Genomic DNA, 57,671 nt, shown 5'->3' with positions numbered 1-57,671 from the left:
GCGCAGACGCAGGTCCACCGGAATCGCCGCTTCGAACGGCGCCGGCCAGCGCCAGCTCAGGCCCGGCTCGAGCAATACCCGCGACGGATTGCCGAAACGGGTAATCACCGTGGCCTCGCCGGAGCGCACCTGGACCAGACTCGCCGCCGCGATGGCGAACGCCACCAGCAACGCCGCCCAGCCCATCCGCCGCCACGGGAACGGCCCCGCCTCTGCCGGTGCACCATGGTGATGGTGATGATGCCCATGAGGGTGATGGCCGCCATGCGCATGATCGTGGCCGCTGTGATCATGCTGATCGTGGGTGTGCGACTGGCTCAATGGCTGACTCCTGGTTGAGCGGTGGTGCGCGCTGGCGTCGGATCCGCCGGCAACGTGAATGGACGCAGGTCGATGGTGGGCGCATTGCTGCTGCCGCCGAGGCGATGGTCGAGCACCAGCAATCGGGCTTTGCCCAGGCCCTGGCTGAGCTGGCTGAGGTACTGCTCCAGGACGAACGCCTGCCCGGCGCTGGCGTAGGCTTGTTGTTCGGCGCTGAATTTCAGCGCCGCAGCGCGGGCTGATGCGTTGATTTCATGGGCGTTGGCGCTGGCCTGGTCGCGGGCCAGGCTGGCCTGCAACTGCGCCTGGTTACTGGCTTCGGCCGCCGCGCCGCGCTCACGCGCGATCAACGCCTGCGCGCCAATCTGCGCCGCTTGCACCCCGTGGTAGGCATTGGCCGCACCGGCCGGCGGGTGAATCGCCTCGACCACGGTGGCGAGAATTTCCACGCCACTGTCGAGCGTGTGCAGATCGTCCTGCACGGCACGGCCGATGTCATCCGCCAAGCCTTGCCGGTCCGCCCCGAGCAATCCGTCGAGGGTGCGCGTGGCAAAGTCGTGTACCAGGATGCGGCTGGCGGTGCTGCGGATCAGCGTCGGCACATCCGCGCTGTTATAGGTGGCGGCCAATGCCGCGTGGTCGCTGAGGCCGATGCGATAGACGAAACGCACGTCCATGTTGACGATCTGCAGGCTCTGCTGCTCGCCGCGGCGGCTGGCGATGACCTGGGATTTGTCGTTGACGTGGCTGGCGTCCCACAAGCGGTTGGCCGTCAGGGGTGCCGGACCTTCTGCCGATTGCTGCTCGACGGGCGGCGGATTGTCTCCGACGCTGGTGGCCAACTCATGCACCACACCGTTCTCGACACTCAGCACCCGCCCCAGCGGCCAGGGCAGACCGGCGTGGAGGCCGGGGCCGAACACTTCCAGCGGTTTGCCGAAACGCTCGTAGATGCCGCGACTCTGCAGGGGAATTTCGTGGATGCCGGTAAGCAACCAGCCCACCAGTGCCACCAGCGCGAGCACCGGCAGGAACGCCCGGCGCATGTAACTGAATGCCCAGATCTGCCGCAGGTCGATGCCGAAGCGGTTGTGCAGTTCGTGCTGCAACGCGAGCAACGGCTGCGGTGGCCAGCGCAGCAGATCGGCGACGAAACTGCGCGCCAGCAGCGTCGGTTCCAATTGCTCGCGGCGCGGACTGAACAGCGACAGCAGCGCGCGCAACAGCAGTTCCGCCGCCACCAGCCCCGGCAGAATCCCTAGCAACACGGCCAGACGCACCGGCCACAGCGCGTTGTCACTGGCGAAAAGCAGACACAGGGCGCCCAGCACCAGATTGATGATCGCCACCCGCGTCAGTTGCACCAGCGCCCCGGCTTCTGGCCACTGCGCGGCAGGTTCCTGGGCCAGTTGCCGCTCCAGCACCAGCAAACCGAACGCCAGCAGCAAGGCGAACGCGGCGCCCAGCGTCGCCGACAGGCCCATGGCGGTCGCCGGAAGCGCCAGGTTCCACACCTGCTCAAGGCTGAGCAGCACCAGCAATGCCCATGCGCCCAGCCACAAGGTCGCCGCGCCGATCTGCCCGAGCAGATGCAGGCCGCGCTGGCTCAGGCGCTCGAGCAGGCGTTCGTACCAGCCGTGCGGCGCCGGCAATTGCGCCTCAGCGCTGACGATTGCCGGCAATGGCTGGAGCACCCGCGCCCGCCACTCCGTCAGCCACCACGCCGATTGCAACCCGGCGACCAGCACCAGCAACGCCGCGCTCTGGTTGACCAGCAGCGCCGGCCACAGCGATTGCGGCGCAAACAGACCGACAAAAAACGCCAGCACCCACCCAGCCCCGGCCAGTGCGCCGAGGCCGATGGCCAAGCGGCGTAGACGCCGGCTCTGGCCAGCCGCTTGTTGAAAGCGCGGTAATCCGGTAACCGGCGAGCCATCAACTTCCAGATCGACTTGCATAACCCCCCAAACCCCGTCGGCGACATAGCGTCGTATCGTTACGATATAACGAAAGTCGTGAAATATTTGTACACATTTTCTCAATCTGCCGAGGCGCAACCTGTCGCTTGCCTGAAGCCTTGACCGAAATGTCTGGAAACGCTCATATTACGATCATAATTTTTAGCGCCAGCTACGGTTAACGATCCGCATCCTTCAATCAGGAGCAAGTGCATGAGCAACTATGACGTGGTGATTCTGGGCGGTGGCCCCGGTGGTTATAACGCGGCGATCCGCGCTGGCCAGCTGGGCCTCAAGGCGGCGTGCGTGGAGGGTCGCGCGACGCTCGGGGGCACCTGCCTGAACGTCGGCTGCATGCCGTCCAAGGCGCTATTGCACGCTTCCGAGCTGTACGAAGCGGCCACGGGTGCGGAGTTCGCCAACCTCGGCATCGAGGTCAAGCCGACGCTCAACCTCGGGCAAATGATGAAGCAGAAAGATGAAAGCGTGGCGGGCCTGACCAAGGGCATCGAGTTTCTGTTTCGCAAGAACAAGGTCGACTGGATCAAGGGCTGGGGCCGTATCGAAGGCCCGGGCAGGGTCAGCGCGAGCAGCGACCAGGGCAGCCGCCTCGAGCTGACCGCCAAGAACATCATCATCGCCACCGGCTCCGAGCCCACGCCCCTGCCCGGCGTGGAGATCGACAACCAGCGCATTCTCGACTCCACCGGCGCGCTGTCGCTCAGCGAAGTGCCGAAACACCTGGTCGTGATCGGCGCCGGCGTCATCGGCCTGGAACTCGGCTCGGTGTGGCGCCGGCTCGGGGCGCAGGTCACCGTGGTCGAATACCTCGATCGCATCTGCCCTGGCGTCGATGCCGAGGCCGGCAAGACCCTGCAGCGTTCGCTGAGCAAACAGGGCATCGCCTTCAAACTCGCTTCGAAGGTCACCAGCGCCACCTCGTCCGCCACGGGCGTGCAACTCAGCGTCGAACCTGCGGCGGGCGGTACGGCCGAGTCGCTGGAAGCCGACTACGTGCTGGTGGCCATCGGTCGCCGGCCCTACACCCAGGGCCTGGGCCTGGAAAACGTCGGCCTGAGCACCGACAAGCGCGGAATGCTCGCCAATCGCCAGCACCGCACCGAAGCACCGGGCATCTGGGTGATCGGCGATGTCACCTCGGGGCCGATGCTCGCGCACAAGGCCGAAGACGAAGCCATGGCCTGCGTCGAGCAGATTGTCGGCAAGGCCGGCGAGGTCAATTACGCGTTGATCCCCAACGTGATCTACACCCGCCCGGAGCTGGCCAGCGTTGGCCTGACCGAAGAACAGCTCAGGGCCGCAGGGCGCGCCTACAAGGTCGGCAAATTCCCCTTCACCGCCAACAGCCGGGCGAAGATCAACCACGAGACCGAAGGCTTCGCCAAAGTCATCGCCGACGAACGCACGGACGAAGTGCTCGGCGTGCACCTGGTCGGTCCGAGCGTCAGTGAAATGATCGGCGAGTACTGCGTAGCCATGGAGTTCAGCGCTTCGGCGCAGGACATCGCCCTCACCTGCCACCCGCACCCGACCCGCTCCGAGGCATTGCGCCAGGCCGCGATGAACGTCGAGGGAATGGCCACGCAGATGTAACCGCGCAGGATCGGCAGCGCCCGCAGGCTTCAGGCGCTGCCGACCGCACCGCACTTCACAGCGGCAGATGCCCCAACGGCAAGGCGCCCGGGGTCTTCACCGTGTGAATCGCGAAGTTGCTGCGGATATCGCTCACCCCCGGCAGTTTCAGCAGGCAACCGGTGAGGAAGCGGTCGTAGGCACGCAGGTCCGGCACCACCACTTGCAGGAGGAAATCCGATTCGCCGGACACCAGAAACGCCGAAATCACCTCGGGCAACGCAGTGACCGCCCGGTGAAATGCCTCGGCCTGCTCGTCGTTGTGCCGCTCGACCTTGACCCCGACAAACACCGTCAGGCCCAAGCCGACCTCGTCACGATCGAGATTGGCCTGATAGCCGCGAATCACCCCCGCCTCTTCCAGCATGCGCACCCGCCGCAGACACGGTGACGCGGACAAGCCGATCTCGTCAGCCAGTTGCACGTTGGTCAGGCGCCCGTCGCGTTGCAGCGCGGCGAGAATCTTGCGGTCGAAAGCGTCGAGTTTCATGATTGGCAGATTCCGATGGCCTGGTGGCGCAAAACCAGCAGATTATGCCAATCCTTGCGTCTTTAGAAGTCAACTACGCAAGCACCTGCCCTGCCCCTCGGCCCTAGACTGATGTTACCGAATCGACGACGAAAGGGGCACGACGTGGCAAATCTCTGGCTGTTTTTTCCGGCATTGGCGGTGATCTATCTGTTGCCCGGCCCGGACATGATCCTCTTGTTGCAGACCGGCGCCCGTCAGGGTCGCGGCGCAGCCCTGGCCACGGCGCTGGGCCTGGCGGTCGCCCGTGCTTGCCACGTGGCGCTGGCGGCATTGGGTCTGGCGGCGCTGTTCAAGGCGGCGCCGTGGACCTTCGACGTGGTGCGCCTGGCCGGGGCGGCGTACCTGCTGTGGATCGGCATTCAATGCCTGCGCAGCACGCTGCTGCCGGATCTGCATGGCAGCAGCGTGATCGACAACCATACGCAGTGGCGCGAAGCGATCCGCCGGGGCCTGCTGACCAATCTGCTCAATCCCAAGGCGCTGCTGTTCTGCTCGGTGCTGCTGCCGCAATTCATCGTCGCCGCAGGTGCACCGGTGCTGACCCAGTTCGCCGTGCTCGGCGCCCTGCTGGTGGGCGTCGGGCTGCTGTTCGACAGCGCCTACGCCCTGACCGGCGCCGCGCTGGGGCGCTGGCTGCAACACAGCCCGACGGCGCAGCGGGTGCAGCAGTGGCTGTTCGGCAGCCTGCTGATCGGCTTCGCCCTGCGCCTGACCTTTATCCAGCAGGCCTAGGCCTTGCGCGCCTTGCGCTGACGCCGGGTGATCAGCACCAGCGCGAGTGCGGTCAAACCGACGATGGCCGAGACCTGCACCGCCCGCTTATACGGGCGCAGCGCACCACGCGCAGCATCGACCACCTGGGTGACATAGCGTCTGTCGGCCTTGGCGAAATCCGGATACGGACACTGCTGACCGAAATAGCCGCCCCAGGTCATGTACGGGCCTTCCTTGACGTAGCGCCGATAAAAGGCGCTCTGCTCTTCCAGGCTGCTATTGAACCCCGCAGCCTGGCACAGCACCGCAGCGAACGCCTGGCTGGTGTGCGGCAGGTTGTCAGCGGCGCGGCTGGCCAGGGCCGTGGCGACGAACCGGTAGTGATAACGCTGATCCGGCTGTGCCTCACTGGCTTTCTGCCGTTGCACTTCGGCTTCGGCCACCAGCGGGCCGGCTTTCAGCTCAGGGGTTTCCAGGCTGTAGTTGCCGCCGAAGATCTGGTAGTCCGGGGCCAGTTCATAACCGAGCAGTTCCATGCCCCACTCGCGCGCCGCCCATGCCGCGTTGAACAACGCCGTCGCGCGTTTGGTCGGCCACCAGGCCGAATCGGCAGCCCTGCGCTGCTCGCCATAGTGCCGGGCCTTGTTCTGCAATTCGGGATTGTCGAAGTAGCCGACCGCTTCCTCATAACGCCCTTCGCGCAGCAGGCGCCGGCCGAGCAGGTTGCGCAGGCTGGCGGCCACCGGCAACGCGACGTAATTGTCGCGATCTTGCTGGCTCAGCGCCGGCGGTGCCGGGACGTTCGTGTCGACATACTGCTTGAGTTCATCGACCGTCAGCACGCGCTCGGCCACGGTCGCGGTGTCAGACCAATAGATGCGCTGGCTGCGATACAACTGATCGAAGGCCTGCAGGTACTCGCCGCGCTGCAGGGCGAGAATCGCACTCTCGCCCTCGACCCGACACTTGGGCTGCAGCGTCTCGTAATCCCAATCCGGCGTGCGCCGCTCGCCCCAGGATTCGTCCTGCGGAAAAGCTTGCGCGGCTTTCGCGTAAGCGGCCGCGGCGGCGTTTTTATCGCCATCGCGCAGCGCCAGTTTCGCCCGCAGCCACCACGCCAGCCCGCTGTCGCCGGCGTGTTCGAGGAAGGCCTTGGCGCTGGCGTAATCGCCCTGCTGGTAATTCATCGCGGCCAGGCGATCGGCATTATCCAGGCTGCCCCGCGTGCTCGCCTGCAACGCTTTGATGAGCTTTTTCTGGTTCGGCGGCTCATCGCCGAATGACCAGCCGAGCCGACTGATCAGCGATGCCGTTACCAATTGCTGCACCGCTTTGCCGCGCAGCAGCTTGTTCAGCTGCTCCTCGGGCTGATCCGCCAGATCGTTCATCAGCAACTTCAACGAGGTGTAGCCGACGCTGGAGCCGTGCAGGTTCTGCGCGGCATACAGTTCGATGGCGTCGTTCCAGTCGCCGGCGGCACGCAGCACCCGCGCCTCTTCGCCAAGGCTGGCGACGCCCAGCTCCAGCGGATCGCTGAAACCGTCGATGCTCAGTTGCCGCGCCTGGCGATAGGCCGGCAGGGCATCCTCCAGCGCCGAGAGTACGTCGTCGGCTTCGCTGCTCAAGGCGAACAGCGCCCGGCCGAGGGAATAGGCGGCCCAGGTACTGCGCAACGGCCGTTGCTCGGCCGGCAGCGCCAGCACCTGGCGGAAGTAGTCGGCCGCCAGGCGCTGATCACCCGCCGCGAAGGCCACGGCACCGGCCACGTACAGGCGAATTTCCGCCGGCAAGCTCGCCCCTTGCGCCTCGACCTGACGGGCGTCGCTCAGGCTGCGCAGTTGCTTGACCAGCACCTGCTGCTCGGCGCTCAAACCGAGCAGCTCGGCCTTGTCGCGCGCCTCCTGCGGCGCGACATCCGCGGCGTAGTCTGCTTGCGGATCGTGGCTGGCAGCGGCGATGTTGTTCAGCCCGGCGATGGCTTTGCCGATGCGCTTGATCTCGAAGTTGAAGTTGCCCTCGGGCATGTCCGCCAGGGTCTGCCCGCGATTGTCGAGCAGACGCATCGGGAAGTCCGGGCCGCAGGCCAGCGCCGAACCCAGCGGCAGGCTGAGGCTCAGGCAGAGCAGGTGGCGGGGCCAGTTACGGGTCAACATGCGAACCTCCTTGATCAATATGTGCGCAACGCGCCCAACCGATGGCGCGCTGCCCGCCCGCCGGCAACCGGCCCTCGCGCAGGCGGGTGAAGGTAAGCAGATCCGCGCCTTGTTGCAACGAATAACCGGCGAGCGCATCGGCACCTTCGCAGCCCCGCGCCTTGACGATCAATTGCGCCGGCCAGGGGCTGTCGAGGTTGCCCGGATTGCTCAGGCGGATGTCGTAGAGCCCGGCGCTTTCGCTGAAGCTCAGGCGCACGTCGCTGGCCAGCGCATCGCCACGCGCCACCGCGCGCAACGTGGTCAGGCTCCAGGCCCGGCGGTCATTGGCCAGCGGCAGGCGGAACCAGATCAGCCCCGCAAGGTGCGCCGGGCGCTCGGCACGCAGTGTCTTGGCCAGGCGGCTCAGTTGCAGCGGATCGGCGCGCAGTTCACGCCGTTCGCCGCCGCGCTCCAGAGTCACTTCGCTTTCCACCAGCGGCGCGCCGGTCGCGTCCGGCAGCAGCGCCACACCGTACGCCGGCAGCGCCAGATAGAACGGCCTGGTGCTGACCCGGCTCCAGGCCCGGGCCCAACGTTGCGCCTGCTGCGGGTCGAACAGGCCCCGGCGTGGATCGCTGACTGCATGCACTTGCAGCACGCTGCTGTCGACGGTCGCCAGCAGCGCCGGCAGTTGCGGGCTGTCGAGCCACGCCGGCAATGCGGTGATGCTCAGCGGCAATGTCGCTGGCAACGTCGCACGCAGGTGGCTGAGGAAGCGCGCATAGGCCGCCAGGCGCGCATTGCCGGCATCGTGGTCGATCTCCACGCCAGCAAGGACCACCCCCTGCCCTTGCCAGTCGGCGATCAACTGCAGGATCTGCGCCGTGACCTGTTGCTGGTCCAGCGTCGGCAGCTGCCCATCGAGGCGGATCACCGCGATCAGCGGCCGGCCGTCGCTTTGCAGCAGCGCCGCATCGATGCGCGCACGGCTCCAGCCGGCCCCGGGGAACGCTTGCAGCGCCAGAACGCGCAAGGTCGAAAAATCGCTGCGGCTGTCCTTCAGCGCCGGCTCATGGGCCGGCGTCCACTGGCGTTGCCAGACGTACAGTTGTTGATCGAGAGGCGCGGCGTCCTGCCCCTCGCAGGCAGACAGCAGCATGGCTGTGGCCAGCAAGGCAGACAGCCTGGAAAGAAACCGCATGAGGTGCAAATCCCTGGCAACACAAGGCTGCAAGGTTACACAAAACCTCCAGCGGCGCGCCGCACGCCAGCGAAAATCGCCCTACGGCTTACGAGCGATGATCACCTGACTTTTCGCCATGACGGCGTCCAGCGCATGCTTGATCTGCGTACCGCGCGGCGAATTGAGCACGGCTTCCCAGGTCTTGGTCCATTGATTGAGCAACGGGTGATCGGGGCTGCTCAGGTCGACCTTGGCCTCCCAGAACAGCAGCATCCACAGCGAGCGGTAGAACCCGTACTGGCTGTGACTGACGATCTCCAGCCCCGCCTCGCTGACCATGGCCTTGAACTGCTCTTCGCTGATGATGCGAATGTGGTTGGGCTTTTCGAAGTACGCCGGCAGGGCAATGCCCTTTTGCACCTCCTCGGAACTCGGATGCGGCACGCTCAGCAGATACAGGGCACCCGGTTGACCGATGCGCACCAGTTCGGCGAGAAACTGCGCCGGGTCGTCGACATGCTCGAGGACTTCGGTGGACACCACGCGGGTCGCGGTGCCATCGGCGATGGGCAGCGGGTTGCCGTCGGTGACGTGATACTCGACGCTGCGCGCCGAGGTTTCGCCGAGGCGTTGGCGGGCCGCTTCGATCTTCGCCGCATCGATGTCGGCGACGATGATCCGCGCCCCACGCATGCCGCAGAACTGCATGTTGCCGCCGTCACCGCAACCGACGTCGACCAGGGTGTCCTCGGGGCCGATCGGGAAGCCTGTGTAGAGCTCGCCGGTGTCATGGTTGAACCAGCCGCTGAGCATGGCATCACGCAAGCCGAGCTGGAACGTATCGACCTCCTCGACCGCCGGGGCGGCAGGCTGTGCAGGTGTCGACGCCGTGAGTTTCTTCAAAAGGCTCAGCATGGGGTGGCTCCAGAATGGGGGGCGGCGGTGGACGCAGCGGGTTGCAGCGGTTTGCGGGCAATGATCACCTGGCTCTTGGGCATCAGGTGATCGAGCAACTGTTTGATGGCCGGGCCGTCGGGCAGCGCCAGCAGGTCTTGCCAGGTACGCGCCCAGCTTTCCATCAGTGGCGGGAACGGCGGCTGGATGCGGTCGCGCACCGCGCCTTCCAGATCGCGCCCGGCAGCGCGTTCACTGGCCCAGAAGAAAATCATCGCCATGACCCAGAAGAAGCCGTTGGCCTGGCGATGCTCGATGACCAGCCCGGCGCCTTCCACCAGCGCGGCGAAGCGCTCCGGGCTGAAGATCTGCACATGATTGGGCGACTGGTAGTAGCTGGCGGGGGCGATGCCCTGCTGCAACTGCTCGCCCACCGGTGCCGGGACGCTCAGCAGGTACTGCGCGCCGGGGCGGCCCATGCGCACCAGCTCGGCCATGAACGGTTGCGGATCGTCGATGTGCTCGAGCACTTCCATGCACACCACTTTGCTCGCGCAAGCGCTGGCCAGCGGCAACGGCAGGCTGTTGCTGACCAGGCCCAGATGGGCGCGGGTCGACTGCGCCTGTACCCGATGCGCGAGGTCGCGGACCTTGGCGTGCTCGCTGTCGGTGAAGATCACCGATGCGCCCTGGCGCAGCGCAAACAGGGTCGCTACGCCTTCGCCGCAACCGACATCGAGCAGCGTGTCATCGGCGCCGATGGCAAAGCCCTTGAGCAGTTCGCCGCTGTCCGCACGGAACCAGCCATCGAGCACCGCATCCTGCAGGCCGATGTCCATCGGCGACAGCGGCGCGATTGGCGCGGCCGGAGCCGGAGCCGGCACGGCTGGCGCGGCAGCCAGCCAGCGCCGCAACCAGGCGCCGATCATGAGCCGTGGGCCGCCATGGCAGCCTGCGCGCGTTGCTCGAACAGCTGCGCGAGAAAATCCTGCAAGCGCTGTTCGGCCACGGCCTGGCTGCAGAATCCTTGCAGGCTGGCGACCGCTTGCGCCGCCATCTGTGCATAACGTTGCGGCTGTCGGCTCGCCACCTCGTAGCTGTCGCGGTAGGCCACGCACAGCGACGCCCAGTTGGTCACGTAGCGCAGCGTGCGGAACGCTTTGCGCGGGTCGTGCGGCCAGGCGGTGAGTTCATCGGTGGAGTCGATCAGGAAGGCGTTGTCCGCATTCAGGTAATCGATCATCGCCGTGGTACGCGGCGCGACCGCCGGCTTGCCGCAGGACATGAACTCCATCAGCGGCAGGCACTGGCCCTCGCCGTAGGAAGTGTTCACCACATAACGCGTGGCCTGCACCAGGCGTTCATAGTCCGGGTCCGCGAGGTAGCCGTAGATCAGCACGATGCGGCAGCGGTAGGACTGGTTCTTGTACAGATGATGAAGAATGTCGCTGAGCGCTTCCTCGGCATCGTGATGGGTCAGCTTGAGCACCAGGGTCGCGTCTTCGACCTCGCGAAACGTCACGCAGAACGCGCTGAGCATGTCTTCCCAGTTCTTGCGGCCGTCGCTCGGGTTGAACACCGAGGTGTAGACCACGCCATCCAGCTGCAGGGTGTGCTCGGTGACCGGCGCGGCGAAATCAATGCCCTTGCCACGGCGCAGGTGCTTCGGCCCGAAGGCGTCGAGATCGAGCGTGCGGCTGTCGGCCACCAGGCCCTTGATCGTCAACTGCAGCGGCCCGCCCGCGGGCTGGCCCGGCAACTGCGCACCACGAGCCGCGAAGCGATCCCACACCGGCGCCGGCACCGCGACGATCGGGTACGCCGCGCCCATGGCCTCGCGTACCGCGTTGACCGTGTAGCTGGAATGGGTGATCGCCGCTCCGCAGGCCTGTAATACCGTGCGCCAGTCATTGCGTGGTTCGCCGTCGAACGCTTCGTTGGGGATGGTGCTGAACTCCCAGGCGAACACCGGCAGCGTCGGGCACGCGAGGTGGATCGGCGTGCGATGCGGCGGCGAGAACGCAAGGAACACACAGGGCTCGCCGCGGGCCAGGCACTCCAGGTACAGCGCATCGACCTCCAGCGCCGGATCGCGAACCTCGATCACCCGGCCGAGGCGTTCGAGCACCGGGCGGTACTCCTTGAGCACGAAGTAATAGCTGTACTCCGAGCGCCCGAGGTTCTGCGCGATGGTGTGCTGGTTGGTTTCCGAATGAATGATGATCAGCATGGGGCGTTATCCGTCACGGGCGCGGCGTCAGTGGCCCGTGGTGTCAGCGCGAAGAAATCCGCCAGGCGCTGCTGCACCGGAGCGAAGGCGCAGTAATCGTGCATGCGCGCGACGGCGGCGGCGGACATGCGCTGGTAGTCCTGCGGCTGGGTTCTGGCCAGGCGATAGCTGTTTTCGTAGGCGCTCTTCAGCGAACCCCAGTCCGGTCGGTAACGCAGGGTACGGTAGATGATGCGGGTGTCCTGCGGCCAGATCGTCAGCTCTTCGCTGGAGCGGACGACGAAAGCCACTGCCTCGTCGATGTAGTCTTCCATGGCCGTGTGATCCGGTGCGATCACCGGTTTGCCGCTGGCCATGAACTCCATCAGCGGCAGGCACAGGCCTTCGCAGCGCGAAGCGTTCACGTAGAAACTGGCGGCCTGGTAGAGGCGCGCGAACTGCGCATCGTCGAGGTAACCGTGCAGCACCAGCACCCGGCAGGCGAACGGTGACAGCTGCGCCAGCAACGTCATCAACTCGCTGTAATAGGCCGCCAGATCGTTCTGGGTGATCTTCAGCACCAGCGTCGCATCGCGGGTGTCGCGAAACGCCCAGCAGAAGGCGGTAATCAGTTGGTGCCAGTTCTTGCGGCCATCCTTGGGGTTGAACACGCTGACGTAGATCACGCCGTCGACTTGGGTCTCGACCACGCCGCTGGTGTCCGGCAGATCCAGCGGCGGCGCGTCGGGCGCGACCACCGCATGCGGGCCGGCAATGCCTGGCAGGCGTTGTTCGAGCCAGGCGTGAGCCTTGTCCGAAAACAGATCGCGCAGCCCTTCCCAGTACCAGTGATGGAGAAACTCGATGCGCGGCCGGGCCTGTTCGCGGCCGGCATCCAGGCGCCACAGGCGCAGGTAATGGCGGGCAATGACCACGCGTCGCTTGAGGGTCAGCGGTGGCGGTCGGCGTGCTTCGATTTCCGCCAGTTGCTCGGCGGTCAGCGGTTTGGGAATAAGGTCATCGGCGCACAGGCCGAGGGTGCGGCTGTCGAAAATGCAGCCCTTGATCGCCAGGCTCGCGCCGGGGTTGATCGGTGCCGGCACATGCTGCTGACGAATCGCCGCGAAGTTTTCCCACAGCGGCGTCGGCAGCACCAGCACCGGAAAGTCGTCACCCATGGCGCGGCGGATGGCCCGTGCGGTGTGGCTCGACAGGGTGATGACGCGGCCCTGGCGGGCGAGCATCTGCGTCCAGTCCTGGCGCGGGTCGTTGTCCCAGGTTTCGTCAGGGATGGAATCGAACTCCCAGGCGACCACGCAGATCGTCGGGCACTCCAGGTCGGTCGGGGTATTCTGCGGCGGGGTGAACGACAGGAACACGCTGCTTTCGCCGGCGGCGAGCAACTGCCGGTAGAGCGGGTCGACCTCCTGGGGAGACGCCACCACATGCACCCGCCCAAGGCTTTCGAGCACCGGGCGATAGGCCTTGAGCACGAAGTAGTAACTGTATTCGGGACGTCCGAGACTCTGGCTGATGGAGCGGTCGTTGACGTCCGAGTAGAGAATGAAATTCATGGCATCCCACGATGACCACCGCCATCACGGCAGCGTCATTGCATGACGGGTCGAGCGCCGGGATCGGGTCGGTTCTACCAACTCGCGTCCTGCGTCTGCGGGCACGTCTTCGTTCTTGTTTTAGTGGTCGGTTTCACCCCGTTGCGCGATAACCCGGCAAACCCCGGACGATCGCGACGAGGGGCATTCTAAACACATCCGTCGCGGATTCGCGAACCGTCCGGCATGAATAAATCAGGCTAGGATGATGAGAACTGACCAGTCACGGTTTGGCCGGTTGAAATTGCTGCGCAATTGGCACAGATTGGCAGCCAAACAACTACAACGATGACTTCGCCCGTTCAGACTGCCGGCTCTGCCACCGGCATGACTGACATTCCCCTGGAGCCAGTGGGAAATGGCGCGAGTTCAAGACCAAGGGGCCGCTGTTTGAAAAAGCGTCTGTTCGTCACGGGTCTCAGCGGATTCGTGGGGCAACACATTCAGTCGTATCTGGCGTCTGCCGATTCGTCATGGCAGCTATTGCCGGCGTCGGCGCCGTACGACCTGACCCGGCCCGACAGCCTCTGCGATCTGTGGCCGCAATTGCCCGACGCGGTGATCCACCTGGCCGGCCAGACCTTCGTCCCCGAAGCCTTCCGCGATCCCGCGCGCACCCTCGACATCAACCTGATCGGCACACTGAATCTGTTGCAGGCCCTCAAGGCCCGCGGCTTCACGGGCACGTTCCTGTACGTCAGCTCCGGCGACGTCTACGGCCAGGTCGCCGAGTCCGCGCTGCCGATCACCGAGCAACAGCCGCCCTGCCCGCGCAACCCGTACGCGGTGAGCAAGCTGTCGGCGGAATTCCTCAGCCTGCAATGGGGCTTGAGCGAACACTGGCCGGTGCTGGTGGCGCGGCCGTTCAACCACATCGGCAGCGGGCAGAAAGACAGCTTCGTGATTGCCAGTGCCGCGCGCCAGATCATCCGCATCCGCCAGGGCCTGCAAGCGCCGCAACTGGAAGTCGGCGACGTCGACGTCAGCCGCGATTTCCTCGACGTCGGCGATGTGATCGCAGCGTATTTCGCGCTGCTGGAAAAGGGCACGCCGGGTCAGGTCTACAACGTCTGCTCGGGCCGGGAACAGAGCATCCGCGGCCTGATCATGCAGCTGGGCGAACTCGCCGAAGTCGATATGCAACTGGTTCAGGACCCGGCGCGGATGCGCCGCGCCGATCAGCGTCGCGTCTGCGGCAGCCACCAGCGGCTGGCCCGGACCACAGGATGGACGCCAGCAATCTCTATACAACAATCCCTGCGGGCGATCCTGTCCGACTGGGAGAATCGAGTACGACAAGAATGACAAAAAGTGCACTGATCACAGGGATCACCGGCCAGGACGGCGCCTATCTGGCCAAACTGCTGCTCGACAAGGGCTACCGGGTTCACGGCCTGGTGGCACGGCGCAGCAGCGATTCGCGCTGGCGCCTGCGCGAGATGGGCGTCGAAGCCGACATCGTCTACCTCGACGGCGACATGGCCGACGCCTGCTCGGTGCAACGCGCCGTCATCAAGTCGGCACCGGACGAGGTCTACAACCTGGCGGCGCAGAGCTTCGTCGCCGCCTCCTGGGACCAACCGGTGACCACCGGCATCGTCGATGGCCTGGGCGTCACCCACTTGCTCGAAGCGATCCGCCAGTTCAGTCCGCACACGCGCTTCTACCAGGCCTCGACCAGTGAAATGTTCGGCCTGATCCAGGCCGAGCAGCAGGACGAGAGCACGCCGTTCTACCCGCGCAGTCCCTACGGTGTGGCGAAACTGTATGGCCACTGGATCACCGTCAACTACCGCGAAAGTTTCAACCTGCACGCCAGCAGCGGCATCCTCTTCAACCACGAATCGCCGCTGCGCGGCATCGAGTTCGTCACCCGCAAGGTCACTGACGCCGCCGCCCGCATCAAGCAGGGCAAGCAGCAGGAACTGGCCCTGGGCAATATCGACGCCAAGCGCGACTGGGGTTTTGCCGGCGATTACGTCGAGGCCATGTGGCTGATGCTGCAACAGGACAAGCCCGACGACTTCGTGGTCGCCACCGGCGTGACCACCACCGTGCGCGAGATGTGCCGCATCGCCTTCGACCACGTCGGCCTGAACTACCGCGACTACGTGAAGATCGACCCGGCGTTCTTCCGCCCGGCAGAAGTCGAAGTGCTGCTCGGCAATCCGGCCAAGGCCCAGCGTGTACTGGGCTGGAAACCGAAAACCGACCTGGACACCCTGATCCGCATGATGATGGATGCGGACATGAAACGCGTCGCCAAGGAGTAGGCCATGCTGATTCCTGTGATTCTCTCCGGCGGTGCCGGGACTCGTCTGTGGCCGGTGTCGCGCGAAGGCCATCCCAAGCCGTTCATGACCCTGCCCGACGGCCAGTCGCTGCTGGGCAAGACCTACCAGCGCGCGGCGGCATTGCTCGATGGCTGGGGCGACATCGTCACGGTGACCAACCGCGAGTACTACTTCCAGAGCAAGGATCACTACTGCGCCGCCCGCGTGTCGAAACACCGCGGACACTTCCTGCTGGAGCCGAGCGGGCGCAACACCGCCCCGGCCATTGCCGCCGCTGCCCTGGCGCTGCAAGCCCTGCATGGCGACGCCGCGATCATGGTGGTGATGCCTGCCGATCACCTGATCGTCAACCAGGACGCGCTCAAACAGGCGGTCGAACACGCGGTCAACCTGGCCCGGGATGGTTATCTGGTGACTTTCGGCGTGGTTCCGACCGCCCCGGAAACCGGCTTCGGCTACATCGAGACCGGCGCGCCGCTGGATGCCCGGGGCGCGGCCAAAGTGCAGCGTTTCGTGGAAAAACCCGACCTGCAGACCGCCACCCATTACCTGGAGAGCGGCAACTTCCTGTGGAATTCCGGGATGTTCTGCTTCTCCATCGCCACCCTGCTCGCCGAGCTGCAATTGCACGCGCCCGAGCTGCTTGAGCAGACCCGCGCCTGCCTGGCGGCCAGCGAACCCCTGGAAACCAGCGGTTACCTGCAACAGGAGCTGGCGCCGGCGCTGTTCGCCGAGATCACCGACATCTCCATCGACTACGCGTTGATGGAGCGCTCGGAAAAAGTCGTGGTGGTACCGGCCGGGTTCGACTGGAGCGACATCGGTTCATGGGGCGCAGTGGCCGCGCTGGTGCCGGCCGATGCCGACAACAACCGCGCCAGCGGCGAAGCGATCTTCATCGACAGTCACGACAACTTCGTGCAGAGCGACGGTCGCCTGGTGGCCACCGTGGGTGTGGATAACCTGATCGTCATCGACACCGCCGACGCCGTGCTCGTCGCCCATGCCGACCGTGCACAGGACGTGCGCCGGGTGGCCAAGCAGCTCAAGGACAAATCCCACGAAGCCTATCGCCTGCACCGCACCGTCAGCCGGCCGTGGGGCACCTACACCGTGCTCGAGGAAGGCCCGCGTTTCAAGATCAAGCGCATCGTGGTCAAGCCCGGCGGCAAGCTGTCGCTGCAGATGCACCACCACCGCAACGAGCATTGGGTGGTGGTCGAAGGCATGGCCAAGGTCACCAACAATGGCTCGGGCACCACGCTGGTGGCCAAGAACGAATCGACGTTCATCGCCGCCGGACACAAGCATCGCCTGGAAAACCCCGGCGTGATCGACCTGGTGATCATCGAAGTGCAAAGCGGCGAATACCTGGGAGAGGACGACATCGTCCGCTTCGAAGATCAATACGGCAGGACGGTGTGAATGCTGCTTTCCCTGTTCCGCTCGCTGCGCAGCTACCGTGGATTCATCCTCGGCAGCGTCAAGCGGGAGTTTCAAGCGCGGTATCGCAATTCGCTGTTCGGCGCGCTGTGGACGGTACTCAACCCGCTGTCGATGATCGTTGTGTACACGGTGATTTTTTCCCACATCATGCGCGCGCGACTGCCCGGCGTGGACGACGGCATGGCCTACAGCGTCTACCTGTGCGCCGGCCTGCTGACCTGGGGCCTGTTCTCGGAAATCACCCTGCGCTGCCAGAACATGTTTCTGGAAAACGCCAACCTGCTGAAGAAAATCAGCTTCCCGCGCATCTGCCTGCCGGTGATCGTGTTGCTCAACGCTGCGATCAACTTCGCGATCATCATCGGCCTGTTCCTCGGTTTCCTGCTGATCACCGGGCGCTGGCCCGGCATGGCGCTGCTGGCCCTGCTGCCGCTGCTCGCCCTGCAAGTGCTGTTCTGCGCGGGGTTGGGGATGATCCTTGGCGTGCTCAACGTGTTCTTTCGCGACGTCGGGCAGCTCTTCGCCATCTGCCTGCAATTCTGGTTCTGGCTGACGCCGATCGTCTATCCGCTGAGCATCCTGCCGGAATGGGTACAGCGCCTGCTGCAACTCAATCCGCTGACCAACCTGATCGGCAGCTACCAGAACCTGTTCCTCTACGGCCAGTGGCCGGTCTGGAGTTCACTGCTGCCGATCCTGGTGATCGCTGTGCTGCTGTGTGTGATCGGCCTGCGCCTGTTTCGTCAGCGCGTCGGCGAAATGGTGGATGAACTCTGATGGGCCACATACGCGTCACGGGCCTGGGCAAGGCCTACAAGCAGTACCCTAACCGCTGGAGTCGTCTGGCCGAATGGCTGATTCCGTTTTCGCCGATGCGCCATCACCCGCATTGGGTGCTGCAGGATGTGAATTTCGAAATCGCCCCCGGTGAAGCGGTGGGCATCGTCGGGGTCAACGGCGCCGGCAAAAGCACCCTGCTGAAAATGATCACCGGCACCACCCAGCCAACCTGCGGGCAGATCCGGCTCGAAGGCCGGGTCGCCGCGCTGCTTGAATTGGGCATGGGCTTTCACCCGGATTTCACCGGCCGGCAGAACGCGGTCATGGCCGGGCAACTGCTGGGCATGCAGGTCGAAGACATCGCAGCGCTGATGCCGGACATCGAACGCTTCGCGGAAATCGGCGAGGCCATCGATCACCCGGTACGCACCTATTCCAGCGGCATGCAGATGCGCCTGGCGTTCAGCGTCGCCACGGCGCGCCGCCCGGACATCCTGATCGTCGACGAGGCCCTGTCGGTGGGCGACGCCTATTTCCAGCACAAAAGCTTCGACCGCATCCGCAGCTTCCGCAAGGCCGGCACCACCCTGCTGATCGTCTCCCACGATCGTTCGGCGATTCAGTCGATCTGCGACTCGGCGATCCTCCTCGAGGGCGGTCGCATGGCCATGCACGACAAACCGGAGGCGGTCATGGATTACTACAACGCCCTGCTCGCCGAGCGCGAAGGCCAGACCGTACGCCAGGAAACCCTCGCCGGCGGTCAGGTGCAGACCGTCTCCGGCACCGGCGAGGCCGGCATTCTCAGCGTGCGTCTGCTCGATGAGCGCGAGCGCGCCATCGACGCCGCAGAAGTCGGTCAGCCGGTGGTGCTCGAGGTGCAGGTGGAGATCCGCCAGGACATCGAACGGCTGGTGCTCGGCTTCATGATCAAGGATCGCCTCGGCCAGGCCATGTACGGCATCAACACCCACCGCCAGAATCAGGCGCTCGACGACCTGCGCGCAGGCGAGCGGGTCACTTATCGCTTTGCCTTCGTCATGGGCCTGGGCAAGGGCAATTATTCGGTGGCGCTGAGCCTGTCGCGCCTCGACTCGCACCTGGACCGCAATTTCGAATGGCGCGACTACGGGCTGGTGTTCCACGTGATCAACAACCGCGAAGAAGACTTCGTCGGCTGCGCCTGGCTCGGTGCCAGGACCTCGATCAGCCGTAGCAGCGAACCCTTGGTGGAGCGCGCGCCATGACCCGCCTCCTGGTCGAATGCACGCACGTGTTCCGGCACCCGAAGATCAATTCCGGGATTCAGCGGGTGGTGCGCAACGTCATCCAGCAGTTGCCGCCGAGCGCACACGGTATCGAGTGCCTGCCGGTGATCCTGCTCAAGGGCCGCCTGTACCGCGTGACGCGCCTGGCCCCTCTGGACTCGCCGCTGCTCAACGCCATCGTCACCTTCGGCGAACGCCTGGAGCGCCTGGCCCATCGTTTCTGCCAACTGCACCAGCGCCTCGACGGCCGCCTGCGTCGGAAATTCGCCCGGCGCCTGTTGTACGTGGGTTATCGCCTGAGCAACTTCGCCGCGTTCGGTATACCGCTGCGCCTGATCGAACAGATCAACCGCTATCAGTTGCCGCAGCGGTGTGCCCCGCTGCAACACCAGCCGGGCGATCAACTGGTGCTGCTCGATTCGTCCTGGCACTCGGACTTTTTCCACCAGGTCGAACGGTTCAAGCGCGACGGCGTGGGCATCGTCGCGGTGATCTACGACCTGATCCCGTTGTCCCACCCGCAGTTCTACGACACCCGGCTGGTGCAGGTTTTCAGCGAGTGGTTCGACTGGCTGACCCGCACCGCTGACGGCTTCATGGCGATTTCCGCCACCGTGCGCGATCAAGTCCATGCAGAACTGCAGCAGCGCATCGGCGCGGCGCAGGTCGAGCAGCGCTGGTTCGATTACTTCCACCTCGGCTCGGAGCTGGACCTGCGCAGCGCCGATGCCACGGTCGAACCGCGCCTGGCCCAGTTGTTCGCCACGCCGCAACCGCTGTTCCTGATGGTCAGCACCATCGAGCCGCGCAAGAACCACGCCTACCTGCTGGACGCCTTCGAGCGTGCCTGGGCCAACGGCTCGCAGGCGCGGTTGTGCATTGCCGGGCGTATCGGCTGGAAGTGCGAGGCGCTGCTCGCCCGGGTGCGCGGGCACGCCGAACTGAACCGTCGGCTGTTCATGTTCAACGACCTCAGCGACACCAGCCTCGAACACGCCTACGCCCACGCCAGCGCCCTGGTGTTTCCTTCGTTCATCGAAGGCTTCGGCCTGCCCCTGGTGGAAGCGATGCAGCGCGGTTTGCCGGCGATGGGCAGCGACATTGCGGTGTTCCGCGAAATTGGCGGTGAATTCATGGCCTATTTCGATCTGCAGGATCCACAAAGCCTCGCCGACCTGCTGCTCGCCTTCGAACGCAGCGGCCACTTCCCTGCCCCGCGCAACGTGGCCGACTGGCGCTGGATCGGCTGGCGCGAAGCCAGTGCGCAACTCACCGAGCGCACCGCGCGCAATGTCCTGGAGGCGCCGGCGGCGCAAGCGAGGCATCATGCGCATTGCCCTTAACGCACGGATTCTGCAGGCGCCGCGCACCGGTATCGGCCATTACGTCGCCGAACTGGTCAGCGCGTTGCGCGCCGAAACCGATATCGACCTGACGCTGTTCCATGGCTGGGGCTGGAGTCCGGCGTTGCCGGAGGCAGCGATGCCCGGCTACTCGCGGCTGACGCCGTTGCTGCGGCAGATCCCCGGCGCCTATCAGGCCCGCCGCTGGCTGGAGCAGAAGCGTTTCGACCAGGGCCGCGCGCAACCCATCGACCTGTATCATGAGCCGAGCCTGTGGCCGCTGGCCTTCGACGGCCCGACGGTGATCACCCTGCACGACCTGACGCACCTGCATTTCCCGCAGACCCAGCCCGCCGCCCGGCTCAAGGAAATCGAACGCCGTCTGGCCGCCGGGGTGCAGCAGGCGCGGCTGATCCTCACCGACTCGCAGGCCATCGCCGATGAAGCGCGGGATTACTTCGGCCTGCCCGCCGACCGCTTCGTGATCGCGCCGTTGGGCGTGGCCGCGCGCTTCCATCCACGCGAGCCGGCAGCGATCGATGCGGTGCTCAAGGCCCACGCCGTCGCGCCGCGGGAGTATTTCCTCTGCGTCGGCACCCTGGAACCACGCAAGAACCTCAACCTGGCCCTGCGCGCCCACGCCCGGCTGCCGGATGCGGTGCGCCAGCGGTTTCCGCTGCTGATCGTCGGCATGGCCGGCTGGCAGCGCGAGCAGTTCAATGACGAGTTGCGCCAGGCGCTGGCGTCCGGTCATGTGTGCCTGCTCGGTTACCTGCCCGACGAAGACGTGGCGCAATTGCTCGCCGGCGCCCGTGCGCTGATCTTTCCGTCGCTGTACGAAGGCTTCGGCCTGCCGGTGCTGGAAGCGATGGCCAGCGGCACCCCGGTGGTGGTCACACGTTCTTCGGCAATGCCGGAGGTCGCAGGGCCGGCGGGCAACTATATTGAAGCTGACGATGCAGACGGCCTGCGTGACGCCATGAGCCGGCTGATCGACGATCACGCGCATTGGCAGGCATGCCGGGAAGCCGGATTGCAGCAGGCACGGCTTTTTTCCTGGAAGCGTTGTGCAGGGGCCACGGCCCAGGCCTACCGCCAGGCCATGGGAGGTTGAATGCGAGTTCTACATTTCTTCAAGACCTACCTGCCCGACTCGGTCGGCGGTATCGAACAAGTGATCTTCCAGTTGTGCGAAAGCGGTGCCCAGCACGGCATCGACGGCCAGGTGCTGACCCTCAGCGCCAATCCCGAGCCGGCCGTGGTGCAACTCGGTCACCACGAAGTGCATCGGGCCAGGCTGGATATCCAGTTCGCCTCCACCGGATTTTCCTGGAGCGTGTTCAAACAGTTTCGCGAACTGGCCGCCGAGGCCGACGTGGTCAATTACCACTTTCCGTGGCCATTCATGGACCTGGTGCATTTCGCCAGCGCCCTCGGCAAGCCGAGCGTGGTGACTTACCACTCGGACATCATTCGCCAGAAACACCTGCTCAAGCTCTATCGGCCGCTGATGAACCGCTTCCTCGCCAGTGCCGACCGCATCGTCGCGGCGTCGCCCAACTACCTGCACACCAGCGACGTGCTGCAGCAGTTCCAGGACAAGACCCGGGTCATTCCCTACGGTTTGAACAAGGCCGGTTATCCACAGCCTGACGCCGAGCGTATGACTCGCTGGCGCGAACGCCTTGGGGATAAGTTTTTCCTGTTCGTCGGGGTGATGCGCTACTACAAGGGCCTGCACATCCTCCTCGATGCCCTGCAGGGCGTCGATTATCCGGTGGTGATCGTCGGCGCCGGTCCGCTGGAGCAGGCGCTGCACGCCCAGGCGGCGGCGCTGGGCCTGCGCAACATCCATTTCCTCGGACGCCTGGATGACGCCGACAAGGTCGCCCTGCTGCAACTGAGCTACGCCATCGTGTTCCCCTCGCATCTGCGCTCCGAAGCCTTCGGCATTTCGCTGCTCGAAGGGGCGATGTACGGCAAACCGATGATCTCCAGCGAAATCGGCACCGGCACCAGCTACATCAATATCCACAACGAAACCGGCCTGGTGGTGCCGCCCAGTCATCCCCAGGCCTTCCGCGAAGCGATGCGCACCCTGTGGGAAAACCCAGAACGTGCCGCCGCCATGGGTGTGAAGGCCGAAGCGCGCTACCGGCAGTTATTCACCGCCGATGAAATGGGCCGCAAGTGGACGGCGCTGTATCAGGAACTGCTGGAAGAAAAAGCGCTGTCCTACGCCTGATCGATGTATCCGCCGCCCTCTCCGGCGGCGCCGTTACAGGTCCAGCACCAGCGCTTGTTCACTCTGCGCCGGCACCGCACAGCAGATCAGCACGTGCCCGGCCTCGGGGATCTCCGCCGGGACCTGTGGATAATTCACCGCACCGCTGACCAGACGCGTCTTGCAGGTGCCGCACGAACCGCCGCGGCAACTGAACTCGGGGCGCAGGCCGCGGCTTTCCGCCAGCTCCAGCAAACTGCCGCCGTCAGGCTGCCAGCGTGCCTCCTTGGCCGAGCGCTCGAATATCACCGGCACCGCGGTGGTGGCCGCCGGCGGCTGTTGAATAACGATCGCATCGGCGTCAGCCTGGCGTTTCAGCGTCGAGGGCCCGAAGGTTTCCGCGTGAATCCGCGCATCGCGCACATCCAGCTCGCGCAATTGGTCGTAGACGCCCTGGGTGAAACTGCCGGGACCACAGAGTACGAAGTCGACCTGATCGTAATCTTCCTCCGTGAGCAGATTTCTCAGCAGTGCGCCGTCAATGCGCCCGTGCAGGTCGAAATCCGCGCCCTGCTGCACATCGGCTTCCGGCTGACTCAACAGCCGTACCAGCCGTACCGAGTCGCCGGCGCTTTCCAGCAGGCGATCGAGCTCACGGCGAAACGGTTGGTCGGCGAGGCTGCGCGAACTCTGCAACAGCCAGGTCGGACGAATCCCGCGGGTGCGCAGGCCCTGATACACCACCTCGCGCAGCATCGACAGCAGCGGCGTGATGCCGACACCGGCCGCCAGCAACACCAATGGCCGCCGTTCCAGCGGCGCCACGGTGAAATGCCCCTGGGGCGCCCGTGCCTCGAGCACGTCGCCGACGCGAATGTGCTCATGCAGATGGCTCGACACCCGCCCCTCGCGCTTGACGCTGATGCGGAAGAAATCGTCCGACGGCGCGCTCGACAGGCTGTAGGTGCGGATGTGCACTTCACCGTCGAGCGTGAAGCGCAGCGGCAAGTGCTGCCCGGCGAGGAACACCGGCAACCCGGCCCCATCGGCCGGCTCGAGGTAGATCGAGCGGATATGGCGGCTTTCCATCTCGATCTTCGCCACCCGCAGCGGCCGCCAGCTGTCCCCCAGTTGCTGCGCCTGCAAGCGCGCCTCGGCCTGGGCCCAGGTGCCGGTGAGCAGACTGGTCGGCGACATGCCGTCGAAGCGCCAGCGCAAGGCCAGCGCCGCCGGCCGCCGGACACATTTTTCCACTTCGAACGTCCACAAGCGCTCCGCGCCCTGAAAGGCGTCGATCTGCGGACCGTCGAGAATGATCTCGGTGCGGCCGCTCAGTTGCAGCACGTCACCGGTGGAAAAGTCGATGAACAGCAAGCCGGCCCGGGGATTGAGCAGGAGATTGCCGAGGGTGTTGAAATGCAGGTTGCCGGCGAAATCCGGGATGGTCAGGCGATTGCCCTCGACGCGGACGAAACCCGGCTGGCCACCGCGATGTGACACGTCCACCGCACGCTGGCCATCGACCTCGACGTAACTGGCGACAAAAAACGTGTCGGCGCTGGCGATCAGCGCCACGGCGGCGTCATCGAGTCCGTCAGCGTACTCGGCGGGCCGGGTCGCCGGATCCGTCAGCGCTACGCGCTGGAACTGGCGCAGCTGTATGTATTGCGGGCAGTTACCGAACGCCTGATCCACCGCCAAGTTGAAACCGCCACCGTGCAATTGCTCGACATGCCCGTTGAGGCGATTGCGCCGGCGTGTATGCAGCTCGATCCCCAGCAGGCCGATGGCGGCGCCATCGTGCACCTGCGCCGGGTCGTCGGCAGCAGGAACGCTGGAGAACTGCAGATGGGTCGGATCTGGCGAGCGGGCAAATCCAGGTTCGCCTTCGAGCACGCTGGCCCAGGGACAACCGTCGGCGTCGACCGCGCCGTACACCATGAACGGCAGCTGCTGATAGAACTCTCGGTGCTGATCGGGCATCCAGGTGCGAATGACCTTGCGCCCGAAGGCCTCCATACGCTCGGCGACGCCGACATGGGCCTGCAACTGTTGCTCGCCAGCGTGCCAGGGTGAACGTTCCATCACGACCTCTCCCCCGCGCCACTGGCGCAGTGTGAATGGCCCGGGTGACCGGGCGGGAAACTCAGGCGGTTTTCTGCAGGCCGGCAACGGTGCGCGGCATGCCGACAAACCCGGGCAAGGCTTCGATACGGGCCAGCCAGGCGCGAACATTAGCGTAGTCATCCAGCGACACATTGCCTTCCGGCGCATGCGCGATGTAGCTGTAGCCCGAGATGTCGGCGATGGTCGGCTCGTCGCCGGCCAGGTAGGGGGTCTTGCCCAGTTCCAGGTCCATCACCTTGAGCAGGTTGTGGGCGCGGGTAATCAGCTCCTCGGCGTTCAATTGCGCGCCGAATACAGTAATCAGTCGCGCCGCCGCCGGGCCGAAGGCAATCGGTCCTGCCGCCACCGACAACCAGCGTTGGACGCGCGCGGCACCTTCCGGATCACTCGGCAACCAGCGACCTGCACCGTACTTCTGCGCCAGGTAAACCAGAATGGCATTGGAATCGGCCAGCACCACGCCGTTGTCGTCGATCGCCGGCACCTGGCCGAAGCTGTTGATCGCCAGATAGGCCGGCTGCTTGTGCTCGCCCTTCGCCAGATCGACGAAGATCGTTTCGGTCGGCAACTTCAGCAGCGCCAGCATCAATTCCACCCGATGGGCATGGCCGGAACGCGGGAAGTTGTAGAACTTGATCGGTTGCATGGTCGACTCCGCTGGATGAGGGCGCCGCTGCGGGTTGAGGGCGCCGATGGAGGCCATCTTCTACCCATCGCCGAAACAACAGAATCACCAGCAAACGCAATCGATTATTTCACTGAGTGAAATAACGCCGCCTCCGTCAACGCCGGATGTTCGCGCAACGCCTTCACTGCGTAATCAACAAAGCTGCGCACCCGCGCCGGGGCCTTGCGCCCGCCCTGATACACCACATGAATCGGCAGTGGCGGCAGCTCGAACTCGGCAAGGACGATTTCCAGCTCGCCGGCGGCGACTCTGTTCGCCACCTGATAGGACAGCACGCGCGTCAGCCCCAGGCCCAGGCACGCGGCGGTGATCGCGGCTTGATTGGCGGTCACCACCAACCGCGGTTCCGGACGCACCACCAGCGGTTCGCCCTGTTCGAGAAATGGCCAGTTGCGCATCTGCCCGGTGGCGGCCGTCGCCACCACCGGCAACCCGGCCAGCGCCTGGGGATGCTGGGGTCGGCCATGTGCAGCCAGGTAGGCCGGCGAACCGCACACCACGCGGCGCACCTCCCCGACCCGGATCGCGTGCTGATTGCTGTCCGGCAACTCGCCGATGCGCACCGCCACGTCGATACCTTCCTCGACCATGCTGACGACCCGGTCCACCAGCAAGGCGTTGATCGACACCTCGGGATACTCGGTCAGATACCCGGCCATTACCGGTGTGACAAACAGCTCACCGAACAACACCGGCGCCGTCACGGTCAATTGCCCACGGGGCTGGGCGTGGCTGCCGGCGGCGGAATCCTCGGCTTCCTGCACCTCGCTGAGAATTCTCCGACAGTCCTCGAGATACCGCTGGCCGGCTTCGCTGAGATGCACACTGCGCGTGGTGCGGATCAGCAACTGCGTACCGATGCGCTGTTCCAGTGCCGCCACCGCTCGGGTCACACTGGCCGCCGACAAGCCCAGCCGCCGCGCGGCCGCCGCGAAACCCTGCTCCTGGGCGACGGTGGCGAAGACCTGCATTTCCTGGAAGCGATCCATGATGACCTCCCGCTGCACATGAAAAAATCGCAGCCGAGGCTGCGATTTTTTTCAGGGATACCCGCTGTGGATAACTTATTCCACCGTCACCGACTTCGCCAGGTTGCGTGGCTGGTCGACGTCAGTGCCCTTGAGCACGGCGACGTAGTACGACAGCAACTGCAGCGGAATGGTGTAGAGGATCGGCGAGAGGATGTCGTGGATGTGCGGCATCTGCACCACGTGGGTGCCTTCGCCATTGGTCATCCCGGCCTTCTCGTCGGCGAACACGATCAGTTCGCCGCCGCGGGCGCGGACTTCCTGCAGGTTGGACTTGAGCTTTTCCAGCAGCTCGTTGTTCGGCGCCACGGTGACTACCGGCATGTCGTTATCCACCAGAGCCAGCGGACCGTGTTTCAGCTCGCCGGCCGGGTAGGCTTCGGCGTGGATGTAGGAGATTTCCTTGAGCTTCAGGGCACCTTCCATCGCCACCGGGAATTGTGCGCCACGGCCGAGGAACAGCGTGTGATGCTTCTCGGCGAACAGCTCGGCGATTTTCTCCACGGTGCTGTCCATGGCCAGGGCTTCGCCCAGGCGGGTCGGCAGGCGCCGCAGTTCTTCCACCAGGTTGGCTTCGACGTCTTTGCCCAGCGTGCCGCGCACCTGACCCAGGGACAGCGTCAGCAGCAACAGACCCACCAGTTGGGTGGTGAAGGCCTTGGTCGATGCCACGCCGATTTCACGACCGGCCTGAGTCAGCAGGGTCAGGTCGGATTCGCGCACCAGCGAACTGATGCCGACGTTGCAGATCGCCAGGCTGGCGAGGAAGCCCAGTTCCTTGGCGTTGCGCAGCGCGGCCAGGGTGTCGGCGGTTTCGCCGGACTGGGAAATGGTCACGAACAGGGTGTCCGGCTGCACCACGACCTTGCGGTAGCGGAACTCGCTCGCCACTTCGACCTGGCACGGGATGCCGGCCAGTTCTTCGAGCCAGTAACGCGCGACCATGCCGGCGTGATAGCTGGTGCCGCAGGCGACGATCTGTACGTTGCGCACTTTGGCGAACAGCTCGGCCGCTTGTGGGCCGAACGCCTGCACCAGCACCTGGTTCTGGCTCAGACGGCCTTCCAGAGTGCGCTGCACGACGGCTGGCTGCTCATGGATTTCCTTGAGCATGTAGTGACGGAACTCGCCCTTGTCGGCGGCTTCGGCACCGTCGCTGTACTGCACGGTCTGACGCTCGACCACGTGGCCGTCGACGTCCCAGATCTGCACGTTGTCGCGACGGATGTCGGCGATATCGCCTTCTTCCAGGTACATGAAACGGTCGGTGACCTGACGCAGGGCCAACTGGTCGGAGGCGAGGAAGTTCTCGCCCAGGCCCAGACCGATCACCAGCGGGCTGCCACTGCGCGCAGCCACCAGGCGATCCGGCTGCTGGCCACTGATCACCGCCAGACCGTAGGCGCCGTGCAATTCCTTGACGGTGGCCTTGAGGGCCGCGGTCAGGTCAGGCAGATCCTTGAGCTTGTGATTGAGCAGGTGGGCGATGACTTCGGTATCGGTGTCCGAGGAAAACACGTAACCCAGCGCCTTGAGCTGTTCGCGCAGGGCTTCGTGGTTTTCGATGATGCCGTTGTGCACCACGGCGATATCGCCGGAGAAATGCGGGTGGGCATTGCGCTCGCACGGCGCGCCGTGGGTCGCCCAACGGGTGTGGGCAATGCCCAGACGGCCAACCAGCGGATGTTCGGCCAGGGCCGCTTCCAGTTCGCCGACCTTGCCCGGACGGCGCATGCGCTCGACGCTCTGGTCGTTGGTGTACACCGCCACACCGGCACTGTCATAGCCGCGGTACTCAAGGCGCTTGAGACCTTCGACCAGAATGGCGGTGATGTTCCGTTCAGCAACTGCGCCGACAATTCCACACATGCTTATTTCTCCTGACTGACAGCCGCGCAAATCAAGTTGATACCGCGGGCCTGAATCTGATCCCGTGCATCGAAAGGCAGGCGATCATCGGTAATTAGGGTATGGACACTGCTCCACGGCAGTTCCAGGTTGGGAATCTTGCGACCGATCTTGTCGGCCTCGACCATCACGATCACTTCCCGCGCCACTTCCGCCATCACCCGGCTGAGGCCGAGCAATTCGTTGAAAGTGGTGGTGCCGCGCACCAGGTCGATGCCGTCGGCACCGATGAACAGTTGATCGAAGTCGTAAGAGCGTAGTACCTGCTCGGCGACCTGGCCCTGGAAGGATTCCGAATGCGGATCCCAGGTGCCTCCGGTCATCAGCAGCACCGGCTCGTGCTCGAGTTCGCTCAAGGCATTGGCCACGTGCAGGGAGTTGGTCATCACCACCAGGCCCGGTTGCTGGCCGAGTTCAGGGATCATGGCGGCGGTAGTGCTGCCGCTGTCGATGATGATGCGGGCGTGCTCGCGTATGCGTTTTACTGCAGCACGGGCAATCGCCTGTTTGTATTTCGAAACGCTCTGGCCGGGTTCAGCGACCAGTTCCTGGGGCATGGTGATCGCTCCGCCGTAGCGGCGCAGCAACAGCCCGTGGCTTTCCAGGGCCGCCAGATCCTTGCGAATGGTCACTTCCGAGGTTTCGAAGCGCTTGGCCAGCTCATCCACACTGACTTCGCCCTGCTCGTTGAGCAAGGCGAGGATGTTGTGGCGGCGCTGGGGGGTGTTGCGTTTCGACATGGTGATCTAAGTTTCGATTCGAAAGATAACGCAAGCAATCAAAACCTATTGGCCTGGAATCGTCAAGCGCCGGCCATAAAAAAATCGCAGTCCCCAACAGCCCTGCAGGCGCTGTCGGAGGCTGCGATCTTCTGATCGTCAAGCCGCTGTGGATAACTCAGCTCTTCTTGATCTTCTCCGGGCGCTTCCAGCCATCGATATTCTTCTGCCGCGCACGGCCGACGGCCAACTGCGCGTTATCCACATTCTGGGTAATGGTCGAGCCGGCTGCGGTGGTTGCCCCCGCGGAGATATCCACAGGCGCCACCAGCGAATTGTTGGAGCCGATGAACACGTCTTCACCCAACACGGTTTTCCACTTGTTGGCGCCATCGTAGTTGCAGGTGATGGTGCCGGCACCGATGTTACTGCGCGCACCGATCTCGGCATCGCCCAGGTAAGTCAGGTGACCGGCCTTGGCACCCTCGCCCAGGCGAGCGTTTTTCAGTTCGACAAAGTTACCCACATGGGCACGGGCTTCCAGCACGGTGCCTGAACGCAGGCGCGCGAACGGGCCGGCATCGCTGCCTTCACCGAGGATCGCACCTTCGATATGGCTGTTGGCCTTGATCACCACGCCTTTGCGCAGGGTGCTGTTCTTGATCACGCAGTTCGGACCGATCACCACGTCGTCTTCGATGACCACATTGCCTTCGAGAATCACGTTGATGTCGATCAGCACGTCGCGACCGACGCTGACTTCACCGCGCACGTCGAAACGCGCCGGATCGCGCAGGGTCACGCCCTGGGCCATCAGACGGCGGCCGGCGCGCAACTGGTAATGACGCTCGAGCTCGGACAGCTGCTTGCGATCGTTGGCGCCCTGCACTTCCATCGGATCGTGCGGCTGCTCGGTGGCCACCACCAGACCGTCGCTGACGGCCATTTCGATCACGTCGGTCAGGTAGTACTCGCCCTGGGCGTTGTTGTTCGACAGCCGGCTCATCCAGTCGGCCAGGCGATTGGCGGGTACCGCGAGAATGCCGGTGTTGCCTTCGGTGATCGCGCGTTGTGCTTCGCTGGCGTCCTTGTGCTCGACAATGGCCGCAACCTTGCCATCGGCGTCACGCACGATGCGGCCGTACCCGGTCGGGTCGTCCAGCTCGACGGTGAGCAGGCCCATCTGCCCAGGCACAACGTGCTTGAGCAGACGCTGCAGGGTTTCGACTTCGATCAACGGCACATCACCGTAGAGAATCAGCACGGTGTCGGCAGTGATGAACGGCACGGCCTGGGCGGTGGCATGCCCGGTGCCCAGCTGCTTGTCCTGCAAGACGAAATTCAGGTCATCGGCCGCCAGGCGCTCGCGCACCACGTCGGCGCCATGGCCGATCACTACGTGAATGCGTTGTGGGTCAAGCTGCCGGGCGCTGTGGATAACATGGCCAAGCATGGAATTGCCGGCGACCGGGTGCAGCACCTTCGGCAACGCGGAGCGCATGCGGGTGCCTTGACCGGCCGCGAGAATAACGATTTCGAGAGACATGACTGGCTACCAATCCTGGGTGGTCAGCGACTGCGACCGGGTTGTAAAAATCGGAAAAGAAAAAAGGGTAGCCGAGGCTACCCTTTTTTATCAATCGCACAACAAGCGATGACGGATTAACCGCCAAACTTCTTGCGGATCTGCTGGACGGTGCGCAGCTGAGCTGCGGCCTCGGCCAGACGTGCGGACGCAGCTCCGTAGTCGAAATCTGCGCTCTTCTCGTGCAGAGCAGCTTCGGCAGCCTTGAGAGCTGCTTGAGCCTGAGCTTCATCCAGGTCGGCGGCACGTTGCACAGTGTCGGCAAGAACCTTGACCATGTTCGGCTGAACCTCGAGGAAACCACCGGAGATGTAGAACACCTCGGCTTCCCCGCCTTGCTTGATCAGGCGGATCGGACCTGGCTTCAGATTAGTGATCAGCGGCGCGTGACCCAGAGCGATACCAAGATCACCCAGTGCACCGTGCGCAATCACCATCTCGACCAGGCCGGAAAAGATTTCCCCTTCCGCGCTGACGATATCGCAATGGACTGTCATAGCCATCTGATTGCCTCAACCTAAATTAGCGCCCGTTGCCGGGCGCCGGGATTACAGTTTCTTGGCTTTCTCGATCGCTTCTTCGATGCCGCCAACCATGTAGAACGCTTGTTCTGGCAGGTGGTCGTAGTCACCGTTGAGGATGCCTTTGAAGCCAGCAATGGTGTCTTTCAGGGAAACGTATTTACCCGAAGCACCGGTGAAGACTTCAGCCACGAAGAACGGCTGCGACAAGAAGCGCTGGATCTTACGAGCACGGTTTACCAACTGCTTGTCGGCTTCCGACAGCTCGTCCATACCCAGGATCGCGATGATGTCCTTCAGCTCTTTGTAACGCTGCAGCACGTACTGGACACCGCGAGCGGTTTCGTAGTGATCGTTGCCGATCACGTTCGGATCCAGCTGACGCGAAGTCGAGTCCAGTGGGTCTACCGCCGGGTAGATACCCAGGGAAGCGATGTCACGGGACAGAACGACGGTGGCGTCCAGGTGAGCAAACGTGGTGGCTGGCGACGGGTCAGTCAAGTCGTCCGCAGGTACGTATACGGCCTGGATCGAAGTAATCGAACCTTGCTTGGTCGAAGTGATGCGCTCTTGCAGCACGCCCATCTCTTCAGCCAGGGTCGGCTGGTAACCTACTGCCGAAGGCATACGGCCCAGCAGTGCGGATACTTCGGTACCGGCCAGGGTGTAACGATAGATGTTGTCGACGAACAGCAGAACGTCGTTACCTTCGTCACGGAACTTCTCGGCCATGGTCAGGCCGGTCAGGGCTACGCGCAGACGGTTTCCCGGCGGCTCGTTCATCTGACCGTAAACCAGTGCCACTTTGTCCAGAACGTTGGAGTCCTTCATCTCGTGGTAGAAGTCGTTACCCTCACGAGTACGCTCACCCACACCGGCGAACACGGAATAACCGCTGTGCTCGATGGCGATGTTACGGATCAGTTCCATCATGTTTACGGTCTTGCCTACACCGGCACCACCGAACAGACCGACTTTACCGCCCTTGGCGAACGGGCAAACCAGGTCGATAACCTTGATGCCGGTTTCCAGCAGCTCGTTGCCACCCGCCTGTTCAGCGAAGGAAGGAGCGGCGCGGTGGATACCCCAGCGCTCTTCTTCGCCGATCGGGCCGGCTTCGTCGATCGGGTTGCCCAGTACGTCCATGATCCGGCCCAGGGTCGCTTTACCGACCGGTACGGAGATGGCTGCGCCAGTGTTGTTGACGTCCAGACCGCGCTTCAAGCCTTCGGTGGAGCCCATCGCAATGGTACGAACCACGCCGTCGCCCAGCTGCTGCTGAACTTCCAGAGTGGTTTCGGCGCCTTGAACCTTCAAGGCGTCGTAGATGCTCGGTACGCTGTCGCGTGGGAATTCCACGTCGATAACGGCGCCGATGATTTGAACGATACGTCCGCTACTCATAGCTGGATCCTCTGAATATTTGAACCGTTAAACCGCGGCAGCGCCGCCGACGATTTCCGAGATCTCTTGGGTGATCGCAGCCTGACGCGCCTTGTTGTAGATCAGCTGCAAATCGCTGATCAAATCACCGGCGTTGTCGGTAGCGTTCTTCATCGCGATCATCCGCGCAGCCTGTTCAGCCGCGTTGTTCTCGACCACCGCCTGGTACACCTGCGACTCCACGTAGCGCACCATCAAGCCGTCAAGCAGCTCTTTGGCGTCTGGTTCGTAGAGGTAGTCCCAGTGGTGCTTGAGTTCTTGATCCGGGGTTGCCACCAGTGGAATCAACTGCTCCACGGTAGGCTGTTGTGTCATGGTGTTGATGAACTTGTTGGATACCACGGACAGGCGGTCGATACGGCCGTCCAGGTAGGCATCCAGCATCACCTTGACGCTGCCGATCAGATCATTGATCGACGGCTCTTCACCCAGGTGGCTGATAGCTGCAACGACGTTACCGCCGAAGTTGCGGAAAAAGGCCGCACCCTTGCTACCAACGACACACAGATCAATCTCGACGCCGTTTTCGCGGTTTACCGCCATGTCCTTGACCAGGGCCTTGAACAGGTTGGTGTTCAAGCCGCCGCACAGACCACGGTCACTGCTCACCACGACATAACCGACACGCTTGACTTCGCGGTCGATCATGAACGGATGGCGGTATTCCGGGTTGGCGTTGGCCAGATGCCCAATTACCTGGCGGATACGCTCCGCATAAGGACGGCTAGCAGCCATGCGCATTTGTGCCTTGCGCATTTTGCTGACCGCCACTTTTTCCATGGCGCTGGTAATTTTTTGCGTGCTTTTGATGCTCGCAATCTTACTGCGAATCTCTTTTGCGCCTGCCATGTAACACCTATCAGGTTAGCAAGCGGGAGCCTTGCGGCTCCCGCTGCGGCTTACCAGGTTTGGGTGGCCTTGAACTTCTCGATACCAGCCTTCAGGCCAGCGTCGATTTCGTCATTGAAGTCACCTTTAACGTTGATCTTCGCCATCAAGTCGGCGTGATCGCGGTTGAAGAAAGCAATCAGCGCTTGTTCGAAGCTGCCGATCTTGGCGATTTCAATGTCAGTCAGGAACCCACGCTCAGCGGCATACAGCGACAGCGCCATGTCAGCGATCGACATAGGTGCGTATTGCTTCTGCTTCATCAGCTCGGTAACGCGCTGACCATGCTCAAGTTGCTTGCGGGTCGCTTCGTCCAGGTCAGAGGCGAACTGGGCGAATGCCGCCAGTTCACGGTACTGAGCCAGAGCGGTACGGATACCACCGGACAGCTTCTTGATGATCTTGGTCTGAGCGGCACCACCCACACGGGATACCGAAACACCGGCGTTCACTGCAGGGCGGATGCCCGAGTTGAACATGGCCGATTCCAGGAAGATCTGACCGTCGGTGATGGAAATCACGTTGGTCGGAACGAACGCGGAAACGTCGCCAGCCTGGGTTTCGATGATCGGCAGTGCGGTCAGGGAACCGGTTTTGCCGGTCACTGCGCCGTTGGTGAACTTCTCTACGTACTCTTCCGAAACGCGGGATGCGCGCTCCAGCAGACGGGAGTGGAGATAGAACACGTCGCCTGGGTAAGCTTCACGGCCTGGTGGACGGCGCAGCAGCAGGGAAATCTGGCGGTAAGCCACTGCTTGCTTGGACAGATCGTCGTAGACGATCAGCGCGTCTTCACCGCGGTCGCGGAAGAATTCACCCATGGTGCAACCGGAGTACGGTGCCAGGAACTGCAGTGCGGCCGATTCGGAAGCACTTGCAGCAACGATGATGGTGTTAGCCAGAGCACCGTTTTCTTCCAGCTTGCGAACAACGTTGGCGATGGTCGATTGCTTCTGACCAATGGCTACGTAAACGCAGAAAATGCCGCTGTCTTTCTGGTTGATGATCGCGTCGATCGCCAGAGCGGTTTTACCGATCTGACGGTCACCGATGATCAGCTCACGCTGGCCACGGCCGACAGGGATCATGGCATCGACAGCCTTGTAGCCAGTCTGTACAGGCTGGTCTACCGACTTACGCCAGATCACGCCCGGAGCAACTTTCTCGACCGCGTCGGTCTCGGTGTTGCCCAGTGGACCTTTGCCGTCAACAGGGTTACCCAGTGCGTCGACAACGCGACCCAGCAGTTCCTTACCAACCGGAACTTCGAGGATGCGGCCGGTGCACTTGGCGCTCATGCCTTCAGCCAGAGTCGTGTATGCGCCCAGTACAACGGCACCTACGGAGTCTTGCTCCAGGTTGAGGGCCATACCGTAGACGCCGCCCGGAAACTCGATCATCTCGCCGTACATGACGTCGGCCAGACCGTGAATCCGCACGATACCGTCAGATACGCTGACGACAGTGCCTTCGTTACGGGCTTGGGAGGTCACATCGAGCTTTTCGATGCGGCCCTTGATAATTTCACTTATTTCGGAAGGATTGAGTTGCTGCATTGCTCTGCTGCCCCTTCAAACTCAAGATTTCAATGCTTCGGCCAGTTTCGCGATTTTGCCGCGAATCGAGCCATCGATAACCAGGTCGCCGGCGCGGATGACAACACCCCCGATCAGGGATTTGTCTTCCTCGACTTGCAGGCGCACTTCCCGGTTGAGTCGTGCACTGAGAACCTTGGCGAGTTTGTCTTGCTGTTCTTGGTTCAATGCAAAAGCACTGGTCACTTCAACGTCTACCGATTTCTCTTGCTCGGCCTTGTACAGGTCGAAAAGAGCGGCGATCTCCGGCAGAAGCGGGAGACGGTCGTTTTCGGCAACGACGTGAATGAAATTCTGTGCCTTGGCATCGAACTTGTCGCCGCACACGTCAATGAACGTGGCGGCCTTTTCTGCGCTCGTCAGTCGCGGGGCCTTGAGCACGCGCTGCATGGTGTCGTCTTCCGACACCGCTGCTGCCAGGCCGAGCATGGCTGACCAATTGGCCAGTTGCTGGTGGGCCTGAGCGTGCTCGAAGGCCGCCTTAGCGTAAGGTCGGGCCAACGTGGTCAGTTCTGCCATGATCGCCCTCGCTTAGATTTCAGCAGCCAGTTGGTTAACCAGCTCTGCGTGCGCGTTTTGATCGATTGTCTTGCCCAGGATCTTCGAAGCACCGCCAACGGCCAGGCTACCCACTTGGGCGCGCAGCGCGTCTTTGACGCCGTTCAGTTCCTGTTCGATCTCGGCCTGAGCCTGAGCCTTCACACGGTCAGCTTCGACGCGAGCCTGTTCACGGGCTTCGTCGACAATCTGGGTACCGCGTTTCTTGGCTTGCTCGATGATTTCAGCTGCCTGAGCTTTCGCTTCGCGCAGTTGCTGACCCGCTTTCTCTTGGGCCAACTCCAGGTCGCGAGCTGCTCGGCTGGCAGCGTCCAGACCATCAGCGATCTTCTTTTGACGTTCGTGCAGAGCCGAAATGACCGGAGGCCATACGTACTTCATGCAGAACAATACAAAAATCAGGAACGCAACGGACTGGCCAATCAGGGTCGCATTAATGTTCACGCCAACACCTCGCAGTTACGTTGTCCATCACACCAAATTACCCGGAAGATCCGAGTAATTAGCCAGCGATCTGACCAACGAACGGGTTCGCAAAGGTGAAGAACAGAGCGATACCAACACCGATCATGGTTACGGCGTCGAGCAGACCGGCAACGATGAACATTTTAACTTGCAGCATTGGAACCATTTCTGGCTGACGCGCGGCGCCTTCCAGGAACTTGCCGCCCAGCAGGCCGAAACCAATTGCGGTACCCAGTGCGCCCAGGCCGATCAACAGTGCAACAGCGATAGCGGTTAGACCAACTACAGTTTCCATCTTTCCTCCCGACTTTTACGTCGTATGGTTTAGGTTTTTTAGATTAAAGCGGTAAAACAAATCGTTTCAGAGGCCCGGTTAAGAGCCCCCTCCCGTTTGACCGGGAGGGACATCAGATCAGCCGAGGCTGCTCTTAATGGTTTTCTTCGTGCGCCATCGACAGGTAGACGATGGTCAGCATCATGAAGATGAACGCCTGCAGGGTGATGATCAGGATGTGGAACACTGCCCACGCCCACTGCAGAACAACGCCCAGGCCGCTGAGCCAGAGCAGGCCGCTGCCGAACATCACAGCGATCAGGATGAACACCAGCTCGCCGGCATACATGTTGCCGAACAGACGCAGAGCCAGGGAGATCGGCTTGGCGATCAGGGTCACGAATTCCAGCAGGAAGTTCACCGGGATCAGCAGCGCCTGAACGAAGATGTTCTTGCTGCCGAACGGGTGCAGGGTCAGTTCGCCGATGAAGCCGCCGATGCCCTTGACCTTGATGCTGTAGAAAATGATCAGTGCGAAAACCGAGAACGCCATGCCCAGGGTCGCGTTCGGGTCGGTGGTCGACACGGCGCGGAACGGGATGTGGTGGTCGCCGGAGATCAGGATGGCCAGCTGAGGAATCCAGTCGACCGGTACCAGGTCGACGGCGTTCATCAGGAACACCCAGACGAAGATGGTCAGTGCCAGCGGTGCAATCACCGGGCTACGGCCATGGAAGCTGTCTTTCACGCTGCCATCGACGAATTCGACCAGCACTTCAACGAAGTTCTGCAGTGCACCCGGCTGACCCGAAGTCGCCTTCTTGGCCGCCATGCGGAAAAGAAGAACGAAGATCAGACCCAGCGCGACCGACCAGCCGAGGGTATCGACGTGGAAAGCCCAGAAGCCCATTTCTTTGGCCTCTGCTGCGGTATGGGCAAAGCCCCAGCCGCCGTTGGGTAGCTGACCGAAAGTCAGGTTCTGCAAGTGGTGCTGGATATAGCCCGAAGCGGTTGTTTCTGCCATGGTTGCCTCAAACGCCCTAAGGTCTCGAAAGTCTTGTTCTCATCAGCAGGGGAGCGAACCAGCTGACCGACTGAGTCAGCACGAAGGCGCCGAATACTGCGATCGGCGCCAATGGCTTCACACCTGCGAACACCAGTGCAAACAGCACTGCCGTCAAAATCAGTTTGCCTGCCTCGCCGGCATAGAATGACCGGACGATGGACTGGGCTGCTCGGGCGCCGGAAAACCGAAATGCCTTGTGAGCGAAATAAACATTGGGCAGCAAGGCTATCAGGCCTCCGCAAAGTCCCGAGTATCCGGCAACGACTCCATGCCATTGCCAGAGCGCCAAAGCGGCAATGAGCAAAATGACAAATTGAGCCATCAACACCGGAAAAACCGCCAGGCGATGGAACGGCAGGCGGTTTGGCTTGCGGGTTTCCATCACGATTGCTCTCCAATGGTCGGCTGCCAGAATTCAATAACTTGGCATAATTTGTGCCGACAAAATGCGCGCAGAGTATAGGGGCGGTTCTGCCCCTATTCAACTGTCAGGTAGTGATTTCCGACTGCGCGCTACATGAGGAAATGTTTCAGCGGATATGTGCGAGCACACCCTGCAGCTCATCGAGGGAGTTATAACCGATCACCAACTGGCCCTTGCCCTTCTTCCCGTGGCGAATCTGCACCGCAGAGCCCAGGCGCTCGGCCAGGCGTTGTTCGAGGCGAGCGATATCCGGGTCGGGTTTGGCTGCTTCCACAGGCTCCGGTTTGCCACTCAGCCACTGGCGAACCAGTGCCTCGGTTTGGCGCACAGTCAGCCCGCGTGCGACAACATGTCGCGCCCCCTCGACCTGTTGATTGTCCGGCAGACCGAGCAACGCCCGGGCATGACCCATTTCCAGGTCGCCGTGGGACAGCATGGTCTTGATCACTTCCGGCAGGGCAATCAGCCGTAACAGGTTCGCCACCGTGACGCGGGACTTGCCCACAGCCTCGGCCACCTGTTGCTGGGTGAGCTGGAATTCCTGCTGCAGACGCTGCAAAGCAATCGCTTCTTCGATCGGATTCAGGTCTTCACGCTGGATGTTCTCGATCAGCGCCATGGCAATGGCGGTTTCATCCGGCACGTCGCGCACCATCGCCGGGATAGTTTCCTGGCCAGCCTGCTGGCTGGCGCGCCAGCGGCGTTCGCCGGCGATGATCTCGAAACGTCCAGCGCCGATCGGACGCACCACGATCGGCTGCATCACGCCCTGGGCCTTGATCGAATGCGCCAGCTCTTCCAGCGCCTGCGGGTCCATGTCGCGGCGCGGCTGGTATTTGCCGCGCTGGATCAGATCCAGCGGCAGATGTTGCAACTCGCGTTGATCGGCCTGCACTGCCTGTTCTTCCAGGGAGCTGACGGTCGGACCGCTCAGCAAAGCATCCAGTCCACGTCCGAGACCTCGTTTCTTGACGGCCATGGGGATTCCTTAAGTTGGCTGGGCAGCGGCGATGCGTGAATTTTTGCGCTGACGGCGAACCATCTCGCCCGCCAGGGCCAGGTAGGCCAGCGCGCCGCGCGATTGCTTGTCGTAGGCCAGCGCCGGCATGCCGTAGCTCGGCGCTTCGGCCAGGCGGATGTTGCGCGGGATCACCGTGTCGTAGAGCTGGTCGCCGAAGTGTTCCTTGAGCTGCGCCGAAACGTCGTTCATCAGGCTCAGGCGCGGGTCGTACATGGTCCGCAGCAGGCCTTCGACCTTCAGGTTCGGGTTCAGCAGTTCGGCGATGCGCTTGATGTTATCCACAAGGTCGCTGAGACCTTCGAGCGCAAAGTACTCGCACTGCATGGGGATAATCACCCCGTCAGCGGCGACCAATGCGTTCAGCGTCAGCATCGACAGCGACGGCGGGCAGTCGATGAGAATGTAATCGTAGTTTTCACGGATCGGCGCCAGCGCGCTGCGCAGACGGCTTTCCTTCATCTGCATTTCCAGCAGGACCACTTCGGCCGCGGTCAGGTCGCGGTTGGCTGGCAGCAGTTGATAACCGCCGTGCTCGGAGTAGTGCATGGCCTGGGCCAGATCGCATTCGCCGATCAGCAGGTCGTAGACCGAATTTTCCAGGCCATGTTTATCCACACCGCTACCCATGGTGGCGTTGCCCTGTGGATCGAGATCGATCAACAGCACCCGGCGCTTGGTCGCGACCAGGGATGCTGCGAGGTTGATGCAGGTGGTGGTCTTGCCCACACCACCCTTCTGGTTCGCTATCGCGAATACCTTAGCCATTCTTGCTTGTGTTCCCAATCATGCCGTGCGGCGCAGTATCAGCAGATGGCGTTGGCCTTGGCAACCGGGTACGGCCAGGGCGTGTTCGCTATCGAGTTTGAAGTCTGCCGGCAATGCTACCAGCTCATCGGCCGGATGAACGCCCTTCATTGCCAGCCAGCGTGTATCGGCGTCGCCGAGGTGGCGCGTCCAGTTAGTGAAGTTCTCCATGCTGCTGAACGCCCGGGAAATGATCCCGTTGAAAGGCTGGGCAGGCTGGAACGCTTCGACGCGACTGTGGATAACTTGCAGGTTATCCAGTTTGAGTTCGAGTTTGACCTGGGTCAGGAAGCGGGTTTTCTTGCCGTTGCTGTCCAGGCAGGTCACTTGTGCGTCCGGAAACAGGATCGCCAACGGGATCCCCGGCATGCCGCCGCCACTGCCGACGTCGAGCCAGCGGCCGTTTTCGATGAACGACATGACGCTGAGGCTATCGAGCAGATGCCGTGATACCATTTCGTCCGGATCGCGCACCGCGGTCAGGTTGTAGGCCTGGTTCCATTTGATCAACAGGGCCAGGTAACCCAACAGCAATTCATGCTGGGTTGCGCTGAGATTGACACCGAGCGCACGGGCTCCTGTGGATAACTCTTCGGCGTGTTGCGAAGTGACCTTAGAACTCAAGCGCTTTGCTCCAACTGACGGCCGGCGCCGCGTTTTTTCAAGTGAATCATCAACAGCGAAATCGCTGCCGGGGTCACGCCCGGGATCCGCGAAGCCTGACCGAGCGTCTCCGGACGCGTCGCACCGAGCTTGCTCTGGATCTCCTTGGAGAGACCGGAAATGTTGGTGTAATCGATATCCACAGGCAGTTTCGTGTCTTCACTGGCGCGCAGACGGGCGATTTCGTCCTGTTGGCGGTCGATGTAACCGGCGTATTTGGTCTTGATCTCGACCTGTTCGGCGACCTGTGGATCTTCGGCGCCCTGCCCGGTCACTTCGACCAGACCAGCGTAGTCGATTTCCGGACGACTCAAGAGATTGAGCAAGTTGTATTCGTGGGTCAGCGGCGTGCCGAACTTCTCGGCAATCGCATCGCCCTGTTGAGTGCCCGGACGCACCCAGGTGCTTTTCAGGCGCTGCTCTTCGAGTTCGATGCTTTCGCGTTTCTTGCAGAAGGCCGCCCAGCGCGCGTCATCGACCAGACCCAGTTCGCGACCTTTTTCGGTCAGGCGCAGGTCGGCGTTGTCTTCGCGCAGGATCAGGCGGTACTCGGCACGCGACGTGAACATGCGGTACGGCTCTTGGGTACCGAGGGTGATCAGGTCGTCGACCAGCACGCCGATGTACGCCTCGTCGCGACGCGGGCACCAGGCTTCTTTGCCCTTGGCACGCAGCGCGGCGTTGGCCCCGGCGAGCAAACCTTGCGCACCGGCTTCTTCGTAACCGGTGGTGCCGTTGATCTGGCCAGCGAAGAACAGACCGCCGATGACTTTGGTTTCCAGGCTGTATTTCAGGTCGCGCGGATCGAAGTAGTCGTACTCGATCGCATAACCCGGGCGCACGATGTGCGCGTTTTCCATGCCGCGGATCGATTGCACGATCTGCAATTGCACGTCGAACGGCAAGCTTGTGGATATCCCGTTCGGGTACAGCTCATGGGTGGTCAGGCCTTCCGGTTCGATGAACACCTGATGGCTTTCCTTGTCGGCAAAGCGGTGAATCTTGTCTTCGATCGACGGGCAGTAGCGCGGGCCGATGCCCTCGATTTCGCCGGCAGCGGAATACATCGGCGAACGGTCGAGGTTGGCCGCGATGATTTCGTGGGTGCGCGCGTTGGTGTGGGTAATCCAGCAGCTGACCTGACGCGGGTGCTGTTCCTTGTTGCCGAGGAACGACATCACCGGAATCGGCGTATCGCCCGGTTGCTCGGTCATCACCGAGAAATCCACAGAACGGCCATCGATACGCGGCGGCGTCCCGGTTTTCAGGCGCCCGACGCGCAGCGGCAGCTCGCGCAGACGACGCGCCAGGGCAATCGACGGCGGATCACCGGCGCGGCCGCCGGAATAATTCTGCAAACCGATGTGGATAAGTCCGCCAAGGAAGGTCCCGGTGGTCAGCACCACGGAATCGGCGAAGAAGCGCAGACCCATTTGCGTGACGACACCGCGTACCTGCTCCTGCTCGACGATCAGGTCGTCGGCGGCCTGTTGAAATATCCACAGGTTCGGCTGGTTTTCCAGGATTTCGCGGACAGCCGCCTTGTACAGAATGCGGTCGGCCTGTGCACGAGTGGCACGCACGGCCGGGCCTTTACGGCTGTTCAACACGCGAAACTGGATGCCGCCCAGATCGGTGGCCATGGCCATCGCGCCGCCGAGGGCGTCGATTTCCTTGACCAGATGGCTTTTGCCGATGCCACCGATGGCCGGGTTGCAACTCATGGCACCGAGGGTTTCCACGTTGTGCGTCAGCAACAGGGTTTTTGCCCCCATGCGTGCTGAGGCCAGTGCTGCCTCGGTACCGGCATGACCGCCGCCGATGACGATCACTTCAAAACGGGAAGGGAAATCCACCACGCACCTCGTGCCTGCTTAAGTAGGTCATTCAGGAATAGTTTGAGATCAGGTTTCTGAACCTGGTCGGCAAGTATAGGGACTTCGCCCTTCCTAAAGAACCCTTTGCACAAAATTTAACCAGCTGTGGAGAACTCGCGGTTAAAAAATAAAAAAGAGAGAAATTTATAAAACCTTTGTTTTTATGTTTATTCTTAGTGCCCGACCTTTCTGTGGATAGATCGCTACAGCCCTTTATATTCAATATGTACAGAGTTTCAAAACCCTGTGCTCATGTGCCAGTGAGGGGCTTGGATAACCGGTGTAAGCCTGTGGATGAATGGGCTGGTTATCCACAGAGGCAGTTATGTTCAGTTTTCAGGCCCGGTTATCAACTGACCTCAGTGGCAGTTATTCACAGGGCTTAATCCACAGAAAATCGACGAGTGAACGGGTTTCGGCGACAGGAAATCGCCAGCCAAGGGTTCGGCCGGGACGGAAAGACGGGAAAAACCCCGATGGAAGGATTGGCGCGGGCTATTGTGAGAGAAGGTAACAGAGGCTAATAATAGCCATTATCATTAACGCGCCCGTCCTGCCATGCCCTTAACCGCCCATAACGCTGTGATCGAGCAAATCTACGAGCAACACCATTCGTGGCTACATGGATGGCTCAAGGGCAAATTGAACGACGCCTGCGATGCCGCCGATGTCGCGCACGACACCTTCGTGCGGATCCTCGCCGCGCGTAATGCCGCACACATTCGCGAACCACGCGATTATCTGGCCACCGTTGCCCGCGGACTGGTCATCGACCGCTATAGAAGGCGCGGCATCGAAGCCGCCTACCTGCAAACCCTGGCCGCGCGGCCCGAGGCCGTCGCGATCAGCGAGGAAGACAAGGCTCTGATCATCGAAACCCTGGTCGCTGTGGATAAAGCACTGGCCGCGCTCGGTGCCCGGACCCAGCGGATTTTCATGCTGTCGCAGATCGATGGCCTGACTTATCAACAGATCGCCCTGCAGTTACGGGTTTCGTTGACCACGGTGAAAAAACACATGATCCGCGCGCTGACCGAATGCGCGCTGATAATGGCGCAGCCGTGATGGCGGCCGCACCCAATCGCCAGGTCTTCGAGGCGGCCGCCAGCTGGTATGTGCAGTTCCAGGCCGAGCCGCCAACCCTCGCCGAGCAGCGAGCCTGGCAGCTGTGGCTGGACAGTGACCCGGCGCACCTGGCGGCGTGGAACCAGATGGAACAGCTGCAGCGCCACCTCGGTACGTTGCCGCCCGACCTCAAACGCCGCGCATTGAACAACGGCCAGCAACGGCGCCAGGTGCTGAAGTTGCTGCTGCTCCTGGCCGGCAGCGGGGTGGTTGGCTGGAATGCTCAGCAACACAGCGCCGTGTGGGCCGACTACAAGACCGCGGTTGGCCAGCGGCGCTCGCTGTCGCTGGCCGATGGCAGTCAGATTCAACTCAACACGGATACCGCCATCGACGTGTCCTTCGACAGCCGCCAGCGATTGATTCGTCTACGTGGCGGCGAGATCCTGGTGCAGACCGGTAAGCTTGGCGATCAACGGCCGTTTTTCGTCGAAACCCGCGATGGTCGGGTGCAGGCTCTGGGCACGCGGTTCTCCGTGCAGCAATTGGCGGACTCGACCCGCGTTGGAGTGCTCGAGGATCGGGTGAGCATCCAGCCCGCAGGGCAAACGGTCACCGCGCAAATACTCAAGGCGGGCGAAGGGGCGGATTTCGACAGTCGACACATCAGCGTCGTGCACCCGTTCCAGTCTTCGCAGGTGGCGTGGATCAACGGCCAGTTGATCGTGCTCGACGCGCGCCTCGGCGACGTGGTGCAGGAGCTGGGCCGTTATCGCCGCGGCGTTCTGCACTGTGATGATCGTGCGCGCAACCTGCGGGTATCCGGCACATTCCGGGTGGATTCCAGCGATGCCGTGCTGGCTAACCTGCAGGCCTCGCTGCCCATCCACATCCGCTATTTCACTCGCTACTGGGTATCCATCAGCCATACATCCTGATCGATCCGCCACCTGGAAAAAAAATCACCAGCGGGGGTTATCTTTTTTGCTCCTGGCCCGGCCCTTCAGGTAATCGCGATAAACGCGGCTCTTTGCCACCTTCAGGGCTTATCCACACATGCGTCTTCCCACGTTCCGTCAGCGTTTTTCCCACCACTGCATTGCCTATAGCTTACTGATGACCAGTGCCTGCGCCGGTCTGGTGGTGAGCCAGAGCGCGTCAGCCGCGCAGGCCACCCAGCATTACAGCATCGCGGCCGGTCCGCTGGACAACGCCCTGAGCCAGTTCGCCGCTGCCGCCAATGTGATTCTGTCGTTCTCGCCCCAGCAGACAGGCCACTTGCGCAGCGCCGGGTTGAACGGCCAGGCCAGCGTCGACCAGGGATTTGCCCAATTGCTGCAAGGCTCGGGTCTGCAGGCCGTGCCCCAGGCGCCGGGCAGTTACATCCTGCAGGCGTTGCCGAATGGCGAATCGCTGGAACTGGCGCCGACCAACATCAATGCCCAGCAGGCCAACCTGATGGACCTGGATTACTCGGCGGACGTCGGTTACAAGGCCCAGAACAGCCGGATCGGTACGAAAACCAGCACGCCGTTGTCGGAAACGCCACGCTCGGTATCGGTGGTCACCGCGCAACGCATGAAAGATCAGAAATCTCAGACACTCACCGAAGTACTCGGCTACGTCCCAGGCATATTCGCCCCACCGTTTGCCGCCGGCGACAGCCTGGCGGGCGATCTGTTTTTCATCCGCGGTTTCAATGCCACCGATTATGGCTACGGCCTGCTGCGCGATGGACTACGGGTTCAGGGCAACCGCTATGACACCAGCACCGAACCCTACGGTCTGGAACGGGTGGAGATTTTCCGCGGCCCGTCCTCGCTGCTCTACGGCGAAAATGCCCCGGGCGGCCTGGTCAATCTGGTCAGCAAGCGGCCGACCGCCGCGCCGAAAGGCGAAGTGCAACTGGGCTATGGCTCGAACAACCGGCGGCAGGTGGGTGTCGATGTTTCCGGTCCCTTGACCGACGAAGGCAATATCCTCGGCCGGGTGGTGATGCTCGGTCGCAAGTCGGACACCCAGACCGATCACGTTCCGGACGATCGCCTGTACATCGCGCCGTCCCTGACCCTGAATTTCGACGACTTCAATACGCTGACCCTGCTGGCCAACTACCAGAAGGACCACACCAACATGGAGCTCGGCCTGCCGGCTGCGGGGACCTTGTTGAGTAACCCCAACGGCAAGTTATCCAAAGGCACCATGCTCGGTGATCCGGACTGGAACACCTTCGAACGGGAAACCTGGAGCAGCGGTTACGAGTTCAGCCATTCCTTCAACGACGACTGGCAGTTTCGCCAGAACTCGCGCTACATGCAGTCGCGCATCACCCGCCATGAAACCTGGCCAGGTAACCTGAATAACGGCGGATTCGGCACACGCTTGAACATGACCGCCTACGATCGCTTCAACAAATCCATGGTGTACTCGCTGGATAACCAGCTGGAAGGCAAATTCCAGCTCGGCGAACTGCAGAACACCGTGCTGTTCGGCGCCAGCTACGACCGCACCTCGTTCAATCAGGACTGGAATGCCGGCCTGGTCGGACCGATCGATATCTACAACCCGGTTTACCTGCGCGATCCGACCACCCCCATCGCGGTGCAGAACACCCTGCTCGAGCAGCAGATGAAAGGGGGTTATGCACAGATCCAGAGCAAGTATGACCACTGGCTGTTCCTGCTGGGCGGGCGCCAGGATTGGGTCGACAGCGATTTCCGCGACAAGGTGGCCAAGGCCAGCAACATCAGCTCCGAGGACAAGAAGTTCACCTATCAGGGCGGTGTGATGTACCAGTTCGACAACGGTATGACGCCGTATGTCAGCTATTCCACGTCGTTCGTGCCGGTGCAGCAGATTTCCAATGCCGGTGCACCGCTCGATCCGATCACCAGCAGCCAATACGAAGTGGGATTGAAATACGAGCCGATTGGCTGGGACACCGCATTCACCGCGTCGGTGTATGACCTGCGCAAGAAGGACGACACCTATTTCGATTCCACCACCGCAACTTACCGTCAGGTCGGAGAGAGTCGCTCCAAAGGCGTGGAACTGGAGCTCAACAGCAATCTGACGCAGAACCTGAACGTCACGGCCGCCTACACCTATACCGATGCGCGGATTACCAAGGATGCCGCGACATCATTGGTCAAAGGCCATCAAATGACCGGCGTGCCACGTAACCAGGCATCGGTCTGGGCCAAATACCGTTTTCTCGACAGTGAGCTGAAGGGGCTGTACGTCGGTGGTGGCGTGCGTTATTTCGACAGCGCCTTTGCCTACACCGCACCGAGCCTGTACGGAAAACTCGACGCCGGCGACGTCACGTTGGTGGACGCGGCCATCGGTTACCAGATCGACAGCCACTGGAGCGTCGACCTGAACGCGAAGAACCTGTTCGACAAGGAATATGTGTCCGGATGCAACGATGCCGGACGCTGCTACTGGGGTGAAGACCGCACCTTGCTCGGCACGGTTTCCTACAACTGGTAAGCCTGAAACAGGGCTGTGGATAAATTGTCCACAGCCCCGTTTGTTCACTTGCCGATACAGAAGCTGGAAAAGATCCGCCCTAGCAGATCATCCGAGCTGAAGGCGCCGGTGATTTCCCCGAGCGACTGCTGGGCTTGGCGCAAGTCTTCGGCGAGCAATTCGCCGGCACCGGCCAGTGTCAGCTGTGCGCGGCCGTGCTCCAGCGCCGCACTGGCGTGACGCAATGCCTCCAGGTGACGGCGGCGGGCGCTGAAACTGCTCTCCGACGTCTGCTCGTAACCCATGCACGCCTTGAGATGATCGCGCAGCAAATCCAGACCTTCTCCGGCGTCTTTGGCGCTCAGGCTGATCGTTACATGGCCATCGTCGCTGACTTCGAGGGCGATGGCTTCTGCGGTGAGGTCGGCCTTGTTGCGGATCAGGGTGACTTTCGCCGGATCCGGGCGGGTTTCGAGAAACTCCGGCCACAGGGCGAACGGGTCAGCGGCTTCCGGCGCGGTGGCATCGACCACCAGCAGCACCCGATCCGCCTCGCCGATTGCCTTCAAGGCACGCTCGACGCCGATCTTTTCCACATGGTCGTCGGTATCGCGCAGGCCGGCGGTATCCACCACGTGCAACGGCATGCCGTCGATGTGGATATGTTCGCGCAGGATATCCCGTGTGGTGCCGGCGATTTCGGTGACGATCGCCGCTTCACGCCCGGCCAACGCATTGAGCAGGCTGGATTTGCCGGCATTCGGCCGACCGGCGATCACCACGGTCATGCCATCACGCAGCAAGGCACCCTGCCCGGCTTCGCGCAGCACTGTGGATAATTCCTCGCGCACCTTGTCGAGCATGCTCAGCACATGGCCGTCGGCGAGAAAGTCGATTTCTTCTTCCGGAAAATCGATAGCGGCTTCGACGTAGATGCGCAGGCCGATCAATTGCTCGGTGAGGTTATGCACACGCTGGGAAAACGCTCCTTGCAACGAACGCAGGGCATTGCGCGCAGCCTGTGCAGAACTGGCCTCGATCAGGTCGGCGATGGCCTCGGCCTGGGCCAGGTCGAGTTTGTCGTTGAGGAATGCGCGCTCGCTGAACTCGCCGGGGCGGGCCAGGCGGCAGCCCAGTTCGAGGCAGCGCTTGAGCAACATGTCGAGCACGATCGGGCCACCGTGGCCCTGCAATTCCAGGACATCTTCGCCGGTAAACGAGTTCGGCCCGGGGAAATACAGCGCCAGCCCTTCGTCCAGGACCTGTTGGTCGGCGCTGAAAAACGCGCCGTAATGGGCATAGCGCGGTTTCAATTCGCGACCGCTGATGGCTTTGGCCGCCACGCTGGCCAACGGCCCGGAAATTCGAACGATGCCCACGCCGCCACGCCCTTGAGCGGTGGCGACGGCTGCGATGGTTTCACGAGGTGCGCTCATAAACCGGTATCCAGACAAAAATGGCAGATAGCAAAACGCCCCACTAGGGGGCGTTTTGCGTGGTGTTATCCACAGAGTAAGTTACGCCTCGGCTTTTTTCGTCGCCGCTTCGATCTTACGCGTGATGTACCACTGTTGGGCAATCGACAGGCAGTTGTTCACCACCCAGTACAGCACCAGACCAGCCGGGAACCACAGGAAGAAGAAGGTGAAGATGATTGGCATCATTTTCATCACCTTGGCCTGCATCGGATCCGGCGGAGTCGGGTTCAGACGCTGCTGGATGAACATGGTCGCGCCCATGATGATCGGCAGGATGAAGAACGGATCCTTGATCGACAGGTCGGTGATCCACAGCATGAACGGCGCCTGGCGCATTTCCACGCTTTCCAGCAGAACCCAGTACAGCGAGAGGAAAACCGGCATCTGCACCAGGATCGGCAAGCAGCCACCCAGCGGATTGATCTTCTCTTTCTTGTACAGCTCCATCATGGCTTGCGACATTTTCTGCCGGTCATCGCCATGTTGCTCTTTCAGAGCGGCCAGTTTCGGTGCCACGGCACGCATGCGCGCCATCGACTTGTAGCTGGCGGCCGACAGAGGGAAGAAGATCCCTTTGATCAGCATGGTCAGGAAGATGATCGACCAGCCCCAGTTACCCACAATCGCGTGGATATGTTGCAGCAGCCAGAAGATCGGCTGGGCGATGAACCACAGAATGCCGTAGTCGACGGTCAGTTCCAGACCTGGGGACAACTCTTTCAGCACAGCCTGGCTTTTCGGACCGGCGTACAGAATGGCGCTGGTTTCGACTTTCGCACCCGGTGCAGCGGTCAGCGAAGGACCGGTGTAGCCGATGATGTAGTTGCCTTTGCTGTCTTTACGCGTCTGTACGATGTTGTTTTCGCCTTTCGGCGCAACCCATGCAGTCACGAAATAGTGTTGCAGCCAGGCGACCCAGCCACCGGTCACGGTTTCCTTGAGCTGCGCCTTGTCCATGTCCTTCATCGACACTTTTTTGTACGGCTCGGAACTTGTCCACAGGGCGGCGCCCAGGTAGGTCGCGGTGCCGGTGGCCGTGGTCGACGAAGGATCGGCGCTGGCGTCGCGTTTCAGCTGGGCGAACATCGAACCGGTCCAGGGCTGAGCGCTCTGGTTATCCACAAGGTAGGTCACGGTAACGTCATACAGGCCGCGTTTCAGGGTGAAACGCTTGATGTAGTTGACGCCGTCCTTGCTGAACTTCAGGTCGACGACCAGTTGGTCCTGACCGTCAGCCAGTTGATAAGTCTTCTTCTCCGAGGAGTAGATCGGACGACCGGCAGGGCTGGCGTCCGGACCATTGGTACCGATCAGGCCGCTTTGTGCCTGGTAGATACGCTCGTTGCCGTTATCGAACAGCTGGAACGGAACGTCCGGACGATCCTGACGACGTGGATACAGCGGCAAGGTCAGTTGAACAACGTCACCACCCTGTGGATCGATCGCCAGATCGAGCACGTCGGTCTTGAGCTGGATCAGATCCTTGCTGACGGCGACCGGTGTTTCGACCGGTGCGCTGGTATCGCTTGCGGCACGCGGGATGTCGTCACTGGTAGAAGCACTGTTGCCAGTGGCGGTGTCCGGCAGACCCGGTGTGGTCGTAGTGGAAGCAACATTCTGAGTCGGCAGGGCAGCCTGGCCATAGTCCTGGTTCCATTTAAGAACCATGACATAGGACACGATTGCCAGGGCGACGATCAGGATCGTGCGTTTGATATCCATGATTACTCGGCCATCGAAGAAGAACGGGAGGTAGGGATAGGTGGAACCGGGTCATAACCACCGGGATTCCACGGATGACAGCGACCTAAACGACGAAAGGTCAGCCAGCCACCGCGCAGAAGGCCATGATTTTCGATGGCTTCATACGCGTAGCAAGAACAACTGGGGTAGAAACGACAGTGACTGGCCATCAGGGGACTAATGGCATAGCGGTAAAACTGGATCGGAACGAGTGCCAGTTTACGCATCTGGACTGTCTACCCCTACAGTTTCGGAGTTGACTGCTGGGACTGGCTTGCTGCGTGCCAGACGTTTCCAGAGTTTGCCGAAATGCTGAATCAATTCGGGGTTTTCTACGTCACCCAAACCTTTGCGCGCGACGATAACGATGTCCCAGCCGACCAGTGAATCCTGGTGCAGGCGAAACGATTCGCGCATCAGACGTTTGAGGCGATTGCGCTCGACGGAGAGCTTTACGCTCTTTTTCCCGATAACCAGCCCGAGACGGGGGTGATCAAGATCGTTGTTGCGCGCAAGGAGCAGGAGATTTTTCCCCGGAACCTTGCCGGTAGGGGAGTCAAAGACTGCCTTGAAATGCCGGGGAGTAAGCAGACGCTTTTCCCGACTGAAGTCCTGACTCACCTCCAGTGCCGGATTATCAAACTGCCAGACGCGCACGACCTTTGGCGCGACGACGCGACAGGACGGCACGACCGTTCTTGGTAGCCATGCGAGCACGGAAACCGTGGGTACGAGCGCGTTTGATAGTGCTTGGTTGGAAAGTACGTTTCATGTCGTGTTACCTGGTTCGTCCACAACGGGCCGGAATGGCCCCCGTTTTAAGAGACCGGGGATTCTAAAGAAAGCAAGCCCTCAGGTCAATTTCCAACCAACGTTTCCTTATAAATAGATCTGCACAGCGTTCACGACGCCGACCTCGTTCGCCAGACATAAAAATAAAGAAGGGAATTATTTAAAGCTTTTCTGTAAAGCTTATAAAAGCTAGGTCGGCATCCGTCTGTGGATAACTGCATCAAGGCCACGTTCCAAGCGATGTACAGAGAATGACAACTACCGTGGAAAACAGTGTTCAGCCTGTGCTGCGCTGTCGGATAACCTGTGTGTGGAACGTGTTGTTATCCACAGGCCGGTTATCCACCGAGTTTCGCCCCCAGTTGTCCAATGCCCTCAGAGGCGGTTATCCACAGAGCTTATGCACACACCGTTGGTCGCCTTTTTTCCGGTTAACACATTGATAAATCATGGCCGGCGGGCAACCTGCATGTGGATAAGTGGACGGCTCGCCGCTACAATGGCCGCTTGTTTTTGCCTCACCGGCTTTCAACTTAGGGGATTTCCGTGTCAGTGGAACTTTGGCAGCAGTGCGTGGAGCTTTTGCGCGAAGAGCTGCCTGCCCAACAATTCAACACCTGGATCCGTCCACTACAGGTCGAAGCCGAAGGCGACGAGTTGCGTGTCTACGCACCGAACCGTTTTGTTCTGGACTGGGTCAACGAAAAGTACCTGGGCCGCGTCCTTGAACTGCTGGATGAGCACGGCAACGGCCTCGCGCCGGCGCTTTCCTTATTAATAGGCAGCAAGCGCAGTTCGGCCCCGCGTGCGGCACCGAATGCACCGCTGGCCGCGGCGGCGGTTTCCCAGGCGCAGCAGGCGGCTGCTCCCGTCAGCGCAGCCCCGGCAGCGCCGGCCGCTTCCCCGGCCAAACGCGCGACGCAGAAAACCGAGGAAATCAGTGAAGAGCCGTCCCGCGACAGCTTCGATCCGATGGCCGGTGCCGCGTCGCAACAGGCCCCGGTTCGCGCCGAACAGCGCACCGTGCAGGTCGAGGGCGCGCTCAAGCACACCAGCTACCTGAACCGCACCTTCACTTTCGAGAACTTCGTCGAAGGCAAGTCCAACCAGCTCGCCCGCGCGGCGGCCTGGCAAGTGGCGGACAACCCGAAGCACGGCTATAACCCGCTGTTCCTGTATGGCGGCGTCGGCCTGGGTAAGACTCACTTGATGCACGCGGTGGGTAACCACCTGTTGAAGAAGAACCCGAATGCCAAGGTCGTGTACCTGCATTCCGAGCGTTTCGTGGCCGATATGGTCAAGGCGCTGCAACTGAACGCGATCAACGAATTCAAGCGCTTCTACCGTTCGGTGGACGCCCTGCTGATCGACGACATTCAGTTCTTCGCCCGCAAGGAACGTTCCCAGGAAGAGTTTTTCCACACCTTCAACGCCCTGCTTGAAGGTGGCCAGCAGGTCATTCTCACCAGTGACCGCTATCCGAAGGAAATCGAAGGCCTCGAAGAGCGCCTGAAATCCCGCTTCGGCTGGGGCCTGACGGTGGCCGTCGAGCCGCCGGAGCTGGAAACCCGCGTGGCGATCCTGATGAAGAAGGCCGACCAGGCCAAGGTCGAGCTGCCGCACGATGCGGCGTTCTTCATTGCCCAGCGCATTCGCTCCAACGTCCGTGAGCTGGAAGGCGCGCTGAAACGCGTGATCGCCCACTCGCACTTCATGGGCCGCGACATCACCATCGAGCTGATTCGCGAATCCCTGAAGGACCTGCTGGCATTGCAGGACAAACTGGTCTCTGTGGATAACATTCAGCGCACCGTCGCCGAGTACTACAAGATCAAGATTTCCGACCTGCTGTCCAAGCGTCGTTCGCGCTCGGTGGCGCGTCCGCGTCAGGTAGCCATGGCGCTGTCCAAGGAACTGACCAACCACAGCCTGCCGGAAATCGGCGATGTGTTTGGCGGCCGCGACCACACCACGGTGTTGCACGCCTGCCGCAAGATCAACGAACTTAAGGAATCCGACGCGGACATCCGCGAGGACTACAAGAACCTGCTGCGTACACTGACCACTTGATGAACACCAGCGCAGCTTATTAAGGCAAGGGACTAGACCATGCATTTCACCATTCAACGCGAAGCCCTGTTGAAACCCCTGCAACTGGTCGCAGGCGTCGTCGAGCGCCGACAGACCTTGCCGGTACTGTCCAACGTGCTGCTGGTTGTCGATGGCCAGCAGCTGTCGCTGACCGGTACCGACCTGGAAGTCGAACTGGTCGGTCGTGTGCAACTCGAGGAGCCGGCTGAAACAGGTTCCATCACCGTGCCTGCGCGCAAGCTGATGGATATCTGCAAGAGCCTGCCCAACGATGCGCTGATCGACATCAAGGTCGACGAGCAGAAGCTGGTGGTGAAGGCCGGCCGCAGCCGTTTCACCCTGTCGACCCTGCCGGCCAACGATTTCCCGACCGTCGAAGAAGGTCCTGGCTCGCTGACCTGCAGCCTGGAGCAAAGCAAGCTGCGCCGCCTGATCGAGCGCACGAGCTTCGCCATGGCCCAGCAGGACGTGCGCTACTACCTCAACGGCATGCTGCTGGAAGTCTCGGCGGGTGTGATCCGTGCGGTAGCGACCGACGGTCACCGTCTGGCGATGTGCTCGATGCAGGCCGATATCGGTCAGCCGGATCGCCACCAGGTGATCGTGCCGCGCAAGGGTATTCTCGAACTGGCGCGTCTGCTCACCGAGCCGGACGGCAACGTCAGCATCGTCCTGGGCCAGCACCATATCCGTGCGACCACTGGCGAGTTCACCTTCACCTCGAAACTGGTCGACGGCAAGTTCCCGGACTACGAGCGCGTACTGCCGAAGGGTGGCGACAAGCTGGTACTGGGTGACCGTCAGGCGCTGCGTGAAGCGTTCAGCCGTACCGCGATTCTGTCCAACGAGAAGTACCGCGGCATCCGTCTGCAACTGGCCAGTGGTCAGCTGAAGATCCAGGCCAACAACCCTGAGCAGGAAGAAGCGGAAGAAGAAGTAGGCGTTGAATACAACGGCGGCTCCCTGGAAATCGGCTTCAACGTCAGCTATCTGCTCGACGTGCTGGGCGTGATGACCACCGAGCAGGTTCGCCTGATCCTGTCCGACTCCAACAGCAGTGCGCTGGTGCAAGAGTCCGACAATGACGACTCGGCTTACGTTGTCATGCCGATGCGTCTGTAATCAGCAGCCTCTAGATGTCGCTAAGTCGCGTCTCGGTCACCGCGGTGCGCAATCTGCACCCGGTGACCTTCTCCCCCTCCCCCCGCATCAACATTCTTTACGGCGCCAACGGCAGCGGCAAAACCAGTGTTCTGGAAGCCATTCATCTGCTTGGGCTTGCCCGTTCGTTTCGCAGCACCCGGCTGTTGCCGGTCATCCAGTACGAACAACTCGCCTGCACGGTGTTCGGTCAGGTCGAACTGGCCGAGGGTGGCCACAGTGCGCTGGGGATATCGCGCGACCGCCAGGGTGAGTTCCAGATTCGTATCGACGGGCAGAATGCGCGCAGTGCCGCGCAACTGGCGGAGATCCTGCCGCTGCAGCTGATCAACCCCGACAGCTTCCGTCTGCTGGAGGGCGCGCCGAAGATTCGCCGGCAGTTTCTCGACTGGGGCGTGTTCCACGTCGAACCGCGCTTCATGGCTACCTGGCAGCGTTTGCAGAAGGCCTTGCGCCAGAGAAACTCCTGGCTGCGGCATGGTACACTTGACGCCGTTTCGCAAGCGGTTTGGGACAGGGAACTGTGCCAGGCCAGCGCTGAAATCGATGAATACCGCCGCGCTTACATCAAAGCCTTGAAACCAGTCTTTGAACAAACCTTGAGCGAACTGGTTGAGCTCGAAGGTTTGACGCTCAGCTATTACCGAGGCTGGGACAAAGACCGCGAGTTGAGTGCCGTACTGGCTGGATCCGTGCAACGGGACCAGCAGATGGGGCATACCCAGGCCGGGCCGCAACGTGCTGATCTGCGTCTTCGATTGGGCGCACACAACGCCGCGGACATTCTGTCCCGGGGTCAGCAGAAGCTGGTGGTCTGTGCCTTGCGGATTGCCCAGGGGCATCTGGTCACCCAGGCCCGACGCGGCCAGTGTATTTATCTGGTGGATGACTTGCCGTCCGAGCTGGACGAGAGCCACCGACGCGCGCTGTGCCGCTTGCTGGAAGACTTACGCTGCCAGGTGTTTATCACCTGTGTAGATCACGAATTATTGAGGGAAGGCTGGCAGACGGAAACGCCAGTCGCTCTGTTCCACGTGGAACAGGGCCGTATCACCCAGACCCACGACCATCGGGAGTGAAGGCATTGAGCGAAGAAAATACGTACGACTCATCGAGCATTAAAGTGCTGAAAGGCCTGGATGCCGTGCGCAAACGTCCCGGTATGTACATTGGTGACACCGACGATGGCAGCGGTCTGCACCACATGGTGTTCGAGGTGGTCGACAACTCGATCGACGAAGCCCTCGCCGGCCATTGCGACGACATCAGCATCATCATCCACCCGGATGAGTCCATCACCGTCAAAGACAACGGTCGTGGCATCCCGGTCGACGTGCATAAAGAGGAAGGCGTTTCCGCCGCCGAGGTCATCATGACCGTCCTCCACGCTGGCGGTAAGTTCGACGACAACTCCTACAAGGTATCCGGCGGTCTGCACGGTGTAGGTGTGTCGGTGGTGAACGCGCTGTCCGAAGAACTGGTCCTGACAGTGCGCCGCAGCGGCAAGATCTGGGAACAGACCTACGTCCACGGCGTACCTCAGGCACCGATGGCCATCGTTGGCGACAGCGAGACCACCGGGACCCAGATCCACTTCAAGGCTTCCAGCGAAACTTTCAAGAACATTCACTTCAGCTGGGACATCCTGGCCAAGCGCATTCGTGAACTGTCCTTCCTCAACTCCGGTGTCGGCATCGTCCTCAAGGACGAGCGCAGCGGCAAGGAAGAGCTGTTCAAGTACGAAGGCGGCCTGCGCGCGTTCGTTGAATACCTGAACACCAACAAGACCGCGGTCAACCAGGTGTTCCACTTCAACATCCAGCGCGAAGACGGCATCGGCGTGGAAATCGCCCTGCAGTGGAACGACAGCTTCAACGAGAACCTGTTGTGCTTCACCAACAACATTCCGCAGCGCGACGGCGGTACCCACCTGGTGGGCTTCCGTTCCGCGCTGACGCGTAACCTGAACAACTACATCGAGCAGGAAGGTCTGGCGAAGAAGCACAAGGTCGCCACCACCGGTGACGATGCCCGTGAAGGCCTGACTGCGATCATCTCGGTGAAGGTGCCGGATCCGAAGTTCAGCTCGCAGACCAAGGACAAGCTGGTGTCTTCCGAAGTGAAGACCGCGGTTGAACAGGAAATGGGCAAGTACTTCTCCGACTTCCTGCTGGAGAACCCGAACGAAGCCAAGCTGGTCGTCGGCAAGATGATCGACGCCGCCCGTGCCCGTGAAGCGGCGCGCAAGGCCCGTGAGATGACCCGCCGCAAAGGCGCGCTGGACATCGCCGGCCTGCCGGGCAAGCTCGCTGACTGCCAGGAAAAAGATCCGGCGCTGTCCGAACTGTATCTGGTGGAGGGTGACTCCGCGGGCGGTTCTGCCAAGCAGGGCCGTAACCGCAAGACCCAGGCGATCCTGCCGCTCAAGGGCAAGATTCTCAACGTCGAGAAGGCACGTTTCGACAAGATGATCTCGTCCCAGGAAGTGGGCACCCTGATCACTGCACTGGGCTGCGGTATCGGTCGCGAAGAGTACAACATCGACAAGCTGCGTTATCACAACATCATCATCATGACCGATGCTGACGTCGACGGTTCGCACATCCGTACCCTGTTGCTGACCTTCTTCTTCCGTCAGTTGCCTGAGCTGATCGAGCGCGGCTACATCTACATCGCCCAGCCGCCGTTGTACAAGGTCAAGAAAGGCAAGCAGGAGCAATACATCAAAGATGACGACGCCATGGAAGAGTACATGACGCAGTCGGCCCTGGAAGATGCCAGCCTGCACCTGAACGAAGACGCCCCGGGTATTTCCGGTGAAGCGCTGGAACGTCTGGTGAACGACTTCCGCATGGTCATGAAGACGCTCAAGCGCCTGTCGCGCCTGTACCCGCAGGAGCTGACCGAGCACTTCATCTACCTGCCGGCCGTGAGCCTGGAAATGCTCGGCGACCACGCCGCGATGCAGGACTGGCTGGCCCAGTACGAAGTGCGTCTGCGCACCGTCGAGAAGTCCGGTTTGGTCTACAAAGCCAGCCTGCGTGAAGATCGTGAACGTGGCGTGTGGCTGCCGGAGGTCGAACTGATCTCCCACGGCCTGTCGAACTACGTCACCTTCAACCGCGACTTCTTCGGCAGCAACGACTACAAGACGGTCGTCACCCTCGGCGCCCAGCTGAGCACCCTGCTCGACGAAGGTGCGTACATCCAGCGTGGCGAGCGCAAGAAAGCGGTCACCGAGTTCAAGGAAGCCCTCGACTGGCTGATGGCCGAAAGCACCAAGCGCCACACCATCCAGCGCTATAAGGGTCTGGGTGAAATGAACCCGGATCAGCTGTGGGAAACCACCATGGACCCAAGCGTGCGCCGCATGCTGAAAGTGACCATCGAAGACGCCATTGGCGCAGACCAGATCTTCAACACCCTGATGGGTGATGCGGTCGAACCTCGCCGTGACTTCATCGAGAGCAACGCCCTGGCGGTGTCCAACCTGGACTTCTGATCCCGGTCGCCACCTGCGAAAAAAAGGCCAACGCATTTGCGTTGGCCTTTTTTTTGCCCTGGCGACCGCTATCTCGCACCGCTCTACAGATCAGTCACTCGCGGCTGTCACACTCTCCAACCGATAGCCATAGCCGTAGATGGTCAG

The 57,671-nt window shown here is 62.0% G+C and carries 51 protein-coding genes (2 of these 51 cut by a window edge); 17 read left to right on the top strand and 34 right to left on the bottom strand.

The genetic code is table 11. The features are described 5' to 3' along the window. Together hflC and hflK are read right to left on the bottom strand one after the other, a co-directional pair. Positions 1–321 carry the 5' end (the start) of a protease modulator HflC gene (hflC, locus tag QRN70_RS15555; protein WP_285418874.1) on the bottom strand. It extends 723 nt beyond the left edge of the window, so the window shows 321 of its 1,044 coding nt (coding positions 1–321); the start codon lies at positions 319–321; its stop codon lies beyond the left edge, outside the window. Further along, complete coding sequence (gene hflK, locus QRN70_RS15550) at positions 318–2,279, bottom strand: protease modulator HflK (protein WP_285418873.1); 1,962 nt, start codon at positions 2,277–2,279, stop codon at positions 318–320. Before hflK ends, hflC begins: the two co-directional genes overlap by 4 nt. 213 nt (positions 2,280–2,492) lie before the next feature. Between hflK and lpdA the strand changes: the two genes are divergently transcribed. Further along, the gene (gene lpdA / locus QRN70_RS15545) at positions 2,493–3,893 is read left to right on the top strand and encodes a dihydrolipoyl dehydrogenase (RefSeq protein WP_285418872.1); all 1,401 of its coding nucleotides are present in this window, start codon (positions 2,493–2,495) and stop codon (positions 3,891–3,893) included. 55 nt (positions 3,894–3,948) lie between these two features. Here lpdA and QRN70_RS15540 read toward each other — a convergent pair whose 3' ends face one another. Further along, entirely contained in the window at positions 3,949–4,422 is a 474-nt protein-coding gene (locus QRN70_RS15540) for an Lrp/AsnC family transcriptional regulator (RefSeq protein WP_285418871.1), read from the bottom strand. 144 nt (positions 4,423–4,566) lie between these two features. On the opposite strand from QRN70_RS15540, the gene QRN70_RS15535 reads away from it, so the two are divergent. After that, a complete protein-coding gene (locus tag QRN70_RS15535; protein ID WP_285418870.1) occupies positions 4,567–5,196 on the top strand; it encodes a LysE family translocator in 630 nt (209 codons plus the stop codon). Here the strand turns inward: QRN70_RS15535 and QRN70_RS15530 are convergent. The 6 genes from QRN70_RS15530 to QRN70_RS15505 form a co-directional block, all read right to left on the bottom strand. Beyond that, on the bottom strand, positions 5,193–7,331 hold the full coding sequence (locus QRN70_RS15530; protein ID WP_285418869.1) for a hypothetical protein: 2,139 nt from the start codon (positions 7,329–7,331) through the stop codon (positions 5,193–5,195). The genes QRN70_RS15535 and QRN70_RS15530 overlap by 4 nt on opposite strands. After that, complete coding sequence (locus QRN70_RS15525; protein ID WP_285418868.1) at positions 7,318–8,514, bottom strand: DUF3142 domain-containing protein; 1,197 nt, start codon at positions 8,512–8,514, stop codon at positions 7,318–7,320. Before QRN70_RS15525 ends, QRN70_RS15530 begins: the two co-directional genes overlap by 14 nt. Before the next feature lie 81 nt (positions 8,515–8,595). Beyond that, positions 8,596–9,411: a class I SAM-dependent methyltransferase gene (locus QRN70_RS15520; RefSeq protein WP_285418867.1), complete on the bottom strand. Its 816-nt coding sequence runs from the start codon at positions 9,409–9,411 to the stop codon at positions 8,596–8,598. Then, a complete protein-coding gene (locus QRN70_RS15515; protein WP_285418866.1) occupies positions 9,405–10,319 on the bottom strand; it encodes a class I SAM-dependent methyltransferase in 915 nt (304 codons plus the stop codon). The genes QRN70_RS15520 and QRN70_RS15515 overlap by 7 nt, the downstream gene beginning before the upstream one ends. Beyond that, positions 10,316–11,620, bottom strand: a complete 1,305-nt coding sequence (locus tag QRN70_RS15510; RefSeq protein WP_285418865.1) for a glycosyltransferase — start codon at positions 11,618–11,620, stop codon at positions 10,316–10,318. The genes QRN70_RS15515 and QRN70_RS15510 overlap by 4 nt, the downstream gene beginning before the upstream one ends. Further along, positions 11,614–13,173, bottom strand: coding sequence for a glycosyltransferase (locus tag QRN70_RS15505; RefSeq protein ID WP_285418864.1), 1,560 nt, complete (start codon positions 13,171–13,173; stop codon positions 11,614–11,616). The genes QRN70_RS15510 and QRN70_RS15505 overlap by 7 nt, the downstream gene beginning before the upstream one ends. A 429-nt stretch (positions 13,174–13,602) precedes the next feature. Between QRN70_RS15505 and QRN70_RS15500 the strand changes: the two genes are divergently transcribed. Genes QRN70_RS15500 through QRN70_RS15465 form a run of 8 tightly spaced genes read left to right on the top strand, consistent with a single transcriptional unit; the run spans position 13,603 to position 22,588 of the window. Continuing rightward, positions 13,603–14,517 (top strand): GDP-mannose 4,6-dehydratase, encoded by a 915-nt coding sequence (locus tag QRN70_RS15500; RefSeq protein ID WP_285418863.1) that lies wholly within the window; start codon positions 13,603–13,605, stop codon positions 14,515–14,517. After that, entirely contained in the window at positions 14,514–15,485 is a 972-nt protein-coding gene (gmd, locus tag QRN70_RS15495; RefSeq protein ID WP_285418862.1) for a GDP-mannose 4,6-dehydratase, read from the top strand. The genes QRN70_RS15500 and gmd overlap by 4 nt, the downstream gene beginning before the upstream one ends. 3 nt (positions 15,486–15,488) lie before the next feature. Next, a complete protein-coding gene (locus tag QRN70_RS15490) occupies positions 15,489–16,931 on the top strand; it encodes a mannose-1-phosphate guanylyltransferase/mannose-6-phosphate isomerase (RefSeq protein ID WP_285418861.1) in 1,443 nt (480 codons plus the stop codon). Next, complete coding sequence (locus QRN70_RS15485; protein ID WP_285418860.1) at positions 16,932–17,729, top strand: ABC transporter permease; 798 nt, start codon at positions 16,932–16,934, stop codon at positions 17,727–17,729. Continuing rightward, positions 17,729–18,979, top strand: a complete 1,251-nt coding sequence (locus QRN70_RS15480; RefSeq protein ID WP_285418859.1) for an ABC transporter ATP-binding protein — start codon at positions 17,729–17,731, stop codon at positions 18,977–18,979. The genes QRN70_RS15485 and QRN70_RS15480 overlap by 1 nt, the downstream gene beginning before the upstream one ends. After that, positions 18,976–20,343: a glycosyltransferase family 4 protein gene (locus QRN70_RS15475; RefSeq protein ID WP_285418858.1), complete on the top strand. Its 1,368-nt coding sequence runs from the start codon at positions 18,976–18,978 to the stop codon at positions 20,341–20,343. The genes QRN70_RS15480 and QRN70_RS15475 overlap by 4 nt, the downstream gene beginning before the upstream one ends. Beyond that, positions 20,327–21,457 carry a glycosyltransferase family 4 protein gene (locus tag QRN70_RS15470; protein WP_285418857.1) on the top strand — a complete coding sequence of 377 codons (1,131 nt, stop codon included), beginning with the start codon at positions 20,327–20,329 and terminating at the stop codon, positions 21,455–21,457. The genes QRN70_RS15475 and QRN70_RS15470 overlap by 17 nt, the downstream gene beginning before the upstream one ends. Then, positions 21,458–22,588, top strand: coding sequence for a glycosyltransferase family 4 protein (locus tag QRN70_RS15465; protein WP_285418856.1), 1,131 nt, complete (start codon positions 21,458–21,460; stop codon positions 22,586–22,588). A 33-nt stretch (positions 22,589–22,621) separates the two neighbouring features. Here the strand turns inward: QRN70_RS15465 and QRN70_RS15460 are convergent, their stop codons facing one another. From QRN70_RS15460 to mnmG, 19 genes are all read right to left on the bottom strand, one after another. Next, positions 22,622–24,652 carry a pyridoxamine 5'-phosphate oxidase family protein gene (locus QRN70_RS15460; RefSeq protein WP_285418855.1) on the bottom strand — a complete coding sequence of 677 codons (2,031 nt, stop codon included), beginning with the start codon at positions 24,650–24,652 and terminating at the stop codon, positions 22,622–22,624. A gap of 61 nt (positions 24,653–24,713) precedes the next feature. Then, a complete protein-coding gene (locus QRN70_RS15455; protein ID WP_285418854.1) occupies positions 24,714–25,340 on the bottom strand; it encodes a glutathione S-transferase family protein in 627 nt (208 codons plus the stop codon). Positions 25,341–25,444: 104 nt separating this feature from the next. After that, on the bottom strand, positions 25,445–26,371 hold the full coding sequence (locus tag QRN70_RS15450) for a LysR family transcriptional regulator (protein ID WP_285418853.1): 927 nt from the start codon (positions 26,369–26,371) through the stop codon (positions 25,445–25,447). Positions 26,372–26,446: 75 nt separating this feature from the next. After that, on the bottom strand, positions 26,447–28,279 hold the full coding sequence (gene glmS / locus QRN70_RS15445; RefSeq protein WP_285418852.1) for a glutamine--fructose-6-phosphate transaminase (isomerizing): 1,833 nt from the start codon (positions 28,277–28,279) through the stop codon (positions 26,447–26,449). A 2-nt stretch (positions 28,280–28,281) separates the two neighbouring features. Further along, positions 28,282–29,058 carry a DeoR/GlpR family DNA-binding transcription regulator gene (locus QRN70_RS15440; protein ID WP_285418851.1) on the bottom strand — a complete coding sequence of 259 codons (777 nt, stop codon included), beginning with the start codon at positions 29,056–29,058 and terminating at the stop codon, positions 28,282–28,284. 157 nt (positions 29,059–29,215) lie between these two features. Continuing rightward, positions 29,216–30,583 (bottom strand): bifunctional UDP-N-acetylglucosamine diphosphorylase/glucosamine-1-phosphate N-acetyltransferase GlmU, encoded by a 1,368-nt coding sequence (glmU, locus tag QRN70_RS15435; protein WP_285418850.1) that lies wholly within the window; start codon positions 30,581–30,583, stop codon positions 29,216–29,218. A gap of 116 nt (positions 30,584–30,699) precedes the next feature. Continuing rightward, complete coding sequence (locus QRN70_RS15430; protein ID WP_007954164.1) at positions 30,700–31,125, bottom strand: F0F1 ATP synthase subunit epsilon; 426 nt, start codon at positions 31,123–31,125, stop codon at positions 30,700–30,702. A 45-nt stretch (positions 31,126–31,170) separates the two neighbouring features. Beyond that, positions 31,171–32,547, bottom strand: coding sequence for a F0F1 ATP synthase subunit beta (atpD, locus tag QRN70_RS15425; protein WP_007954162.1), 1,377 nt, complete (start codon positions 32,545–32,547; stop codon positions 31,171–31,173). Between the two features lie 27 nt (positions 32,548–32,574). Continuing rightward, positions 32,575–33,435: a F0F1 ATP synthase subunit gamma gene (gene atpG, locus QRN70_RS15420; RefSeq protein WP_007954161.1), complete on the bottom strand. Its 861-nt coding sequence runs from the start codon at positions 33,433–33,435 to the stop codon at positions 32,575–32,577. 50 nt (positions 33,436–33,485) lie between these two features. Further along, on the bottom strand, positions 33,486–35,030 hold the full coding sequence (gene atpA, locus QRN70_RS15415) for a F0F1 ATP synthase subunit alpha (RefSeq protein WP_085606310.1): 1,545 nt from the start codon (positions 35,028–35,030) through the stop codon (positions 33,486–33,488). Between the two features lie 21 nt (positions 35,031–35,051). Continuing rightward, positions 35,052–35,588 carry a F0F1 ATP synthase subunit delta gene (locus QRN70_RS15410; RefSeq protein WP_056854268.1) on the bottom strand — a complete coding sequence of 179 codons (537 nt, stop codon included), beginning with the start codon at positions 35,586–35,588 and terminating at the stop codon, positions 35,052–35,054. A 12-nt stretch (positions 35,589–35,600) separates the two neighbouring features. Further along, on the bottom strand, positions 35,601–36,071 hold the full coding sequence (locus tag QRN70_RS15405; RefSeq protein ID WP_285418849.1) for a F0F1 ATP synthase subunit B: 471 nt from the start codon (positions 36,069–36,071) through the stop codon (positions 35,601–35,603). A 58-nt stretch (positions 36,072–36,129) separates the two neighbouring features. Continuing rightward, positions 36,130–36,387 carry a F0F1 ATP synthase subunit C gene (gene atpE / locus QRN70_RS15400; protein WP_003097235.1) on the bottom strand — a complete coding sequence of 86 codons (258 nt, stop codon included), beginning with the start codon at positions 36,385–36,387 and terminating at the stop codon, positions 36,130–36,132. A 133-nt stretch (positions 36,388–36,520) separates the two neighbouring features. Beyond that, the gene (atpB, locus tag QRN70_RS15395; protein ID WP_042607991.1) at positions 36,521–37,390 is read right to left on the bottom strand and encodes a F0F1 ATP synthase subunit A; all 870 of its coding nucleotides are present in this window, start codon (positions 37,388–37,390) and stop codon (positions 36,521–36,523) included. 16 nt (positions 37,391–37,406) lie between these two features. Then, on the bottom strand, positions 37,407–37,814 hold the full coding sequence (locus tag QRN70_RS15390) for a F0F1 ATP synthase subunit I (RefSeq protein WP_003229783.1): 408 nt from the start codon (positions 37,812–37,814) through the stop codon (positions 37,407–37,409). A gap of 148 nt (positions 37,815–37,962) precedes the next feature. Beyond that, complete coding sequence (locus tag QRN70_RS15385) at positions 37,963–38,835, bottom strand: ParB/RepB/Spo0J family partition protein (RefSeq protein WP_285418848.1); 873 nt, start codon at positions 38,833–38,835, stop codon at positions 37,963–37,965. Between the two features lie 9 nt (positions 38,836–38,844). Next, positions 38,845–39,642 carry a ParA family protein gene (locus tag QRN70_RS15380; RefSeq protein ID WP_007954142.1) on the bottom strand — a complete coding sequence of 266 codons (798 nt, stop codon included), beginning with the start codon at positions 39,640–39,642 and terminating at the stop codon, positions 38,845–38,847. A gap of 18 nt (positions 39,643–39,660) precedes the next feature. Then, positions 39,661–40,305 carry a 16S rRNA (guanine(527)-N(7))-methyltransferase RsmG gene (gene rsmG / locus QRN70_RS15375; protein WP_285418847.1) on the bottom strand — a complete coding sequence of 215 codons (645 nt, stop codon included), beginning with the start codon at positions 40,303–40,305 and terminating at the stop codon, positions 39,661–39,663. Then, the gene (mnmG, locus tag QRN70_RS15370; protein ID WP_285418846.1) at positions 40,302–42,200 is read right to left on the bottom strand and encodes a tRNA uridine-5-carboxymethylaminomethyl(34) synthesis enzyme MnmG; all 1,899 of its coding nucleotides are present in this window, start codon (positions 42,198–42,200) and stop codon (positions 40,302–40,304) included. Before mnmG ends, rsmG begins: the two co-directional genes overlap by 4 nt. Positions 42,201–42,779: 579 nt before the next feature. Between mnmG and QRN70_RS15365 the strand changes: the two genes are divergently transcribed. The 3 genes from QRN70_RS15365 (at position 42,780) to QRN70_RS15355 (ending at position 46,778) form a co-directional block, all read left to right on the top strand. After that, positions 42,780–43,286 (top strand): sigma-70 family RNA polymerase sigma factor, encoded by a 507-nt coding sequence (locus tag QRN70_RS15365; protein ID WP_285418845.1) that lies wholly within the window; start codon positions 42,780–42,782, stop codon positions 43,284–43,286. Continuing rightward, on the top strand, positions 43,286–44,224 hold the full coding sequence (locus QRN70_RS15360) for a FecR domain-containing protein (protein WP_285418844.1): 939 nt from the start codon (positions 43,286–43,288) through the stop codon (positions 44,222–44,224). The genes QRN70_RS15365 and QRN70_RS15360 overlap by 1 nt, the downstream gene beginning before the upstream one ends. 118 nt (positions 44,225–44,342) lie before the next feature. Next, entirely contained in the window at positions 44,343–46,778 is a 2,436-nt protein-coding gene (locus QRN70_RS15355; RefSeq protein ID WP_285418843.1) for a TonB-dependent siderophore receptor, read from the top strand. 44 nt (positions 46,779–46,822) lie between these two features. Here QRN70_RS15355 and mnmE read toward each other — a convergent pair whose 3' ends face one another. From mnmE to rpmH, 5 genes are all read right to left on the bottom strand, one after another. Further along, positions 46,823–48,193: a tRNA uridine-5-carboxymethylaminomethyl(34) synthesis GTPase MnmE gene (mnmE, locus tag QRN70_RS15350; RefSeq protein WP_285418842.1), complete on the bottom strand. Its 1,371-nt coding sequence runs from the start codon at positions 48,191–48,193 to the stop codon at positions 46,823–46,825. Between the two features lie 81 nt (positions 48,194–48,274). After that, positions 48,275–49,957 (bottom strand): membrane protein insertase YidC, encoded by a 1,683-nt coding sequence (gene yidC, locus QRN70_RS15345; RefSeq protein ID WP_285418841.1) that lies wholly within the window; start codon positions 49,955–49,957, stop codon positions 48,275–48,277. Between the two features lie 2 nt (positions 49,958–49,959). Continuing rightward, positions 49,960–50,205, bottom strand: a complete 246-nt coding sequence (gene yidD, locus QRN70_RS15340) for a membrane protein insertion efficiency factor YidD (RefSeq protein WP_010465488.1) — start codon at positions 50,203–50,205, stop codon at positions 49,960–49,962. Then, positions 50,198–50,599 (bottom strand): ribonuclease P protein component, encoded by a 402-nt coding sequence (gene rnpA / locus QRN70_RS15335; protein ID WP_285419359.1) that lies wholly within the window; start codon positions 50,597–50,599, stop codon positions 50,198–50,200. Before rnpA ends, yidD begins: the two co-directional genes overlap by 8 nt. Before the next feature lie 16 nt (positions 50,600–50,615). Then, positions 50,616–50,750, bottom strand: a complete 135-nt coding sequence (gene rpmH, locus QRN70_RS15330; RefSeq protein WP_003213577.1) for a 50S ribosomal protein L34 — start codon at positions 50,748–50,750, stop codon at positions 50,616–50,618. A gap of 566 nt (positions 50,751–51,316) precedes the next feature. Here rpmH and dnaA point away from each other — a divergent pair. From dnaA to gyrB, 4 genes are read left to right on the top strand one after another with little or no spacing between them, the layout of a single operon-like run. Continuing rightward, positions 51,317–52,840, top strand: a complete 1,524-nt coding sequence (dnaA, locus tag QRN70_RS15325; RefSeq protein WP_285418840.1) for a chromosomal replication initiator protein DnaA — start codon at positions 51,317–51,319, stop codon at positions 52,838–52,840. A 39-nt stretch (positions 52,841–52,879) separates the two neighbouring features. Further along, positions 52,880–53,983 carry a DNA polymerase III subunit beta gene (gene dnaN / locus QRN70_RS15320; RefSeq protein WP_007960767.1) on the top strand — a complete coding sequence of 368 codons (1,104 nt, stop codon included), beginning with the start codon at positions 52,880–52,882 and terminating at the stop codon, positions 53,981–53,983. 14 nt (positions 53,984–53,997) lie between these two features. Then, complete coding sequence (gene recF / locus QRN70_RS15315; protein WP_285418839.1) at positions 53,998–55,101, top strand: DNA replication/repair protein RecF; 1,104 nt, start codon at positions 53,998–54,000, stop codon at positions 55,099–55,101. Between the two features lie 5 nt (positions 55,102–55,106). Then, the gene (gene gyrB / locus QRN70_RS15310) at positions 55,107–57,524 is read left to right on the top strand and encodes a DNA topoisomerase (ATP-hydrolyzing) subunit B (protein ID WP_285418838.1); all 2,418 of its coding nucleotides are present in this window, start codon (positions 55,107–55,109) and stop codon (positions 57,522–57,524) included. Positions 57,525–57,614: 90 nt separating this feature from the next. Here gyrB and QRN70_RS15305 read toward each other — a convergent pair whose 3' ends face one another. Beyond that, a protein-coding gene (locus QRN70_RS15305; protein ID WP_285418837.1) for a response regulator transcription factor crosses the window boundary here: on the bottom strand, positions 57,615–57,671 show its end. It continues 663 nt past the right edge of the window; only the last 57 of its 720 coding nucleotides appear in the window; its start codon lies beyond the right edge, outside the window — the gene reads right to left on this strand; it ends in the stop codon at positions 57,615–57,617.

This window comes from Pseudomonas sp. efr-133-TYG-5 (assembly GCF_030209175.1).
GTDB lineage: Bacteria > Pseudomonadota > Gammaproteobacteria > Pseudomonadales > Pseudomonadaceae > Aquipseudomonas.
Note: the sequence above shows the minus strand (reverse complement) of the source record. Positions and strands in the feature narration are given on the sequence as shown.

Coding starts and splice junctions, on each gene's coding strand:
- hflK (WP_285418873.1), bottom strand. CDS start 2,279: ATGCAAGTCGATCTGGAAGTTGATGGCTCGCCGGTTACCGGATTACCG.
- lpdA (WP_285418872.1), top strand. CDS start 2,493: ATGAGCAACTATGACGTGGTGATTCTGGGCGGTGGCCCCGGTGGTTAT.
- QRN70_RS15540 (WP_285418871.1), bottom strand. CDS start 4,422: ATGAAACTCGACGCTTTCGACCGCAAGATTCTCGCCGCGCTGCAACGC.
- QRN70_RS15530 (WP_285418869.1), bottom strand. CDS start 7,331: ATGTTGACCCGTAACTGGCCCCGCCACCTGCTCTGCCTGAGCCTCAGC.
- QRN70_RS15525 (WP_285418868.1), bottom strand. CDS start 8,514: ATGCGGTTTCTTTCCAGGCTGTCTGCCTTGCTGGCCACAGCCATGCTG.
- QRN70_RS15520 (WP_285418867.1), bottom strand. CDS start 9,411: ATGCTGAGCCTTTTGAAGAAACTCACGGCGTCGACACCTGCACAGCCT.
- QRN70_RS15515 (WP_285418866.1), bottom strand. CDS start 10,319: ATGATCGGCGCCTGGTTGCGGCGCTGGCTGGCTGCCGCGCCAGCCGTG.
- QRN70_RS15510 (WP_285418865.1), bottom strand. CDS start 11,620: ATGCTGATCATCATTCATTCGGAAACCAACCAGCACACCATCGCGCAG.
- QRN70_RS15505 (WP_285418864.1), bottom strand. CDS start 13,173: ATGAATTTCATTCTCTACTCGGACGTCAACGACCGCTCCATCAGCCAG.
- gmd (WP_285418862.1), top strand. CDS start 14,514: ATGACAAAAAGTGCACTGATCACAGGGATCACCGGCCAGGACGGCGCC.
- QRN70_RS15490 (WP_285418861.1), top strand. CDS start 15,489: ATGCTGATTCCTGTGATTCTCTCCGGCGGTGCCGGGACTCGTCTGTGG.
- QRN70_RS15485 (WP_285418860.1), top strand. CDS start 16,932: ATGCTGCTTTCCCTGTTCCGCTCGCTGCGCAGCTACCGTGGATTCATC.
- QRN70_RS15480 (WP_285418859.1), top strand. CDS start 17,729: ATGGGCCACATACGCGTCACGGGCCTGGGCAAGGCCTACAAGCAGTAC.
- QRN70_RS15475 (WP_285418858.1), top strand. CDS start 18,976: ATGACCCGCCTCCTGGTCGAATGCACGCACGTGTTCCGGCACCCGAAG.
- QRN70_RS15470 (WP_285418857.1), top strand. CDS start 20,327: ATGCGCATTGCCCTTAACGCACGGATTCTGCAGGCGCCGCGCACCGGT.
- QRN70_RS15465 (WP_285418856.1), top strand. CDS start 21,458: ATGCGAGTTCTACATTTCTTCAAGACCTACCTGCCCGACTCGGTCGGC.
- QRN70_RS15460 (WP_285418855.1), bottom strand. CDS start 24,652: ATGGAACGTTCACCCTGGCACGCTGGCGAGCAACAGTTGCAGGCCCAT.
- QRN70_RS15455 (WP_285418854.1), bottom strand. CDS start 25,340: ATGCAACCGATCAAGTTCTACAACTTCCCGCGTTCCGGCCATGCCCAT.
- QRN70_RS15450 (WP_285418853.1), bottom strand. CDS start 26,371: ATGGATCGCTTCCAGGAAATGCAGGTCTTCGCCACCGTCGCCCAGGAG.
- glmS (WP_285418852.1), bottom strand. CDS start 28,279: ATGTGTGGAATTGTCGGCGCAGTTGCTGAACGGAACATCACCGCCATT.
- QRN70_RS15440 (WP_285418851.1), bottom strand. CDS start 29,058: ATGTCGAAACGCAACACCCCCCAGCGCCGCCACAACATCCTCGCCTTG.
- glmU (WP_285418850.1), bottom strand. CDS start 30,583: ATGTCTCTCGAAATCGTTATTCTCGCGGCCGGTCAAGGCACCCGCATG.
- QRN70_RS15430 (WP_007954164.1), bottom strand. CDS start 31,125: ATGGCTATGACAGTCCATTGCGATATCGTCAGCGCGGAAGGGGAAATC.
- atpD (WP_007954162.1), bottom strand. CDS start 32,547: ATGAGTAGCGGACGTATCGTTCAAATCATCGGCGCCGTTATCGACGTG.
- atpG (WP_007954161.1), bottom strand. CDS start 33,435: ATGGCAGGCGCAAAAGAGATTCGCAGTAAGATTGCGAGCATCAAAAGC.
- atpA (WP_085606310.1), bottom strand. CDS start 35,030: ATGCAGCAACTCAATCCTTCCGAAATAAGTGAAATTATCAAGGGCCGC.
- QRN70_RS15410 (WP_056854268.1), bottom strand. CDS start 35,588: ATGGCAGAACTGACCACGTTGGCCCGACCTTACGCTAAGGCGGCCTTC.
- atpE (WP_003097235.1), bottom strand. CDS start 36,387: ATGGAAACTGTAGTTGGTCTAACCGCTATCGCTGTTGCACTGTTGATC.
- atpB (WP_042607991.1), bottom strand. CDS start 37,390: ATGGCAGAAACAACCGCTTCGGGCTATATCCAGCACCACTTGCAGAAC.
- QRN70_RS15390 (WP_003229783.1), bottom strand. CDS start 37,814: ATGGAAACCCGCAAGCCAAACCGCCTGCCGTTCCATCGCCTGGCGGTT.
- QRN70_RS15385 (WP_285418848.1), bottom strand. CDS start 38,835: ATGGCCGTCAAGAAACGAGGTCTCGGACGTGGACTGGATGCTTTGCTG.
- QRN70_RS15380 (WP_007954142.1), bottom strand. CDS start 39,642: ATGGCTAAGGTATTCGCGATAGCGAACCAGAAGGGTGGTGTGGGCAAG.
- QRN70_RS15365 (WP_285418845.1), top strand. CDS start 42,780: ATGCCCTTAACCGCCCATAACGCTGTGATCGAGCAAATCTACGAGCAA.
- QRN70_RS15360 (WP_285418844.1), top strand. CDS start 43,286: ATGGCGGCCGCACCCAATCGCCAGGTCTTCGAGGCGGCCGCCAGCTGG.
- QRN70_RS15355 (WP_285418843.1), top strand. CDS start 44,343: ATGCGTCTTCCCACGTTCCGTCAGCGTTTTTCCCACCACTGCATTGCC.
- mnmE (WP_285418842.1), bottom strand. CDS start 48,193: ATGAGCGCACCTCGTGAAACCATCGCAGCCGTCGCCACCGCTCAAGGG.
- yidC (WP_285418841.1), bottom strand. CDS start 49,957: ATGGATATCAAACGCACGATCCTGATCGTCGCCCTGGCAATCGTGTCC.
- yidD (WP_010465488.1), bottom strand. CDS start 50,205: ATGCGTAAACTGGCACTCGTTCCGATCCAGTTTTACCGCTATGCCATT.
- rpmH (WP_003213577.1), bottom strand. CDS start 50,750: ATGAAACGTACTTTCCAACCAAGCACTATCAAACGCGCTCGTACCCAC.
- dnaN (WP_007960767.1), top strand. CDS start 52,880: ATGCATTTCACCATTCAACGCGAAGCCCTGTTGAAACCCCTGCAACTG.
- recF (WP_285418839.1), top strand. CDS start 53,998: ATGTCGCTAAGTCGCGTCTCGGTCACCGCGGTGCGCAATCTGCACCCG.